This window comes from Streptomyces sp. NPDC044061 (assembly GCF_056434305.1).
This window is the reverse complement of record NZ_JBWKFL010000050.1, coordinates 6,259-52,607: the sequence shown is the minus strand read 5'-3', so window position 1 is coordinate 52,607 and position 46,349 is coordinate 6,259. Positions and strand designations below refer to the sequence as shown.

Below are 46,349 nucleotides of genomic sequence, written 5' to 3'. Positions count from 1 at the left end.
TCCATCGTGACCACCGACTCGCCGACACGGCGCGGCTCGTCGCGGTCCAGGGCCTCGGGCTTGCCGGTGTCGATCTGGCAGAAGTCGCAGCGCCGCGTGCACTGGTCGCCGCCGATGAGGAAGGTCGCCTCGCGGTCCTCCCAGCACTCGTAGATGTTCGGGCAGCCGGCTTCCTGGCAGACCGTGTGCAGGCCCTCGCTCTTCACGAGGTTCTGCATCTTCGTGTACTCGGGACCCATTTTCGCCCGGGTCTTGATCCACTCGGGCTTGCGCTCGATGGGGGTCTGGCTGTTGCGGACCTCCAGGCGCAGCATCTTGCGTCCGTCGGGTGCGACTGCGGACACGTCGGCTCCCTGTAGCTTCGATTCGTCGGCGTACACCAGGGTACGCCCGTGTTCATTGAGCTCTGCTGGTGAGGCCAACCTCACGTCCGCAGGGCGCATTCCCAAGATCAGGCGGAGGCCTTCTCGATCACCCGCGGCTTCAGGTCCGCGTTCTCCAGGATGTCCGTCAGGTGGCGCTCGACCACCGGCAGGACCTTCTCGATGGTGATGTCGCGGCCCAGCTCGTCGGCCAGCGAGGCGACCCCCGCGTCCCGGATGCCGCACGGGATGATCCGGTCGAACCAGCGGTTGTCCGGGTTCACGTTGAAGGAGAAGCCGTGCATCGTGACGCCCTTGGCGACCCGGATGCCGATCGCGGCGATCTTGCGGTCCTCGCGGCGCTGGCCGGCGTTGGACGGGGCGTACTCCGGGCCGTTGAGGCGGGGATCGAACTCCTCGTCGGCGAGCCGCGGGTCGAAGTCGAGGGAGAGGCCGCCCAGCGCCGGCCGCCGCTCGACCGGGTCGCCGAGCACCCACACACCGCTGCGGCCCTCGACCCGGGTGGTCTCCAGGCCGAACTCGGCGCAGGTGCGGATGAGCGCCTCCTCCAGGCGGCGCACGTGGGCGACCACGTCCACCGGGCGGGGCAGCTTCTGGATCGGGTAGCCCACCAGCTGGCCCGGGCCGTGCCAGGTGATCTTGCCGCCCCGGTCCACGTCGATGACCGGGGTGCCGTCGAGCGGTCGCTCACTGGCCTCGGTGCGGCGGCCGGCCGTATACACCGGGGGGTGTTCCAGGAGCAGCACGGTGTCCGGGACCTCGTCGGCGAACCGGGCCGCGTGCACCCGGCGCTGCTCGTCCCACGCCTCCTGGTAATCGACGGCGTCCGCGCCGAACCCCATACGGACGAACCGCAACTCACTCACGGCAAGCGCCTCCCTCAGCGAACCGGTGTGTCAGGCCTGTAACGGGCCCACGCCACTGTACGTCCGACCGGCGTACGTCAGCCCTGCGGGCAATCCTCACACGATCGGATGAATGCGCGGGGAATTGTGCGACGGTCTGCTCACTCTCCGCTACATTCGCGCCGTTCGAGAGGCCATATGGGCTGCTCACAGGCAATCCCGGCACTTCAGAAGCCCGGAAGGCAGGAGACCGCACCGCCGATGACGGACCGACCCGCGCAGCGCACCCCCAACCGCCAGCTCGCCGCGCTCATCGCAGAGGCGGGGTTCTCCAACGCGGGTCTGGCCCGTCGCGTCGACCAGCTCGGTCTGGAACACGGGCTGGACCTCAGATACGACAAGACCTCGGTCACCCGGTGGCTGCGCGGGCAGCAGCCCCGGGGCACGACGCCCGCCCTGATCGCCGAGGTGTTCACGCGCCGGCTCGGGCGCCGGCTCACGGCCCAGGATCTCGGCCTGGACGCCTGCGCGCCGGTGTACGCCGGGCTGGAGTTCGCCGCCACCCCCGAGGAGGCCGTCGACATCGTCAGCGGGCTGTGGCGCAAGGACTCCGGCAGCCATGCCGAGCTGCGCAAGATCGCCTTCACCCCTGCCGGGCTCGTCGTGCCCAGCCGGGACTGGCTGATCGGCAAGGCCGACGACAAGGTGGCCCGCGAGCCGGTGGCCCGGGTGCCCGCCCAGGGCCGCCCCGCGAGCGCCAAGGACCGGCCGGAGACCGTACTGGCCCCGCCCCGGCCCCGCGGCCAGGCCGGCCGCGCCCCCGGGCACAAGGTCAGCGGCGGCGACATCGCCGCGCTGCGCTCGGTCGGCGAGCTGTTCCGCACCCTCGACGACGCCTACGGCGGCGGTCACGCCCGGCAGGCCCTCGTGCGGTACCTGGAGCACGAGTGCGAGCCGATGCTGCGCGGCACCTACGACGAGCAGACCGGCCGCCGCCTGTTCGCCGCGGCCGCCGACCTCACCCGGCTCGCGGGCTGGACGTCGTACGACATCGCCGCCCACGGACTCGCCCAGCGCTACTTCGTGCAGGCCCTGCGGCTCGCCCAGGCGGCCGGCGACCGGGCCTACGGCTCCTACGTGCTGGTCACCATGAGCCGCCAGGCCGTCTATCTCGGGCACGGCAGGGAGGCGGTGCAGCTGGCGCGGGTGGCGCAGCAGGGGGTCGGCACCGGGGCGCCCCCGGTCGTGCAGGCGCTGCTGCACGCCTCCGAGGCCCGCGCGCACGGGGTGCTCGGGGAGGTGCGGGCGTGCACGGGGGCGCTGGTGCGGGCCGAGCGCGCCCTGGAGGTGGCCCGGCCCGGGGACGAGGTGCCGTACTGGGCCCGGTTCTTCGACGAGGCGCAGCTCGCCGACGAGTTGGGACACTGCCACCGGGACCTGCAGCAGTTCCGCGCCGCCGCCCAGCACGCGGAACGCTCCCTCCAGCTTCGCGCCCCCTCCTACGCCCGAAGCCGCCTCTTCTGCCGGGTCGTCCTCGCCACCGCCCGGCTCGGCCTCGGTGAACTCGACCAGGCCTGCACGCTTGCCGCGGAGGCCGCCGGCCAGGCGGCGGAGATGCGGAGCGCTCGCGCGGTGGAGTACGTCAGGGATTTCGAGCGCCGGCTGGAGCCCTACCGGGACTCGGCACCGGTGCGGGGGTATCGCGAGAAGGTCGCGGCGCTGGGGTGACCGGCCCCTGTGCGTCGCGCTCCTCTCGGGCCGCGACGCCGGTCGGCCACGCCGACGCGGTCCGGGGGCGCCCTGTGGGGCGCCGTCGCTCGCCGTTGGTGGGGGCGTTCGTCCGCTTGGTGATGCGCTGTTGTGGGGGGTTGTGTCGGTGCGGTGGTGTGGCATGTCGTCGGTGTTGGGGTGGCGGGCCTTGGTGCGTGAGGGTCCTCTCCGTGGCGACGCTGGTCGGTCATGACGGGGCGGTCCGGCGGCGGCCTGTGGGGCGCCGTCGCTCGCCGTCGATGGCGGCGGTGGTCCGCTCGGTGATGCGCCGGCGTTGCGGGTTGCGTCGGTGCGGCGGAGCGGCGTGTCGCCGGCGTTGCGGTGACCGGCGTCGGGGCGCCGCGTTTCCTCTCCGTCGCGACGCCGGTCGGCCGCGACGGGGCGGTCCGGGTGTCGCCATGCGCCGTCCGCGCCGTCGTGGCAGGTCGCCCCTCGGGGCGCGTTACGCCGCCCTCGGCAGGGTCGGCGCGGGATCCGCGTGGTGCATCGAGGCCGCCGCGCCGAGGTCGGAGAGGATCGCGGCCGCCGCCCGGTGGGCCGAGTGCAGGGCGCCCTGGACGGTGCTGGTGTCGCGGTGGTCGCCGCACACGTACAGGCCGGCCAGCAGGCGCACCGGGCGGTGCAGGTCGTGCGGCGGGCGCATCGCCGGTACCGCTTCCGGGGTGTGATGCACCGCCAGCGTCTCCCAGCGGCGCGTCGACGTGCCGTAGAGCCGGGAGAGGTGGATGCGGACGGCGGTGTCGATCCCGTCGGGCGGGGTGCCCAGTACCGTCGACGAGATCAGCACCCGGCCGGCCGGCGCACGGCTCGGGTCGACGTTGCTGAGCACCGCCGTGTGCGCGACCGGCCCGCCGCGGTCGGCGTCCAGCAGCAGCGACGTACCCGTCGCGAGGACCGCCGCCGGGTCGTCCGTGGTGTGGTGCACCACCGTCACCGGGTGGAAGTCCGGCACCCTGAGCCCGGGCAGCAGCCCGGCCGCGGCCCGCGCGTCCGTGGCCAGCAGCACCGCACGACAGCGGATCACACCGTGCTCGGCCGTGGTCACCGAGGTCGTGGACACGGAGGTGACCCGCACCCCGGTGCGCACGGTGCCCGGCGGCAGCGCCCGGGCCAGCAGTTCGGGCACCACCTCCGCACCGCCCTCCGGGACACACAGCCGGCCACTCGCGAAGGAGTGCAGCGCCAGGTCGGCGCACCGGCTGGAGGTGGTCAGCTCCGGGTCGCACAGCAGCGCGGCGAGCAGGGGGCGCAGAAAGCCGTCGATCGTCCGGGCGGGCACCCCGCGGGCCGCCAGGGCCTGCGCGGCGGGCAGTTCGGGCCGGGACAGCAGGCGTTCGACCGGCGTGGCGGCGATCCGGCCGAGAGCGGTGCCGAGGCGGGCCTGGTCGACCGCGCCGCCCACCGGCGCACCGGTCCGGCCCGGCGCGGCCGACGAGCCCCTGGGGGCGCTCGCCAGGGCGCGCACCACATGAAGTGCGCCCCTTGCGCTCCCCGCGGACGCCGGTGCGCCCGCCCGGTGTGTGCGCCCGTCGCGGTGGAGCAGGACGCCCGGCGCGAAACGGCGCAGGGCGAGGGAGCCGAGCCCCGCGGTGCGGCGGAGTTCGGGACAGGACGTGGACAGCAGCTGTCCGATGCGGTCGAGCCGGAAGCCGTCGACCTTCTCGGTCGACATGCGGCCGCCCACGTAGGGGGCGGCCTCGAGGACTGCGGTCGTTACTCCTGCGCTGGTGAGCCGATGAGCCGCCGAGAGTCCGGCGATCCCGGCTCCCACGATGACGACGTCCACCTGGTACGCGGGCTCAAGCACGAGGCCCCTCCTGTGGTTGCGCGGCCGGTGGAGACGTCATGCCCCCAACAGGCCCCAGGGATACCCGAGTTCGGGACGAGGGTAGGGCTGCGATCGGTCGGGAACAGTCGCGCATGAACAGGGCACGGTCGCACGGCGGTCGCATACGGTCACAAGAGATCGCAGGAGATCGCAGGAGATCGCAGGAGGTCGCAGGAGATTCCAGAAGATCTCAGGAGCCAGGAGCCCGCCGATGTCGTGTCAGGCGGCGCGGATCGCGTCGTCGATGCCCGGGAACGCGAAGGTGAACCCCGACTCCAGCAGCCGCTTCGGCAGCACCCGCAGGCTGCCCAGCACCTCCCCGGCCATCTCGCCCAGCGCCGCCCGAAGCACCGGCGCCGGGACGGCGAACAGCGTCGGGCGGTGCAGCACCCGCCCCATCGCCTCGGTGACCTCACGGTTCGTCAGCGGCTGCGGCGCGGTCAGATTGAACGGCCCGGACAGCGACTCGTGGTCGAGGAGATGCCGGATCGCGGCGATCTCGTCGTGCAGCGCGATGTACGACCAGTACTGCCGCCCGTCGCCCATGCGTCCCCCGAGCCCCGCTGTGAACAGCGGGAACAACCGCCCCCAGGCGCCGCCGCCCCGCGCGATCACCAGCCCTGTGCGCAGGAACACCGTCCGGACGCCCGCCTCCTGCACGGCAGCCGCCGCCTCCTCCCACTCCACGCACAACGACGGCAGGAACCCGTCGCCGGGCGGAGCGTCCTCGTCCACGGCCCGGTCGCCCGTGTCGCCGTAGATGCCCATCGCGCTGCCGTTCACGAAGACCCGCGGCGGGGTGTCCAGTGAGGCCACCGCCTCCGCCAGCGCCGCCGTGCCGAGCACCCGGCTGTCCCGCACCAGCCGCTTGTACTCGGGTGTCCAGCGCCGGTCCCCGATCCCCGCACCCGCGAGATTGACCACCGCGTCGCAGCCGACCAGCCCCGCCGCGTCCACCCGCTGCCGCTCGGGGTCCCAGCGGACCTCGCTCCCGTCCCGGGGCGCACGGCGGACCAGGCGCACCACCTCGTGCCCGTCCGCGGTCAGGGACCGCACCAGGGCGCTGCCGATGAGACCGGACGCACCGGCCACCGCGATTCGCGAACGTTCCATGGGCACCATCCTTCCCCGTCGCGGCCGAGGCTCGCCCGCGGAGGCCCCCGTCCGCCCGGGGGAGTGCGCGCCGGGTTTCCCGGGGCAGGTGGGCGGTGTCCGGCAGGTCTTAAGGTGGCCGTCATGTCAGAGCCGTCCATACGCATCGCCCTGCCCGCCGACGAGGAGGAACTGGCCCTTCTCGACCGCGCCGCCTGGTCCACCCTGCACTCCGTCCAGCCCGCGCCCCGGCCGCCGTACCCGCCCTTCTTCGACGAGCGCCATCGGCCGCAGGACTACCTCGTCGCCGAACTCGACCGGCGCCTCGTCGGCTACATCCGTCTCGTCCGCGCGACCCCGCTGCCCGCGAACGCGCACGTCCGCCAGATCCAGGGCCTGGTGGTCGGCGACGAGGCGCGCGGCAAGGGCGTCGGCCGGACGCTGGTCCGGGCCGCGATCGAGGAGGCGCGGGGGCGCGGCGCGCGCAGGCTCACCCTGCGGGTGCTCGGTCACAACGCCCCCGCCCGGGCCCTGTACGAGTCCGAGGGCTTCGTGGTCGAGGGCGTGCAGCCCGAGGAGTTCCTGCTCGGGGACGAGTACGTCGACGACGTGGCCATGGGGCGCTTCCTCTGAGCCCCCGGACCGGCTGCCCTACGACGTGACCAGGTGGCCCGTGTCCACCGGTGCCGTCGCCGAGGCCGCCCGCCCGGCGTCGGCCGCCACCTCGTCCGCCGTCAGGACGTACCCCGTCTCGGTGTCCGAGGTGGAACGGGCGAAGACCACGCCGAACACCCGCCCGCCGGTGGTCAGCAGCGGGCCGCCGGAGTTGCCCGGCAGCACCGTCGAGCGGATCGAGTAGATCTCCCGGGTGACCGTACGGCTGCTGTAGATGTTCTGGCCCGTCGCCTGGATCCGGTTCGCCACCGTCGCCGCCTGCAGGTCCAGGCTCCCGTCCTGCGGATAGCCCGCGACCACCGCCGAGTCGCCGCGCGCGGCGGTCCCGTCGAAGCGCAGCACCGGGGCGTGCAGTCCCGGCACGTACAGCACCGCCACGTCCCGGTCGGGGTCGAAGAGCACCACCCGGGCCTCGTACGACCGCCCGACCCCGCCCACCCGCACGCTCGGGTGGTCGATGCCCGCCACCACGTGCGCGTTCGTCATCACGTGCCGGGGCGTGTAGACGAAGCCGCTGCCCTCCCGGCCCTCGGTGCCGGAGGCGCCCTCGATCTTCACCGTGCTGCGCTTGGCCGCCTCGCTCGCGGCCGGCGTGACACTGTCCCCGCTGGGTCTGGGCACCCGGGCCGTCGACTCGTTCTCGAACGGGTTGAAGACCTGCGGGAAGCCCGCCTCGGTCAGCGCGGACGTGGCCCGCGAGAACCACACGGGGGTGGTCTCCGGCATCGTCTGCTGCACCGCGCCGAGCAGCGCCGAGTTCCGGATCGCCGTCGTCAGCGTCGGTGAGGAGGACGCGCCCAGCACGCTCGCCGCGACCCAGGCCACGATCAGCACGGCGACCGAGTTGGCCGCCGCACCCCCTATCCCGTCCGCCACCCGCAGCGGACCCCGGCCCTCCCGGTCCAGCTCCCGGCGCAGCCGCAGCGCCAGCCGGCCCGCCAGCTCGTGCCCCACCATGCCCGGCACCAGCACCGTCAGCACCGCCAGCACGGTCGCCTCCGCCGACCCGCGGGCCACCAGACCGGTCACCCACGGCAGCACCCACACGCCGACGACCGCACCGCCCACGAACCCGGCCAGCGACACGCATCCGGCCACCAGCCCGCGCCGGTATCCGGACGCCGCGTAGACGACGATCACCAGCGCGAGCACCAGGTCGAGCAGGTCCACTGAGCCGCCTTTCTCTCGGACCCCCTAGTACGGGCGGGACGGGCCCGATGATCAGTCACGCGCACACGTGCGGCCACCGGGCGACGAACCGGCCACGTGTGCGTATACCCCCAGAAACGTCCTGGGCCGGGGCGATGGTTCCGCCAGGTGGCAGAGCACACATCGCGAGCCGGGCGGAGCGGGCCGAAGGTGAGGATCATGCCCGTCTTCCGAAGAGCGCGGGGGACGCGGAAACGGCGGGCCGGACGCGTACCCGGCGTCGTACTGGTACTGCTGGGGTGTCTGCCCGGCCTGACCGCCGCCCTCGCGCTGGTGCTCTGCGCCCGCGACGCCGAGCGCCCCGTCGCGGACCGTTTCGGCAGGCCCCCCGCGGTCCCGCCCCGGGCGACCCACCAGGCCGCCCGGCCGCACATCGTGCCGCGCTCCACCTGGCTCGACCGCACCTCCGCCCGGCACTCCCAGCCGCCCCCGCGCTACGACGACCGTGTGGTGGCCGTCTTCGTGCACCACACCGACTCGCCCAACCGCTACGCCTGCGCAGACGCGCCCCGCATCATCCGCGACCTGTACGCCGGCCAGACCGGATCCCGCGACTGGGACGACATCGGCTACAACTTCCTCGTCGACCGCTGCGGCACCGTCTACGAGGGCCGCGCCGGAGGCGTCGACCGGCCGGTCACCGGGGCCCACACCCAGGGCTTCAACCACCGCACCACCGGCATCGCCGCCCTCGGCACCTTCACCGCGGGCGTCCCCGTCCCCAAGGCCATGACGGACGCGATCGCCGCCGTGGCCGCCTGGAAACTCGGCCTCGCCGGCGTCGACCCGCGCTCCCACGCCCACCTGGTCTCCAGCAACGGCCTGAGCCGCTACGGGACGGGCAGCACCGCCACCCTGCCCGCCGTCTCCGGCCACAACGACGGCCACCGGACCAGCTGCCCCGGCGCCGCCCTGACCGCACGGCTCCCGGAGATCCGGGAGACGGCCGCACACCTGCAGGGCCGGACACCCACAGGGACACCACAGGCGGCTCACCGGGCCCGCTGAGCCGGCCGCCCTACCGTCGAGGCGCGCACTCACCCGGAGACGCGCCGACTGGAGGTGGGGAAACGATGAGCGGTCGCACGCAACGGCAGGACGAGCGGTCGCGGCGGTCCATGCCGGCGAACTCCCCGTGGACGCGGGCGGTGCGCCGCCCCTGGACGGTCGTCTGCGTCGCCGCTGCCGTCGTGGTCGGGCCGCCCGCGGCCACGGCCTCCGCGCTCGACCGGGCCAACGCCGCGCCGCCGCTGCACGCGCCGGAACGCAAGAGCGCCGACTCGCCCGTGTGACGAGGAGACCGGGCTCGTCCCCGACGTCCGGCGGCGGAATCAGCCCTTGAAACGGTCCCAGAGCCTGGGATACAGCTCCGAGAGGACAGCCTCGTTCTCGAAGTCGACCGGTGTGCCCTCCGGTTCCCCGGGCGCCGGCTCGATCCCCAGGTCCGGGGCGACGGTGCCCGTCAGCTGCTCGTACGCCTCGTCCGCCGCGTAGCCCAGCTCCTCGCCGTCACCGTCGATCTCCTCGTCGAAGTCGTCGAGCAGGTCGGCCAGGGAGTCCGGGGCGTGCAGCCCGCCCTCGAAGGTCTCCCGGCCCTGGCCGATCAGCCAGCACCGGAAGTAGTCGAACGCGTCGTCGCTGGCGCCGTCCAGCAGCACCCAGGCGGCACCCCACAGGTCCCAGCGGTAGGCGCGGTTGTAGCGGGCCTCGAAGTGACGGGCGAAGTCCAGGACCAGGTCCGGGTCCAGTTGGAGCAGCCGATCCACGAGCAGGTCGGCCTGCTCCTCGGGGTCGCCCTCGGCGGCCTCGCGGGTGGCGTCGATCAGCTCCCAGAACTCCGTCTCGTCCATCACGGCACCAGCATCGGGCCTGAGCCGGTGGGGCGCACGCGGAGTGCGGCGGATCGTTATCAGACGTCCGCGCGCCGGTAGAACGCGGCGAGCCGGGCCGCGTCCGCCGCGAACCGCTCCCGCAGGGCCGCCGGCGCCAGCACCTCGACCTCCGGCCCGAGCGCCGTAAGCTGCGTGTGCGCGATCTCCTCCGACTCCACCGGCAGCGTCACCCTCACCCACCCCTCGTCATCCGGCTCGCCCGCGCCGCGCAGCCCCTCCCGTGCCGAGAGCGGATCGACGGCGTACGGCAGCCTGCGTACGCCCTCCGCGGTCAGCCGTACGACGACCTCGGCGCGCAGGATCGACCGCGCGAACCGCTCGGCCTGCGCCGCCCAGTGGCCGGGCAGGTCGAAGTCCGGGTCGCGGTCGAAGCGTTCGTCCAGGGTGTCCAGACCGGTGAACCGGTCGATCCGGTAGGTCCGGTGGGATCCGCCGTCGGCGACCCGCGCGCACAGGTACCAGACGCCCGCCTTCAGCACGAGCCCGTACGGCTCCAGCGTCCGCCGCACCTCGGCGTCCCCGCGCCGGTATCGGGCGGCGACGCGCCTGTCCTCCCACACCGCCCCGGCGATCGAGGGGAGCAGCGCGGGTGTCTCCGGCTCCCGGAACCAGGCGGGAGCGTCCAGATGGAACCGCTGGGCCGCGCTGTCCGGGGCGTCCCGCAGGGAGGGCAGCAGCGCGGCGGAGACCTTCAGCCGGGCCGCCGATGCCGCGTCCCCCAGCCCCATCTCCCGCAGCGCCCCTGGGACCCCACTCAGGAACAACGCCTCGGCCTCGCTCCGGGCCAGCCCCGTCAGCCGCGTGCGGTAACCGCCGACCAGCCGGTACCCGCCGGCCCGTCCCCGGTCGGCGTAGACCGGCACCCCCGCCTCCGACAGCGCCTGCGCGTCCCGGGTGACCGTCCGCTCCGACACCTCCAGCTCCCGTGCGAGCTCGGCGGCGGTCATGACGGGCCGGGACTGGAGGAGGAGAACCATCTTGATGAGCCGGGCGGCACGCATGCCCCTCATGATGCCGGGGGCCACCGACAAGGAGGGAGCCCGCGACGACAGGGAAGACGACAAGGAAGGGGTACGGCCGTGGCCGTACCCCTTCACAGGACCTCGGTGACTACAGCCCGTACTTCTCCCGGGCCTCCTTCACCGCCGTCGCCTTGACCTCGCCCCGCTTCGCGAGCTGGGCCAGGGCGGCCACGACGATCGACTCGGCGTCGACGCCGAAGTGGCGGCGGGCCGCCTCACGGGTGTCCGACAGACCGAAGCCGTCGGCGCCCAGCGAGGACCAGTCCTGCTCGACCCACTGCGCGATCTGGTCCGGGACCTGGCGCATGTAGTCGGAGACCGCGAGGACCGGACCCTCCGCGCCCTGCAGGGCCTGGCGGACGTACGGCACCCGCTCCTCGCCGCGCAGCAGGGCCGCGTCGGCGTCGAGCGCGTCGCGGCGCAGCTCCGTCCAGGAGGTCGCGGACCACACGTCGGCGGCCACGCCCCACTCCTCGGCGAGCAGCTTCTGCGCCTCCAGGGTCCAGTGGATCGCCGTACCGGAGCCGAGCAGCTGGATGCGCGGGGCGTTGGCCGGGGCGGTCACGCCCGCGGACTCCGCCGTGTTGAAGCGGTACAGGCCCTTGACGATGCCCTCGTCGATGCCGAGCCCGGCCGGCTTGGCCGGCTGCGGCAGCGGCTCGTTGTAGACCGTCAGGTAGTAGAAGACGTTCTGGTCCTCGCCCGGCTTGGCCTCGCCGTACATCCGGCGCAGACCCTCACGGACGACGACCGCGATCTCGTAGGCGAACGCGGGGTCGTACGTCAGCGCCGCCGGGTTGGTGGCCGCGATGACGGGGGAGTGGCCGTCGGCGTGCTGCAGGCCCTCGCCCGTCAGCGTGGTGCGGCCGGCCGTCGCGCCGACGAGGAAGCCGCGGCCGAGCTGGTCTCCGAGCTGCCACATCTGGTCGGCCGTGCGCTGCCAGCCGAACATCGAGTAGAAGATGTAGAACGGGATCATCGCTTCGCCGTGCGTGGCGTACGCGGTCGACGCGGCGATGAAGTCGGCCATCGAACCGGCCTCGGTGATCCCCTCGTTGAGGATCTGGCCGTTCTTGGCCTCCTTGTAGTACATCAGCTGGTCGCGGTCGACCGGCTCGTACGTCTGGCCCTTCGGCGAGTAGATGCCGAGGGAGGGGAAGAGGCTCTCCATGCCGAAGGTGCGCGCCTCGTCGGGGACGATCGGCACCCAGCGCTTGCCCGTCTCCTTGTCGCGGACCAGGTCCTTGACCAGGCGGACGAAGGCCATGGTGGTGGCGACGTTCTGGGAGCCGGAGCCCTTGTCGAAGGAGGCGAAGGCCTTCTCGGCGGGGGCGGGCAGCGGGGCCAGGGAGTGCGTGCGGCGGGCCGGGGCGGGGCCGCCGAGGGCCGCGCGGCGCTCCTGGAGGTAGCGGACCTCGGGGGAGTCGGCTCCCGGGTGGCCGTAGGGCACCACGCCGTCGGCGAAGTCGCTGTCCTTGATCGGCAGGCCGAGCAGGTCCCGCATCGTCCTGAACTCGTCCACCGTCAGCTTCTTCATCTGGTGGTTGGCGTTCTTCGACGCGAAGCCCTCGCCGAGGGTGTGGCCCTTGACCGTCTGGGCCAGGATCACGGTCGGCGCGCCCTTGTGCTCGACGGCGGCCTTGTACGCGGCGTAGACCTTGCGGGCCTCGTGACCACCGCGCGAGAGGTGGAAGCACTCGAGGATCTTGTCGTCGCTCAGCAGCTTCGCCATCCCGGCGAGCGCCGGGTCCTTGCCGAAGAAGTCCTCGCGGATGTAGGCGGCGCCGCGGGTCTGGTACGTCTGGATCTGCGCGTCCGGTACCTCGCGCAGGCGGCGTACCAGCGCGCCGGTGGTGTCGAGCTGGAACAGTTCGTCCCAGGCCGTGCCCCACAGCGTCTTGATGACGTTCCAGCCGGCGCCGCGGAACTGGGCCTCCAGCTCCTGCACGATCTTGAAGTTGGCGCGGACCGGGCCGTCGAGGCGCTGCAGGTTGCAGTTGATGACGAAGGTGAGGTTGTCCAGCTCCTCACGGGCGGCGAGCGCGATGGCCGCCGTCGACTCCGGCTCGTCCATCTCGCCGTCGCCGAGGAAGGCCCAGACGTGGGACGCGGAGACGTCCTTGATGGCGCGGCTGGTGAGGTAGCGGTTGAAGCGCGCCTGGTAGATCGCCGACAGCGGGCCGAGGCCCATCGACACCGTCGGGAACTCCCACAGCCAGGGCAGCCGGCGCGGGTGCGGGTACGACGGCAGGCCGTTGCCGCCGGACTCCTGGCGGAAGTTGTCGAGGTGCGCCTCGTTCAGCCGGCCGTCGAGGAAGGCGCGGGCGTAGATGCCCGGGGAGGCGTGGCCCTGGATGTACAGCTGGTCGCCGGAGCCGGCAGCGTCTCCGGTCTCCTTGCCCTTGAAGAAGTGGTTGAAGCCCGTCTCGTACAGCCAGGCCGCGGAGGCGAAGGTGGCGATGTGGCCGCCGACGCCGTGCTTCGAGCCACGGGTCACCATCGCGGCCGCGTTCCAGCGGTTCCACGCGGTGATCCGGGCCTCCATCTCCGGGTCACCGGGCAGGCCCGGCTCGGCGGAGGTGGGGATGGTGTTGACGTAGTCCGTCTCGAGGAGCTTCGGCAGCGCGATGCCGCCCGCCTCGGCGCGCTCCAGCGTGCGGCGCATCAGGTATGCGGCGCGGTGCGGCCCGGCCTCCCTGGCCACGGCGTCCAGGGAGGCCTGCCATTCGGCGGTCTCCTCCGGGTCGCGGTCCGGGAGCTGGTCGAGCGCGCTCGGCTGGATGGCGTTGGGGTCGGTCATGTCGCCGCCTTCCTCAGTCGAAGGGGGTTCCCTCATCGGTAAGGGTTCGGGGGTGCCCTTTGTGTCTTTGGCAGGACAGGGCAGCGGACCTCGGTGGAGGTCCGTCGGCGACTGTAACTCCCTGATCGATGATCGATCAAAGGGTTGAGGGTGAAAACCTCTCGATTTCGAGAAAGTAGGCACCCGGTGCCTTCGGCGATGGCACCGGGTGACGCTGAAACGCCTTGTTTTCGCAGGTGGGGCGGCGTTTGAGCGAGGGTCTGCTCGACTGAATCAAGCGCGCGGAGCGCAGCCCAGGACGTGCGCCTTCACCAGCTCCGCGATCCTCGGATCCCGGCGCTTGAACGCCTGCACCAGCTCCTCGTGCTCCTCCGCGTACGACTGCTGCACCGTGCCCAGCCAGCGGATCGACAGCGCCGTGAACACCTCGATGCCCAGGCCCTCCCAGGTGTGCAGCAGCACCGAGTTGTCCGCCGCTCGGACCAGTTCGCGGTGGAAGCCGACGGTGTGCCGGACCTGAGCCGTGCCGTCGGCGTTGCGGTCGGCCTCGTACAGGGCCAGGACGTGCGGCTCCAGGGCCGAGCAGTCCCCCGCGAGGCGGTCGGCCGCCAGTTCCGCCGCGATGGCCTCCAGGCCGGCCCTGACCGGGTAGCTCTCCTCCAGGTCGGCCGCCGTCAGATTCCGCACCCGCACGCCCTTGTTCGGCGCGGACTCGATCAGCCGGAGCGACTCCAGCTCGCGCAGGGCCTCGCGCACCGGAGTCTGGCTGACCTCCAGCTCGGTGGCGATCCGGCGCTCCACGATGCGCTCGCCCGGCTGCCAGCGCCCGCTGACGATTCCCTCCACGATGTGCTCGCGGATCTGTTCCCGCAGCGAGTGGACGACGGGCGCGGTCATGAGGGCTCCTCCCGGGGGCTGACGTTTAGACAATACGGCGGGTTCGCGTCGCGGGTAGGGCCTGTGGGGGCGCTTTGGTGCAGGTGAGACGAGACTTACACGCAGGGTGTGCCGACAAACACGGACGCCCCGCCCGAAGAAGCTCCGGACGGGGCGCCGTACGGGCACGAGGCCCAAGCGGACTACAGGCCGAGCTCGACCTCGAACTCGCCCGCCTCCAGGATCGCCTTGACCGCCGTCAGGTAGCGGGCCGCGTCGGCGCCGTCCACGAGACGGTGGTCGTAGGAGAGGGTCAGGTAGGTCATGTCGCGGACGCCGATGACCGTGCCCTCCTCGGTCTCGATGACGGCCGGACGCTTGACCGTGGCACCGATGCCGAGGATCGCGACCTGGCCCGGCGGCACGATGATCGTGTCGAACAGCGCACCGCGCGAACCGGTGTTGGAGATGGTGAAGGTCGCGCCGGACAGCTCGTCGGGCGTGATCTTGTTGGCGCGGACCTTGCCCGCCAGCTCCGCCGTGGCCTTGGCGATGCCCGCGATGTTGAGGTCGCCGGCGTGCTTGATGACCGGGGTCATCAGGCCCTTCTCGGAGTCCACCGCGATCCCGACGCTCTCGGAGTCGAAGTAGGTGATCGTGCCCTCGGCCTCGTTGATCTTGGCGTTGATGACCGGGTGGGCCTTCAGCGCCTGGGCCGCCGCCTTCACGAAGAACGGCATCGGGGAGAGCTTGACGCCCTCGCGCGCGGCGAAGGAGTCCTTGGCCTGGGCGCGCAGGCGCATCAGGCGGGTGACGTCGACCTCGACGACCGAGGACAGCTGCGCCTGCTCGTGCAGCGCCTTGACCATGTTGTCGCCGATGACCTTGCGGATGCGCGGCATCTTGACGGTCTGGCCGCGCAGCGGGGAGACCTCGAGCGCCGGGGCCTTCTTGGCCGGAGCGGCGGCAGCGGCCGGAGCCGGAGCGGCCGCGGCGGCCTTCGCGGCCTCGGCGGCGGCGAGGACGTCCTGCTTGCGGATACGGCCGCCGACGCCGGTGCCCTTGACGGTGGCCAGGTCGACGCCGTTCTCGGCGGCGAGCTTGCGCACCAGCGGGGTGACGTAGGCGCCCTCGTCGGTCGCCTGGGTGGCGGTCGGCGCGGTGGGCGCGGTGGCCGGGGTGACCGGGGCCGGGGCGGGCGCCGGGGCGGGCGCCGGGGCCGCGGGCTGGACCGGAGCCGGGGCGGCAGCGGCGGGCGCGGCCGGAGCGGCGGGGGCCGGGGCCGGGGCCGGAGCGGTGGGCGCCGGGGCGGCCGGGGCAGCGGCGGCGGGCGCCGGGGCCGGGGCGGCCGGAGCCGGAGCGGCGGCCGGGGCGGCACCGGGGGCGCCGATGACGGCGAGCTTGGCGCCGACCTCGGCGGTCTCGTCCTCGCCGACCACGATCTCGAGCAGCACGCCGGAGGTCGGCGCCGGGATCTCGGTGTCGACCTTGTCCGTGGAGACCTCGAGCAGCGGCTCGTCGGCCTCGACGGAGTCGCCGACCGACTTCAGCCAGCGGGTGACGGTGCCCTCGGTGACGGACTCACCGAGCGCGGGCAGGACCACGTCGGTGCCCTGGGCGCCACCGGCCGGAGCGGCGGCGGGGGCCGGGGCGGCCGGAGCCTCGGGTGCCGGGGCGGGGGCCTCGGCCACCGGAGCGGCCGGAGCCGGAGCCTCGGCGGCCGCGGGGGCCGGAGCGGCAGCGGGCGCGCCCGTGCCGTCGTCGATCACGGCCAGCTCGGCGCCGACCTCGACGGTCTCGTCCTCGGCGACCTTGATGGAGGCCAGCACACCGGCGGCGGGCGAGGGGATCTCGGTGTCGACCTTGTCGGTCGACACCTCGAGCAGCGGCTCGTCGGCCTCGACGCGCTCGCCCTCGGCCTTCAGCCAGCGGGTGACAGTGCCCTCGGTGACGCTCTCGCCGAGCGCCGGAAGGGTTACGGAAACCGCCATGGTTTCGGTTGCTCCTTACGAATTGCGGAAGTCTGTGTCGTCGCGCCCGTCGACCGAAGGCTCAGTCGTGGGAGTGCAGCGGCTTGCCGGCCAGCGCCAGGTGTGCCTCGCCGAGCGCCTCGTTCTGCGTCGGGTGGGCGTGGATGAGCTGGGCGACCTCGGCCGGCAGCGCCTCCCAGTTGTAGATCAGCTGGGCCTCGCCGACCTGCTCGCCCATGCGGTCGCCGACCATGTGGACGCCGACCACGGCACCGTCCTTCACCTGGACGAGCTTGATCTCGCCCGCGGTGTTCAGGATCTTGCTCTTTCCGTTGCCCGCCAGGTTGTACTTCAGAGCGACGACCTTGTCCGCGCCGTAGATCTCCTTGGCCTTGGCCTCGGTGATGCCGACGGAGGCGACCTCCGGGTGGCAGTACGTCACCCGCGGGACACCGTCGTAGTCGATCGGGACCGTCTTCAGACCGGCCAGACGCTCCGCCACCAGGATGCCCTCGGCGAAGCCGACGTGCGCGAGCTGGAGCGTCGGGACCAGGTCACCGACGGCGGAGATGGTCGGGACGTTCGTCCGCATGTACTCGTCGACCAGGACGTAACCGCGGTCCATGGCGACACCCTGCTCCTCGTAGCCGAGGCCCTGGGAGACCGGGCCGCGGCCGACGGCGACGAGCAGGACCTCGGCCTCGAACTCCTTGCCGTCGGCGAGGGTGACCTTGACGCCGTCCTGGGTGTACTCGGCCTTCTGGAAGAAGGTGCCGAGGTTGAACTTGATGCCGCGCTTGCGGAACGCGCGCTCAAGAAGCTTCGAGCTGTTCTCGTCCTCGACCGGGACGAGGTGCTTCAGGCCCTCGACGACCGTGACGTCCGAGCCGAAGGACTTCCACGCCGAGGCGAACTCGACGCCGATGACACCGCCGCCCAGGATGATCGCGGACTTCGGCACGCGGTCCAGGACGAGGGCGTGGTCGGAGGAGATGATCCGGTCGCCGTCGATCTCCAGGCCCGGCAGCGACTTCGGCACGGAGCCGGTCGCCAGCAGGACGTGGCGGCCCTGGACGCGCTGACCGCCCACGTCGACGGAGGTGGGGGAGGACAGCCGGCCCTCACCCTCGATGTAGGTCACCTTGCGGGAGGCGATCAGGCCCTGCAGACCCTTGTACAGGCCGGCGATGACACCGTCCTTGTACTTGTGGACGGCCGGGACGTCGATGCCCTCGAAGGTGGCCTTGACGCCGAACTGCTCGCTCTCGCGTGCCTGGTCGGCGATCTCGCCCGCGTGCAGCAGGGCCTTGGTGGGGATGCAACCCCGGTGCAGGCAGGTGCCGCCGACCTTGTCCTTCTCGATCAGGGCGACGTCCAGGCCCAGCTGCGCCCCGCGCAGGGCCGCGGCGTAACCACCGCTACCACCGCCGAGGATCACTAGGTCGAAAACGGTGCTGGCGTCGTTCGCCACGTCACGTCCTCCATGCATGTGCGCCTTGCGCCGGTCTCCAGTGACCGGCGGGCGGCTGGTGTCCGGCCGCTTGATGCTTCGGCCCTTCGGTGGGGCCCTGTCCTGCCGGGCTCCATCTTTGCACTTGTTCGAGGCGTACGAGACGCGGGGCCTGAGTGTGAGACACCCCACGTACCCCTGCAAACGCAGGTGCGCACGACCCAGGGGCGCGGGGAACTGCGCGACCAGCCCCCACGCCCCTGCGGCCGCCCTGCTACGGAAGCGACCGGGCTCCTGGGCGGCTCAGCCCAGGTCACCCTCGGCGGTCAGCTCGGCGAGACGAACCAGCGTCCGCACGGCCGAGCCGGTCCCGCCCTTCGGCGTGTAGCCGAACGGACCGCCCTCGTTGAACGCCGGACCGGCGATGTCGAGGTGCGCCCACGTGATCCCCTCGCCCACGAACTCGCGCAGGAAGAGGCCCGCGACCAGACCGCCGCCCATCCGCTCACCCATGTTCGCGATGTCGGCGACGGAGGAGTCCATGCCCTTGCGCAGGTGCTCCGGCAGCGGCATCGGCCACGCCGGCTCGCCGACCTCCTCCGCGGCCTCGTGCAGCGCGGAGCGGAACGCCTCGTCGTTCGCCATGATCCCGAACGTCCTGCTGCCCAGCGCCAGCATCATCGCGCCGGTCAGGGTGGCCACGTCCACGATCGCGTCCGGCTTCTCCAGCGAGGCCGCCCACAGCGCGTCGGCGAGCACCAGCCGGCCCTCGGCGTCGGTGTTGAGCACCTCGACGGTCTTGCCGCTGTACATGCGCAGCACGTCGCCCGGGCGCACCGCGGAGCCCGACGGCATGTTCTCGGCCAGCGCCAGCCAGCCGGTGACGTTGACCTGGAGGCCGAGGCGGGCGGCGGCGACGACCGCGGCGAACACGGCGGCGGCACCGCTCATGTCGCACTTCATCGTCTCGTTGTGACCGGCCGGCTTCAGCGAGATGCCGCCCGAGTCGTAGGTGATGCCCTTGCCGACGAAGGCGAGGTGCTTGTCCGCCTTCGGGTGGGTGTACGACAGCTTGACCAGGCGCGGGGTGGCCGCGGAGCCGCCGCCGACGCCGAGGATGCCGCCGTAGCCGCCCTTGACCAGGGCCTTGTCGTCGAGCACCTGGACCTTCAGGCCGTGCTCCTTGGCCGCCGTCTGCGCCACGCCGGCGAACGCCTGCGGGGTGAGGTCGTTCGGCGGCATGTTGATCAGGTCGCGGGCGCGGTTCAGCTCCTCGGCGACCGCGAGGGCCCGGGCCGCGGCACCCTTGTGGGCCGCGTCCCGCGGCTTGCCGCCGAGCAGCGCGGCCTCGGCCAGCGGCGCCTTGCCGTTCTTGGCCTTGGCGTCCTTCGCGCCGTCCTTGTACGTGTCGAAGGTGTAGGCGCCGAGGAGGACGCCCTCGCCGATCGCGCCGACGGCACCGGGGCCGTCGACCGGCAGCGCGAAGGCGGCCTTGCGGCAGCCCGTGAGGGTGCGGGCGGCCACGCCGGCGGCCCTGCGCAGCGCCTCGGCGTCGTACCCGGCGTCCTTCTCGGGCTCCGCGCCCAGGCCCACCGCCACCACGAGCGGCGCCTTGAAGCCGGCCGGCGCGGGCAGCTTCGTCAGCTCGCCCTCGGCACCCGAGGCGCCGAGGGTCTCCAGGACGCCGGCCAGCTTGCCGTCGTACGCCTTGTCCACGGCCTCGGCGCCCGGCGCGACGACGGGGCCCTTGGCGCCCTTGGCGACACCGATCACGATCGCGTCGGCCCGCAGGCCGGGCGCCGCGGCGGTGCTGAGAGTCAGAGCAGTCACGGTGGTGAAATCTCGCTTCCGATGTGAAGTTGCTGTGGCCGATGAGGGGTGGGTCGACCGGGCCCGAGAGCCGACCCTAGGTCCAGGCCTGGGGGCATGTGGCAACCGGGGCCTTCACCCTGTCGGCGAACACCCGTGACGAGACTACGCGCGTACGCGCTCTCGCTCATGCCTGCGGGTGTTCACCCGTCCGTGGCGTCGTGGCCACTTCTCGCCTCAGGGTGTCGGTGACCTGAGCCACACTCGTCGGGTTCCGGCGGGCCTGTCGCCCGCCGATTCGCATGATTTCCACTGATCCTCCGCGAATTCGCCACAGAGGATCTTCTGGGGGGAAGGAACCTGCCATGGCACACCGCGCGCACCGCTGGAGAGCGGCGACCGTCACGGCGACGGCCGCGGGACTGGTCGGCCTGGGGCTCGCCGCCCCGGCCGCCTCGGCCGCCACCGACCCGCGCATCGATCTGCGCGTCCTCGTGGTCGACGACGGAGGCAGCCCGGTCGCCGCGATCACCGCACAGCTGAAGAGCGAGGGCATCCCGTACACCACCGTCGACCTGGACGACTCCGGTCGTCCCGCCGTCAGCGCCACGTTCCTCAGCGACACCGTGGGCGGCCGGCCGAGGGCGAGGTTCCAGGGCGTGGTGCTGCCCAACGAGGCCCCGTTCGGCGCGGGTTCTGCCGAGCAGACGGCCCTGGAGTCGTACGAGAGGACGTACGGCATCCCACAGCTCGACGCCTACACGTGGGCCCACCCCGAGGTCGGCCTCGACTACACCGACAGCAACGGCTACGCGGGCACCCTCGACGGGCGCACGGCCACCGTCAGCACGGCCGGCCGGGCGGGCCCGTTCGGGTACCTGAAGGGGTCCTTCTCCTTCGAGGACAACTCGCCCGGCGTGGACGAGAGCTACGGCTTCGTCGCCCAGCCGCGCACCGGCTTCACCAGCTATGTCGACACACCCGTGCCCGGCGGCACCGGCACCGGCAGCCTGCTCGGCGAGTACGCCCACGACGGTCGCCGCGAGCTGGTGGTGACCTTCGCCTACAACCAGTACCAGCCGCAGTTCCGGGTGCTGGCCCGTGGCATGGTCGAGTGGCTCACCCAGGGCGTCCACCTCGGGCAGGCCCGCAACTACTTCGCCGTGCACGTCGACGACGTCTTCGCCCCGGACGCCCGCTGGGACCCCGAGCGCAACTGCACGCCCGGCGACATCGACTGCGCGGGCGGCGGCGCCGACACGGAGACGCCGATCCGCATGACGGCGGCCGACGCCCAGTACGCGGCCTCCTGGCAGCAGAGCCACGGCTTCACCCTCGACATGGTGTTCAACGCGGGCGCCGGCGAGGAGTGGAAGAGCGAGAACGGCGGCAACGACCCGTTGACCGACCAGCTGCTGGCCGACAAGGCCAAGTACCGCTGGGTGAACCACACCTACACCCACCTGTTCCTCGGCTGCGTCCAGGACACCTCGACCGTGCCGTGGAGCTGCGCGAAGAACGCCGACGGCTCGACGAAGTGGGTGAGCCGCTCCGACATCTCGGGGGAGATCTCCGACAACTACAACTGGGCGCTCCAGCACGGGCTGTCCGTCGACCGCGGCGAGCTGGTCACCGGTGAGCACTCCGGTCTGAAGACGTTGCCGCAGCAGCCGCAGGACAACCCCAACCTGGGCCCCGCGCTCGCCGCCGACGGCGTGAAGTGGACCGCCTCGGACAACTCTCGCGAGCCCGACCAGCGGGCCGTGGGCAGCAGCACGCTCACCGTGCCGCGCTACCCGATGAACGTGTACTACAACGTCGGCACCAAGGCCGAGATGGCCGACGAGTACAACTGGATCTACACGTCCAAGGCGGACGGCGGCAGCGGGATCTGCGAGAACAACCCGACCTCGACCTGTCTGTCCGGCCCGCTGGACACGGCCACCGGCTACACCGACCACATCGTGCCCGCCGAGGCCCACACCGACCTCGGGCACGTGCTGGCCAACGACCCGCGCCCGCACTACGCGCACCAGTCCAACCTGGCCGAGGACCGCATCCTCTACCCGGTCCTGGAACGGGTGCTCACCGACTACCGGGCGCTGTTCGCGGACAACACCCCGATCGTCAACCTGCGCCAGAGCGCCATCGGCGCCGAGCTGCAGAACCGGGCCAAGTGGCAGACCGCGCTGGACAACGGCAGGGTCACCGCCTACCGGATCGGCAACACCGTGACCGTCACCGCGCCGTCCGGCACGCAGATCCCGGTGACCGCACCCGAGGGCACCAAGCAGCAACAGCTGCTCGGCACGACCACGTTCGGCACGGCCTACGCGGGTGAGCGTTCGGCCTGGGCGGCACCGGCCGCGCTGCAGTCCGCGCTGACGCTGAAGCTGCCGTAGGGGAGCACCCCGAAGGGGCGCGGGGAACCGCGCGCCGGGCCACGACGAACCACTGTCGGGCCCGGCCGCGGTTCCCCGGCGCGCCGGCACCGCACGTCATCCGCAACAGGGGGGAGCCGCGCAGCGATGCGCACCGGCCGTCACGTCACCATGCTCACCGAAGGGACCTACCCGCATGTCCACGGCGGGGTCAGCACCTGGTGCGACCAGCTCGTCAAGGGAATGCCGGAGGTCGACTTCCATCTCGTCTCACTCACCGGCAGCGGCCGCGAACCCGTGACCTGGGAGCTGCCGCCGAACGTGTACCGGCACACCACCGTGCCCACCTGGGGCCCCCGCCCCGGCCGGCCCCGCGCCCCTCGAGGCAGGGCCCGGCGCCGCTTCTCAGACGCCTACGAGCGCCTCCTGCTGTCGTTCCTCGACCCCGAGGCGCGCTGCGGCTTCGGGGAGGCGCTGTACGAGCTGGCCGTGATCGCCCGGGACGGTTGGCTGTCGGCGGCCCTGCGCACCGAGTCCGCACTGCGCTCGCTGCAGTGGATCTGGACGATGCCGCATCTGCCGACGGCGGCCGCCCGGCCCACCGTGCACGATGCGCTGACCGCAACCGACCTGCTGGAACACGCCCTGCGCCCGCTCGGCATGCGGATCGGGGAGGACTCGGTGGCGCACGCCGTCAGCAGCGGCCTCGCGACCCTGCCCGCGCTCGCCGCGCACCATCTCGACGGGGTGCCGTTCCTGCTCACCGAGCACGGCATCTACCTGCGCGAGCGCTACCTGGGGCAGCGTGGCGACGGTCATCGCTGGCCCGTGAAGGCGTTCCTGCTCGGCTTCTACCGTGAACTGAACTCACACGGCTACCGCGAGGCCGACCTGATCACGCCGTGCAACCAGTACAACCGCCGCTGGGAGGAGCGCGGCGGCGCCGACGCCGACCGGATCCGCACCGTCTACAACGGCGTCGATCCGCACGCCTTCCCGCACGCCGGCCCCGAACCCGACGTCCCGACCCTCACCTGGTGCGGCCGCGTCGACCCCATCAAGGACCTGGAGACCCTGCTGCGCGCCTACGCCCTCGTCCGCGCCGAACTCCCCGACACCAGACTCCGGCTGTTCGGCCCGGTCCCGCCCGGCGGCGAGGCCTACGCCACCCGCCTGGAGAAGCTCGCCGCCGAACTCGGCGTCACCGACGGCCTCACCTTCGAGGGCCGCATCAGCGAGGTCTGGCGCGCCTACGCGGCCGGCCACATCGTGATGCTCTCGTCCATCTCCGAGGGTTTCCCGTTCTCCATCATCGAGGCCATGTCGTGCGGGCGTACGACGGTCTCGACGGACGTCGGCGGGGTCCGCGAGGCGGTCGGCGACACCGGCCTGGTGGTCCCGCCGCGCGAGCCGGAGAAGATGGCGGCGGCCGCCCTGACCCTCCTGCGCGACGACGAACGACGGCTGGGACTCGGGGAGTCGGCCCGGCAGCGGGTGATCGACCGGTTCACACTGCGCCGCTCGGTCGACAACTTCCGCACCATCTACCAGGAACTCGCCGGTCTCCCCGAGGTGTACGAACCCACCGTCGAGACGGTCGCCGACTGGACCGTGGAGCTGCGCGACCCCTGGTACGCGGCGGTGGCGACGGACGGGACCGACCGGTGAGCGACGACCTTCGCGTCCTGCCCGGCATCCCCGGCCGGCGCCCGCGGCCCGGCTGGGCCCGGCCCGATCCGATCGACGAACTCGCCGGGACACTGGACGCGTTCGTGTCGGCCGCCGTCCACCCGGACGAGATAGCCGCGCTGCTGGAGTCCGACGGCCTGTCCGACGACCAGATACGCGAGCGCTACGGCGTGGAGAACTCCTTCGCGCTCGCCGAGGAGCTGTACGGCCGGACCCCGCGCCGCCACCCCGAACCGGACGGCGAACTCCCCGACCCGTGGCGGACCGGCCTCCTCGGCTGTCTGCTGCGCGGGCTCGTCTGCGCGCTGCCGGGCCTCGCCTACGTCCTGGGCGCCCCGCTGCTCGCCGGCCCGCACGAGGCCCACGGCCTCCCCGCGGGCACCCGCACCCTGCTGGCCGGCGCCCTGTGCGGCTGGGCCTGGAACCAGGGGCTCGCCCACCGCGCCTACTCCTGGCTGGGCCTCGGCGACCGCTCGGCGGCCCGCCGCTGCCTGCTGGTCGGCGCCCCGGCGGGCATGCTGCTCGGCACGCTGGTGGCGCTCGCCGCCGCGGGCGCCGGCCATCCGGTCGCCGTCGCGTTCGCCGCCGGGCAGTCCTGTTACCTGGGCGCGTCCGGCGTCCTGCTGGTGCTGGGCCGCGAGCGCCTCCTGCTGGCGGCCCTGGTCCCGATGACCGCGGGCGCCCTGGCGTCCCTGCTCCACCCGCTCCCCGAGCCCGTCGGCCCGGCCCTCCTCCTGGTCTCCCTCACCGCGGTGGCCGTCCTCGGTCTCCTCGAGGTCGCCCCGGCGGTCGGCGTCCTGAAGGCGCGCGAAGCCGTGTCCGGCCTGCGGCTGCCGCCGCGTGGCCGCGACCGGTCACGACGAAGCCGCGGCGCCGCGGCCGGCCCGCGCCTGCTCGGCTCCCTGCCGTACGCCGTCTTCGGCCTGGCCAGTGGCACGCTGGTGGTGTACGCGTCCCTCGGGGACCTGCTGGCCGGAGCGGACGCGTGGGTCCACAGCGCGACCGCCGCCGTGGCCCTGACGCTCAGCATGGGCCCCGCCGAATGGCTGCTGTCCCGCTTCCGCAGCGGCAGCCTGGCCGCGCTGCGCGCCAGCGGCACCCTGAGCGCGTTCCGCCGGACCATGTCCCGCGTCCTGGCCGGCTGCCTCACCGCCTACCTGGCCGTGCTGCTCGCCCTGCTCCTCGCCGCCGCCGCGCTGTGGCCCCACACGTCCGCTCCGGCCGCCGAGCGGACGGCCGCCCTGCTCGCGCTCGGCGTGGTGCTGTGGACCGGGCTGCTGCTCCAGTCCTTCGGTGCCGTCCTCGGCGCGACGGCGGTCTGCGCCGTGGCCGCCCTGGCCCAGACCCTGGCCCTGCTCACCCACGCGGGCAGCCCGGACGCCGTGGCGCTCGCCGTGTACGGGGCCGCGGCCACCGCCCAGGTCGTCCTGGTCCGCGGCCTGCTGGGAAGGGTGACCGCCCACCGATGAGCACCCTGCTGATCCCGTACTACGAGCACCCCGCCGCCCGCCCCGCCGAGTGGGCGGCGATCCTCGCGGCGGCGCCCCGTCTGTACGGCGTCGTCCTCAACCCGGCGAGCGGTCCCGGCGACGGCCCCGACGCGGCCTTCGCCGAGACCGCCGCCCGGCTGCGGGCGGCGGGCGTGACCCTGCTCGGCTACACCGACACCGGCTACGGCACGAGGCCGCACGAGGACGTCGTGCGCGAGCTGCGACGGTATCGCGCCTGGTACGGCACCCAGGGCGCCTTCCTGGACCAAGTGCCGTCCGGCATCGGCGAGTCGGCGCACTACGAGCGGCTCACCACGGCCGCCCGCACCCTCGGCTGCGTCACGCTCGTGCTGAACCACGGCACCCCGCCGCACCCGGCGTACGCGGCACTCGCCGACCTCCTCGTCACCTTCGAGGGCCCCTGGACCGCGTACCTGCGCACGCCCGCGCGGCCCCGGAACTACCCGGCGGGGGTGAGCGTGTGCCATCTGGTGTACGGCGTCCCGCCGGGCGCCGACGTGGCCCGGGCCGCCCGTGAGCGGGGCGCGGCCGTGCACTGCGCGGTGCCCGGGGCGGGCGCTCACCCCTGGGGCACGCTGCCCCACGGCCTGGACTCCGCCCGCTGAAGCGCTCCGTCGACCGAGGTGCCGGCCAGCCGGTCGGCGAGCGAGCGGCGGCCGGGCAGCAGCACCGGCAGCGCGTTGACCAGGAACAGCCCCACCGCGACCGCCCATACCAGCACCGACAGCAGGAACTCGCCCTCGATCAGCAGCACACAGGCCAGCGCGTACACGGCGACGTCGGCGGCGGTGGTGACGGCGGCCCGGCGCAGCGCGTGACGGGACAGCCGCGGGCTCACCCGCAGACCGAGCAGGCCCTTGCCGAGGGTGCGGCCGAGCAGCGCGAGACAGACCCACTGGTAGAGGAACGTGACGACCACGAGCGCCCCGAAGGCCTCCTCCACGTCGAGCACCGCCTTGTCCCACAGGGACAGCCCGAGCGTCTCGGAGGCGCCGACCACGTCACCGCGCGAGGTCAGCAGGTCGAAGCCGCCGCGGGTGGCCAGCTCCGGCACGTCGGTGACGAGCGCGGTGACCCGGTGGAAGGTGAACACGGCGAGCAGCCAGGCCGCCCCCACCACCAGCGCGAAGTCGATGAACCAGGCCACGGCACGGCGCAGCTTGAGCACGGAAGTCCCCCCGATCACACACTTCCCCCGGTACGGGCGCAGAGCCTAGCGACCCAGGGCCAGCACGATGAGGGCGGTGGTCGCCGCCGTCTCCGCGAGCGCGCCGAACACGTCCCCGGTGATCCCGCCGAAGCGGCGCGTGCAGCGGCGCAGCAGGAGTTCGGCGGCGGCGAGGGCCAACAGCACCGCGGCCGCGGCCCGTAGCGCGCCGTACGGGCCGAAGGCGGAACCGCAGGCGGCCGAGACGATCGTGAAGGACGCCGTCACGGCCAGCGCGGCCGGCACCGGCACCACCCCGGCGACCGCCGCACCCAGCCCCTCGGGACGGGCGGCCGGCACCCCGGTGCGTGCGGCCAGGGTGAGCGCGAGGCGGGCCGCGACCGCCGAGGTCAGCGCCGCGGCGCCGCCCCGGAGTGAGGAGTCGCCGTAGAGCTGCGCCAGCACGGCGACCTGGGCGAGCAGCACCAGGACGAGGGTGAGCACCCCGAACGGCCCGATGTCCGACTGCTTCATGATCCGCAGCGCGTCCTCGGCGGGCTTGCCGCTGCCGAGACCGTCCGCCGTGTCGGCGAGCCCGTCGAGGTGCAGCCCCCGGGTCAGCGCGGCCGGTACGGCGACGGAGGCGACGGCGGCGAGCAGCGGACCGGCGCCCAGCAGGAGGAGCAGCACTCCGAGCCCCGCGGCACAGCCGCCGACGACCAGCCCGACCACCGCGGCGTTCAGCATGCCCCCGCGTGCGGCCTCGCGGTCCCAGCGGCGTACCCGTACGGGCAGCACGGAGAGCGTGCCGAAGGCGAAGCGGAGGCCGTCGAGGGGTGAGGACTTGAGCACCGCCGCAGATTACCGGGCCGTTGTGGAGGATGTTTCCGGGTAATGTGCGCACATGGGGCACTGGTGGGAGCGGAACATCCTGGAGCCGGGGAAGCTTCCGCTGCTGCTGGCCCTGACCGCCTTCGTCGTCACCTTCGTCGTCACGCGCGTGATCACCCGGCTGATCCGGGCCGGCCGGGGCCCCTTCGGCAACGTCAAGGCCGGCGGGCTGCACATCCACCACGTGGTCCCGGGGGTCCTGCTCATCGTCGTCGGCGGCTTCGGTGCCGTCGCCAGCGACCGGCACGGGGCAGGCGGGCCCATCGCCGCCGTCGTCTTCGGCATGGGCGTGGGACTGGTCCTGGACGAGTTCGCGCTGATCCTGCACCTGGACGACGTCTACTGGACCGAGGACGGCCGCAAGAGCGTCGAGGCCGTCGTCCTCACCGCCGCCCTGGTCGGTCTGCTGCTGGCCGGGTTCGTGCCGTTCGGCGTCAACGACCTGTCCCAGGAGGAACTGCAGGACCGGGGCACGGTCATCACCAACATCGCCTTCAACTTCTTCTTCGCCCTGATCGCCCTGAGCAAGGGCAAGCTCCGCATCGCGATCTTCGGGGCGGTCGTGCCCGTCGTCGCGCTCGTCGGCGCGATCCGCCTGGCCCGGCCCGGCTCCCCGTGGGCCCGCCGCTTCTACGGCCGCCGCCCCCGGGCACGCGCCAAGTCGGCGCTGCGCGCCTACCGTCACGACCGCCGCTGGGCCGGCCCCAGCCGCGTTCTTCAGGACTGGATCGGCGGCAAGCCCGACCCGCGCCCGGCCCGTCTGCCCGGCCGCCACTGACCGGGCCGCGGCAGCGGCCCGTACACGTGCCGCACCGCCGCGAGCAGGCACAGCGTGCCCACCCCCATCAGCGCGGCCAGGTGCTCCTTGCCCGCGAGGTTCTCCTTGAGCAGCACCTCGACCACCATCGCCAGGGTCACCGCACCGGCCGTCACATAGGCGCCGTAGCGCCAGCTCACGAACACGGCGAGCCCCACCACGGCCGCCGACGGACCGGTGTCCACCACCCCCGCGTCCGAGGCGGGCAGGCCGAACGGGGCGTGCGGGCCGAGCGCGATGCCCACACGCGCGTACAGCGTCCCGGCCAGCGTGGCGACGTACGCGATGGTCAGCGTCCGCCACCAGCCCAGGCAGAGCTCGGCGATCCCGAACACGAAGAGGGTCTGCGCGAGCGCACCCCAGACGGGCAGGTCCAGCGCGGGGACGAACAGGGACAGAGGAGTGCGCAGGAGTGCCAGCCACAACGGGTCCTCGGCGCGTACGGCCCCCACGTTCTGCACGAACCGGTAGCCCCACGGCTGGTTCTGCACGAACTGCAGCAGCGCCGTCAGGCACACCGCCGAGACGGTCATCGGGAGCGCCGCCGGCCGCCGCTTCAGCAGGGGCTCGCGCACGGTGACGTACAGCAGCCCCCACTCGGCACCGGCCCAGCGGGCGAGCGTCCTCATCAAGCGTTCCTCATCGATGCGTGTCCAGGTGCCGGCGGTGCACCCACTTCGGCAGCCCCGGCGCCTCCAGGAAGCCCTCCGCGCGGGCCGACGCGAGGCCGATGCGCGGCAGGTCCGCGCTCTTCTCGAAGAGCAGGAACCGCGGCTCCCAGATGGGCCGGTACTTGGCGTTGGCGCGGTACAGCGACTCGATCTGCCACCACCGCGAGAAGAAGCTGAGCAGCGACCGCCACAGCCTCAGCACCGGTCCTGCACCGAGGCGTGCGCCACGTTCGAAGACCGACCGGAACATCGCGAAGTTCAGCGAGACCTGAGTGATCCCGATCTCCCGGGCCCGTCGCAGCAGCTCGATGACCATGAACTCCATCAGCCCGTTGGCGGAACCGTCGATGTCCCGGCCCCTGCGCATGAGGTCCAGGGAGAGCCCGTGCGGTCCCCACGGCACGAAGGAGAGCAGTGCGCACAGCCTGCCCTCGGCGTCCGTGCACTCGAGCATCACGCACTGCCCGTCCTCGGGATCCCCGAGCCGCCCGAGCGCCATGCTGAACCCGCGCTCGGTCGCCCCGTCCCGCCAGTCGTCCGCGCGCTCGACGAGGTGCGCCATCCGCTCCGCCGGGATGTCCTCGTGCCGCCGGACGCGCACCTGGTACCCGGCCCGCCGCACCCGGTTGTAGGCCTGCCGGACGGTCCGCATCGCCCGTCCCTCCAGGGTGAACTCGGCCACCTCCACGATCGCCTCGTCACCGAGTTCCAGCGCGTCGAGACCGTGCCGGGCGTAGACCGTCCCCGCTTCCTCGCTCGCCCCCATCACCGCCGGGATCCACCCGTGCGCCCGCGCCTCCACCAGCCAGGGCACGATCGCCCCGGGCCACGCCTCCGGATCGCCCAGCGGATCCCCGGAGGCGAGGCTCACCCCGCCGACGACGCGATAGGCGACCGCCGCCTTCCCGGTCGGCGACCACACCACGCTCTTCTCCCGGCGCAGCGCGAAGTAGCCGAGCGAGTCCCGCTCCCCGTGCCGCTCCAGCAGCGCCCGCAGCCGCTTCTCGTCGTCCTCGGTGAGCGGGTCGACGGCACGCCGGGAGCGGAAGGCGGCGTAGAGGACGGCGAGGACGAGGACCGTACTGACCGCGTTGACGGCGACGTTGGCCCAGTTGGGCGGGTCGATGCCGGGGAAGCGGGACTCCTCGGCGGCCACCGAGACGAGCCGCAGGGTGCCGTAGTGCCAGCGCTCCGGGAACGTCGAACGGGCCGCGTCCGGCGCCTGGTTGGTGACCGTGATCAGCAGCCCGGCGAGCAGTGAGGCGACCAGCCCGCCGCCGACGGCCACGGACGCGGCCAGCCGTGGGTTGGACCGGTCACCCTTGGCGTAGAACTCCCGGCGCCCGACCAGCAGTGCCAGTACGAAGGCGGCCGTCAGCACCAGGGAGACCCAGTTCTGTGCGTACCGCCGGATCTCCGGGAACGCCATGGCGAACGCGAACAGGGCCAGGAACGAGCCGCTCAGCACCAGGTTCAGGATCCACGCGGCCCGCTTGCGCCGCCGCATGGTGATCGCCAGGAACGCGGTGAACACGCCCGAGGCGAAGCCGGCCGTCAGCAGGTACGGCGTGAAGTAGTTCTCCTGGTTGTGCCGGCGCACGTCCTGGCCCAGCGAGACCCACACCGCGCTCAGGAAGTTGACGAAGGCGACGGCCCGTAGGTACCAGACGGCGAAGGCGGCGGCCCGGCGGGAGACCCCGCCGGGCCGCCGTTCCGGCTCGTTCTGCTGCTCCACGGCAATTCGGGCATCTCCCATGGGGGAGGATCATATGGGGGCCGCCCCGGCGAAACATTCTTTTCCGGTTGCCGTGGTGCACGTGCTCGCTTCCGGCCGCCCGCTCCGGCTCCTTCGGCTGCTCCGGCTCCACCCGGCTCCTCCGGCTCCTCGGGCTTCTCCGGCTCCTTCGGCTCCTCGGGCTTCTCCGCCTACTTCTGCTCCTCGGGCTCCTCGGGTCCCTCCGGTTCCTTCTCGGCGTCCGGCTGCTCGGGCAGCTCGGCGGCCAGCGCGGCGGCGCTGCGCACCAGGGGCAGCGCCAGCAGCGCTCCCACCCCCTCGCCGACCTTCACGCCCTGCTCCAGCAGCGGCTCCAGCGCCATCCGGTCCAGCGCCTTGGCCTGCCCCGGCTCCCCGCTGTCGTGCCCGGCCAGCCACCAGTCCGGCGCCCGGAACGCGACCCGCTGGGCGACCAGCGCGCACGCGGCGGCCACCACACCGTCCAGGATCACCGGCAGCTTGCGCACCGCGCACTGCAGCAGGAACCCGGTCATCGCGGCGAGATCGGCCCCGCCCACGGTCGCGAGCAGCAGCAACTGGTCCCCGAGCACCGGCCGCGCCCGGCGCAGCGCGTCCCGGATCGCCGCGCACTTGCGCATCCACGCCAGGTCGTCGATGGGGAGCCCGCCCCGCCCGGTCACCACGGACGCGTCGGTCCCGCACAGCGCCGCGATCAGCACCGCGGCCGCCGTGGTCCCGCCCACGCTCACATCGCCGAGCACCACCAGGTCCGTACCCGAGTCGGCCTCCTCGTCGGCGACCGCCACGCCCGCGAGGAAGGCCGCCTCGGCCTCCTCCGGGGTGAGCGCGTCCTCGACGTCGATACGACCGCTGCCGCGCCGCACCCGGTGCCGCACGACATCCTCCGGGAAGGCGTCCGGCGGGCAGTCCAGAGCCATGTCCACGACCCGCACGGGCACATCCAGGCGGCGCGCGAGCACGGACACCGGGCTGCCGCCCTCCAGCACCGCCCGCACCAGCCGCTCCGCACTGCCCGCGGGCCGCGCGGACACGCCGAGTCCGGCGATGCCGTGGTCACCGGCGAAGAGAACCACCCGCGGCCGCTCGACCGGCCGTACCGGTACCGCGCCCTGCGCGGCGGCCAGCCACTCGCCCAGCTCGTCCAGGCGCCCGAGCGACCCGGGCGGCACGATCTGGCGCTCCCGCCGGGCCTCGGCGTCACGGCGCACGCCCCCGTCCGGGCGCTCGATCAGATCGGTGAAGTCGTCCAGATTAAGGCTGCTCATTCGCCGAACAGTACCGCCAGCGAACGAACGCTTCGGCGCCACACCGTCACCTCATGGTCACCACGTCTTTGCACCCAAGATCGGTATCCCCTACGTTCCGGTTTGCAGCGGAATGTCGCCCAGGGAGCCGCCATGCAGCCCTCGCCCCTCACCCCGCCGGTCACCGAACCCTTCGACCCCTTCCAGGAGCCGCGCCGCACGGACTGCCCCTGGTGCGGCTCCCCCCGGCTGCGGACCCGGCTGCGCGCCCCCGACCCGCTGCGGCACCGGCCGGGCACCTTCGTCCTCGACGAGTGCGGCGACTGCCGCCACTCCTTCCAGAACCCCCGGCTCACGGCCGAGGGACTGGCCTTCTACCACCGGGACTTCTACGAAAGACACCTGGAGGAGTTCGCCGAGCGCGTCCTCTCCACCGGCGCGGCCCGCCGCCGTCACCGCGCCACCGCCCACAAGCTGTCGGCGCTGCCCGACCCGGAGAGCTGGCTGGACGTGGGCACGGGCCACGCCCGCTTCCCCGAGGCGGCGAAGGAGTTCTTCCCCTACACCAGCTTCGACGGCCTGGACCCGACGGCCCGCGTCGAGCAGGCCCTGCTGGAGGGCCGGGTCGAGGAGGCCCACCGCGGCTATCTGACCACCCCGGGCACCGCGGCCCGGCTGCGCGCCCGCTACGACGTGGTGAGCATGTTCGACCACCTGGCACACGCCCCGGACCCACGCGCCGAACTCCGTGCCGCGCTCGCCGTGCTCCGCCCCGGCGGCCACCTCGTCGTCGAACTGCCCGACCCGCGCTGCCTGTTCGCCACGCTCCTCGGCAGGTGGTGGCTCCCCTACGGCCAGCCCCGCCACCTCCACCTGGTGCCCCTGGCCAACCTGCGCGCGGAACTGGAGTCCCAGGGCTGCGCGATCCTCGTCACCGACCGCAGGGCCCCGCACATCCCCTACGACCTGGCGGCGGCCCTCACCCTGGCCCTGGCCCACGTCCACCCGCTCCTGCGAGCCATGGCCGCCCCGGTGCTCGACGTCGCCGCACTCCTGGACCACATGCTGGCCCCCCTGCTCCGCCGCACCCGCTTCTCCAACGCGTACCGCGTCGTGGCCCGTAAGCACGGCTAGGACCTGGTCGCAGGGGGTCGCGTCGCGCCGTACGCGGCCGCGGGCAGTCGTGATCAGCCCCGCAGCATCAGGGCCTGCCCCGCCACCACCAGCAGCACCTGCTCGCACTCACTCGCGAACGCCGCGTTCAGCCGCCCGAGTTCGTCACGGTACCGCCGACCGGAGGCGGTCGCGGGCACGATTCCGGAACCCACCTCGTTCGACACGGCCACCACGGTCCGCCGCGTCGCCCGCACCGCGTCCGCCAGCTCCCGCACCCGCTCGCGCAGCGCCTTCTCCCCGCCACCCGCCCACTCCGCGTCGTCCCACGCCCCGACCGCGTCCATGACGTCCGTCAGCCACAGCGACAGACAGTCGATCAGCACGGGCGGCCCGTCCTCGCCCAGCAGCGGCACCAGATCGGTCGTCTCCGTCGTACGCCACGACCCCGGCCGCCGCTCCCGGTGCGCGGCCACCCGCGCCGCCCACTCGGTGTCCCCACCCCGCGTCCCGCCGGTCGCCACGTACAGCACGTCCGGAAACGCCTCGAGACGCCGCTCCGCCTCCACCGACTTCCCCGAGCGCGCCCCGCCCAGCACCAGCGTCCGGCGCGGCACGTCCGGCACGTCCTCGTACGTCCCGACCACCAGCGTCGTACCGTCCGGCACCACCCGCGCCCCGGCCGCCGCGAGCCGCCGCCGCACCTCCGGGCCCTGCGCCACGTCGTGGTCGAGATGGACCGCGACGACGTCCGTGGTCGGCCCGACGGAACCGACCGCCCGCAGCCGGGCCAGCGCGTCCGGGCGTCCCACGACGTCGGCCAGGACCATGTGGTACGTCTCCGCCGTCGCCTCCTCCAGACCCGCCGGCGCCCCGCCCGGCGGCAGGTACAGCAGCCGCTGTCCGTCCGGCCCGGTCACCGCGTACCCGGTGCCGCCCGCGTCCATCGCCACGGCCCGTACCCGATGCCCCGTCAGCAGCGCCAACTCCCGTCCGTCCGGCACCCGCCCGGGCTGCGGCAGCCCGGCCGGCACCTCCACCGCCGGACCGTCGTGCGGATGCGACAGCAGCACCTGCCGCACCCCGCCCAGCGAATGCCCGGACCGCGCCGCCGCGAACGCCGCCCCGGGCGTCAGGTCCAGCAGCAGCGTGCCGTCCACCAGCAGCGCCGTCGCCGCCCGCGTGTCGGGCCCGAGCGCGGTCGCACAGACGGCGCAGGGACAGTCGGGGCGGGGCAGCCCCGCGGGAGCACCGGTACCGAGCAGAGTCACTTCCACGGAACCGATTTTCGCCTGTCGCAGCGGCTCTTGCGCTTCCGGCTAGGCTGCCATCAGGAGTTGGATCAAAGGAGGCCCAGATGACGGCATGGACGTGGCGGTTCGAGAAGGCCGACGGGACGGAGGTCCAGCCCGCGGTGCAGCCGGAGGAGTTCACCACGCAGGGCGATGCCGAGTCCTGGATCGGTGAGCACTGGAAGGCGCTGCTCGAGGGCGGCGCGGACCAGGTCCGGCTGTTCGAGGAGAACACCGAGATCTACGGCCCGATGAGCCTGCACGCCGACGCGGCGTAACCCGAACGGGGGTGAGGAGGGACCGACCGCCCTCCTCACTGCTCACCCAGCGTCACCTCCACCGTCTTCCCGGTGCCGGCGCGCTGGAAGGCCACCTTCGTCCGCTGCCCGGGCCTGGCCGCGAGCGCCTCGGACCGCTCCGTGGAGGTGGTGATCTCGGTGCCGCCCATCGAGGTACCGGCCCTGCAGGTCGCCCGCCGACAGGGGAACGGCCGCCCGGGCGGCCGGGCCGCCCTCGCGCATCGGTGACACCGGCGCCTTACCGGCGGCGGCCGGGAACGCGGCACACACGAGCACGGCGGCGAACGCGCCCCTCCGGCGGGCACGGGAAGCGTCCATTCCCCGAGTGTCGCTTCGGGCCGAAGGCCCGACCCGGCCCGGTACGTCGGAACGGGCTCAGCCGCGTACCCCGCACAGGTGCAGCAGCGCCGCGACCCCCCGGTACGGATCCGTCCGCCCGGCCCGCTCCTCGACCGCCAGCAGGGTCTCCAGGTCGTCCGGGACCTCCGCGCCGTCCACCGCCGTGTCGGTGAACACCCGCACGCCGTACCAGGCGTGCAGCGGGGCGGCGATGCCGGCCAGCGTGGCGGTGAGCGCCGTCAGCCGGTCGGCCCGCACGTCCAGGCCGAGGCGATTGCGGTAGGAGGCGGTGTCGAACGCGGCCAGCGCGCCCGCCCAGTCGCCGGACAGACCCGGCCGCATCGCGAGCGCGTCGCCGTTGCGCACGAGGAGCGAGAGCAGCCCGCCCGGCGCGAGCATCCGGGCCAGCCCGGCCACCAGCGGGTCGGGCTCCTCGACGTACATCAGTACGCCGTGGCACAGCACCACGTCGAAGCTGCCCGGCAGGAAGTGCACGCCGGTGTCCCGTCCGTCCCCCTGCACCAGCCGGACCCGCTCCCGGATGCCCTCGGGCTCACCGGCGAGCGCCTCGCGCGCGGCCGCGATCATCGTCGCGTCCTGCTCGACGCCGGTCACCTGGTGCCCGAGCCGGGCCAGCCGCAGCGCCTGCGTGCCCTGACCCGTCCCCACGTCGAGCACCCGCAGCCGCTGCCCGACGCGGAACCGCCCGGCTACCTGCTCGTCGAGCTGCCGGGCCACCAGCTCCTGTCGTACGACATCACGCAGCCCGCCCAGCCTGCTCAGCCAGGCATCGGCCGCGCCCCCGGTGAAAGCGTCTGCGCTCAGGGCCGCTCTCCGCGCTTGACCTGCGGCTTCGGCAGCCGGAGCCGGCGCATCTGGAGGGAGCGCATCAGGCCGTAGGCGACGGCGCCGCGGCGGTTGACGTCGGGGAAGCGCTCCGCCAGCCGCTTCTTCAGCCGGAAGCCGCTGACGGCCGCGTCGAGCACGATCAGCACGATCACCACGAGCCACAGCCACAGCGCCAGGGCCTGGATCGCGGGCACCCGCACGATGCTGAGGACCAGGATGACCACGGCCAGCGGCAGGAAGAACTCCGCCACGTTGAACCGGGAGTCCACCCAGTCGCGCGCGAACTTGCGGACCGGACCCTTGTCCCGGACCGGCAGATAGCGCTCGTCACCGCCGGCCAGCGCCTGGCGCTGCCGCTCCAGGGCCTGACGGCGGTCCTCGCGCTGACGCTTGGCGGCGTCCTTGCGCGTCGTCGGCGTGTTGGCGACGCTGCGGCGCTGGGACTGGGCCTCACTGCGCTTGGGGGTGGGCCGGCCCTTGGGGGCCTGCGGGTCACGGGGCTGCTTGGAGAAGTTCACCGGCGCCTTGTCGGCGGGGGCCTTCTCTTCCTTGGCACGGCTACGGAACACAAAACCCAAGGGTACGGGCTCCACCGGCATGGACCCCAGCCCACCGGGGAACGATCCGGCAACACCGGGCGTCTGTAGGGGACAGAGGGGACGTTGCAGACGCTTCACCCGGCGGTCACCGAAAGGACTGCGAGGGCCCACCCGGGGGGCCACCTACTCCTCACGCCGGAGCGATAACGTCCGCAGTCGTCCTTGGGGATGAGCGCATCACTCCCCGAACAGTGCGGTAATGGAGTCAGGGCCCGTACTGTGGGTTCTGTCGCAGGATCTGTGAGCTGGAGTCCGTCAGAAGGGGGCGCGCGAAGCCCATGAGCGGTGTCATGAAGCGTATGGGGATGATCTTCCGCGCGAAGGCGAACAAGGCCCTTGACCGGGCCGAGGACCCGCGCGAGACCCTCGATTACTCGTACCAGAAGCAGCTGGAGCTGCTGCAGAAGGTGCGCCGGGGCGTGGCCGACGTGGCGACCTCCCGCAAGCGCCTGGAACTCCAGCTCAACCAGTTGCAGCAGCAGTCCACCAAGCTGGAGGACCAGGGCCGCAAGGCGCTCGCCCTCGGCCGCGAGGACCTCGCCCGCGAGGCGCTCTCCCGCCGCGCCGCCCTCCAGCAGCAGGTCACCGACCTCGAGACGCAGCACGCGACGCTGCAGGGCGAGGAGGAGAAGCTCACCCTGGCGGCCCAGCGCCTGCAGGCCAAGGTGGACGCGTTCCGCACGAAGAAGGAGACCATCAAGGCCACCTACACCGCGGCCCAGGCCCAGACCCGCATCGGCGAGGCCTTCTCCGGCATCTCCGAGGAGATGGGCGACGTCGGCCTCGCCATCCAGCGCGCCGAGGACAAGACCGCCCAGCTCCAGGCCCGGGCCGGCGCCATCGACGAGCTGCTCGCCTCCGGCGCCCTGGACGACCCCTCCGGCATGGCCAAGGACGACATCCAGGCCGAGCTGGACCGGCTCTCCGGTGGTACGGATGTAGAGCTGGAACTGCAGCGCATGAAGGCGGAGCTGGCCGGAGGCTCGCCGCAGCAGGCGATCGAGGGCGGCGCCGGCCAGGGACAGTCCCAGCAGCAGCCGCAGGACACCCCGCGCTTCGACAAGCAGTAGTCCGGCGCCGGGACCCCGAGCCGAGGAGGCCGACGTGATCGTACGGATCATGGGGGAGGGCCAGGTGAAGCTGGACGACGCCCACTTCACCGAGCTGAACAAGCTGGACGACGAACTGCTGGCGGAGATGGAGAGCGGCGACGAGCAGGGCTTCCGTCGCACGCTCTCCACGCTCCTCGACGCCGTCCGGCGACTCGGCAGCCCCCTGCCGGACGACGCCCTGGAACCCTCGGAACTCATCCTTCCCTCCTCGGACGCGACGCTCGAGGAGGTCCGGGAGCTGCTCAGCGAGGACGGGCTGATCCCGGGCTGAGCACGCCCCGGGTCAGTTCAGCGTGAACCAGGTGGTGCGGGACTTCTGCCACTCCGGGTGGCTGAGGTCCTTCGCCGCGATGCCGTCGCCGTAGAGGTCGGCGGAACCGTCGTCGGTGATCAGCTGCACCCGGGCACCGGAGACGTCCAGGTCGGGCACGGAGACGATGGACTCCCAGCCGCCCGCGTCCGACGTGGGCAGATCCAGCTTCTTCACCGGCTGGTGCCCCGCCACGCCGTCCCACGTGTACAGGGCGTAGGGGTCGCTGTTGTCGTCGGCCGCCCAGGACCCGGCCAGGATCAGGAACTGCCCCTTGTCGTTGCGGCGCAGGTCCCGGACGGACAGACCGCCCAGGTCCAGCTCGATCGGCGTCCCGAACGTGGCCTTCGTGCCGTGCACCACCTTGTCCATGTCGGTCACCGGCACGATCAGCGCCCTGCCGCCCGACTGCGGCGGCACCAGCGGGGCGCGGAAGCCGACGTAGGCGGTGGTGGTGGAGCCCGGCGCGAACTCCAGACCCTCCACGTTGAAGCCGTCCACCTGCTTCGGGGTCTGCCCGTCGGCCGTCGCGGCGGCGAAGCCGTACCGGTCGCCGTTCGCCTCGTCCCAGGCCACCAGGTCGTCGCGCAGCCCGTGCCCCGCGCTGCCGAAGGTGAGCGAGGTGGCCGCGCCCGAGCCGGAGACGGTGGTGGTGAACACCGTGTTGCGGTCGGACTTGTACACGCCGTCCTTGTTGTTGCCCAGCGAACCCGTCCAGTAGATCGTGTCGCCGACGCGCGTCGCGCCCTCGATGTCGACCTCCTTGTCGGCGCCCAGCGCACCGTCCAGGTCCCAGGTCCGCACCGGGGCGCCGGAGGCCGAGCCGTCGTACAGGCGCAGGGTGTTGTCCTCGTCGTTGCCGACGACGACGTAGCCGCCCCCGACGTCAACGGCGGCGGAGGCGTCCGAGGCGACGGTCAGGTAGCGGGCGTCGGCGGAGCGCTGCACGCCGGGTGAGGCCGCGTAGTGCAGGGTCGTGCCGGCCGTCTTGCCGCCGAGCCCCGTCACCTTCAGCGTGAGGTCCGCATAGCCCTGGGCGTGCGCGGTGACGCCGACGGTACGGCCGCCTCCGGTGCCCGTGACCCGTACGTCGGTGGTGGCCGCCACGGAGGTACGGTTGCTCTTCGTCGCCGTCACCGTCAGCGCCGAGGCGTCCGCGCCGCTCTGTGCGACCGTCACTGCGACCGTCGGGTCACCGGTGCTGCCGACCGCGCCGGACAGGTAGGCCGAGGAAAGCTTGATCGTCGGCGTGCCGTAGGTGACGGCCTGCGCGGGACCGACCGGACCGGTGGCGCACACCACGGCGAGGGCGGCGGCCGGCCAGAGGGCGCGGCGCGACAGCGAGGGGGAAGGACGCACGGGGTGCCTTTCGTCCATGGGACGCATCCGGCCGGGCGGCGCGAATGCCGACCAGAAGGTTGAGCATGTACGGCCAACACCGGGCATCCGGTCTCCATACCGTGCGCGAACTCCGCTCGACAGCTGACGGCCGGTGAGGCTCGCACATCACGGCCTGACCGCCCCGCCCGCCGGAAAGGCGCCGTACTGTTCAGACCGTGAGCACTCTGGAACGCGCCCGGTGCGGCCTCAAGGCCCACCCCCTCGCGCTGGACGCGGCCATCGCGGCGGGCGTGCTGGTGTGCATGGTCGCCGGGTCGTTCGTGGTGCCCAGTGGGGAGAACGGCGTCACCTGGGGCGTACGCAGCCCGGCACCGCTCGGCCTCTTCCTGATGACCGTCGGCGCCGCCGCGCTCGTCTTCCGCCGCCGCGCCCCCAAGACGGTCCTCGTCGTCACCGGCACCGTCTCCCTGATCGAGTTCTTCACCGGCGACCCACGCGCCCCGGTCGCCATGTCCGCCGTGGTCGCCCTCTACACCGTCGCGTCGAGGACCGACCGCACCACCACCTGGCGGGTCGGGCTGCTCACCATGACGGTGCTGACCGCCGCCGCCATGCTCGGCAGCACCCTGCCCTGGTACGCCCAGGAGAACCTGGGCGTGCTCGCCTGGACCGGTATCGGCGCCACCGCCGGGGACGCCGTACGCAGCCGCCGGGCGGTCGTGCAGGCCATGCGGGAGCGCGCCGAACGGGCCGAGCGCACCCGCGAGGAGGAGGCCCGCCGCCGGGTCGCCGAGGAGCGGCTGCGCATCGCCCGCGATCTGCACGACGTCGTCGCCCACCACATCGCCCTGGTCAACGTGCAGGCCGGAGTCGCCGCGCACGTCATGGACAAGCGTCCCGACCAGGCCAAGGAGGCTCTCGCCCACGTGCGCGACGCCAGCCGCTCCGCGCTGAACGAACTGCGGGCCACCGTCGGCCTGCTCCGCCAGTCCGGCGACCCCGAGGCGCCCACCGAACCCGCCCCCGGCCTCAGCCGTCTCGAGGACCTCGCCGGCACCTTCCGCAGCGCGGGGCTCCCGGTCGAGGTGGCCCGTGCCGACCACGGCACCGAACTGCCTGCCGCCGTCGACCTGGCCGGCTACCGGATCGTCCAGGAAGCCCTGACGAACGTGCAGAAGCACGCGGGTGCCGGCGCCAAGGCCGAGGTCAGCGTCGTACGGGTCGGACCGCACATCGAGGTCACCGTCCTGGACGACGGCGCGGGCGCGGGCGGTGCGCCCGGGGCGGGCGGCGGCCACGGGCTGCTCGGCATGCGGGAGCGGGTCACCGCCGTCGGCGGCACCCTGACCACCGGCCCCCGCTACGGCGGCGGCTTCCGCGTCCATGCGATCCTGCCGGTCAAGACCCGTACGACGGCCCAGGGGGAGCCCGCATGACGATCCGTGTCCTGCTCGCCGACGACCAGGCACTGCTGCGCAGCGCGTTCCGGGTGCTGGTCGACTCCGAGCCGGACATGGAGGTGGTGGGGGAGGCCTCCGACGGCTCCGAGGCGGTCCGGCTGGCCAAGGAGCAGAGCGCCGACGTCGTCCTCATGGACATCCGGATGCCCGGCACCGACGGCCTCGCAGCCACCCGGCTGATCAGCGCCGACCCCTCCCTGGCGCAGGTCCGCGTGGTCATCCTGACCACCTTCGAGGTCGACGACTACGTGATCCAGTCCCTGCGCGCGGGTGCCTCCGGCTTCCTAGGCAAGGGCAGCGAGCCCGAGGAACTGCTGAACGCCATCCGGGTCGCGGCGGGCGGCGAGGCCCTGCTCTCCCCGGCCGCCACCAAGGGGCTGATCGCCCGCTTCCTCGCCCAGGGCGACGGCGACGACGGCCGCGACCCCGCCCGCTCCGAACGCCTCGACGCGCTCACCGGCCGCGAGCGCGAGGTGCTGGTCCAGGTCGCCGGCGGCCACTCCAACGACGAGATCGCCGAACGCCTCGAGGTCAGCCCGCTCACCGTGAAGACACACGTCAACCGGGCCATGGCCAAGCTGGGCGCCCGGGACCGGGCCCAGCTCGTCGTGATCGCCTACGAGTCGGGGCTGGTACGTCCGAGGATGGACTGATCTCCACCCGGGCGTACTGCGCGCGGAGTAGGGACCGGATAAGGAAATGGACCTGGGGCCTACGGAACGGCCCTCCCGCATGGCTCAGGGTGTTGAGGTGGGCGCTCACCTGTGCGTCCCGCGCCGCGTCCGCCGCTCACAGAAGAGAGACCCTGATCCATGTCCTGGCTGTCGAGATTCAGCCTCGCGCAACGGGCCCTCGTCGGGCTCGTGTCGCTCATCGCGCTCGTCTTCGGGCTGATCGCGATACCCCAGATCAAGCAGCAGCTCCTGCCCACCATCGAGCTGCCGATGGTGTCGGTCATCGCGCCGTACCAGGGCGCCGCACCCGACGTCGTGGAGAAGCAGGTCGTCGAGCCCATCGAGGACAACCTCCAGGGCGTCGACGGCATCACCGGCGTCACCTCCACCGCGAGCGAGGGCAACGCCGTGATCATGGCGTCCTTCGACTACGGCAACGACACCAAGCGGCTCGTCAGCGACGTCCAGCAGGCCGTCAACCGGGCCCGCGCCCAGCTCCCGGACGACGTCGACCCGCAGGTCGTCTCCGGCTCCACCGACGACATGCCGACCGTGGTCCTCGCCGTCACCTCCGGCAAGGACCAGCAGGCGCTCGCCGACAAGCTCGACAAGACGGTCGTACCTGCCCTGAAGGACATCGACGGCGTCGGCCGCGTCCAGGTCACCGGCGTCCGTGACCTCCAGGTCGCCGTCACCCCGAACGACGCGAAGCTCGCGCGGGCGGGTCTCACCTCCGCCGCCGTCGGCCAGGCGCTGCAGGCGGGCGGCGCCACCGTCCCGGCCGGCTCCTTCGACGAGGACGGCGCCAACCGCACCGTGCAGGTCGGCGGCGGCTTCACCTCGCTCGCGCAGATCCGGGACCTGATGGTCACCGGCGAGGGCGCCGCGAAGCCCGTGCGCCTCGGTTCCGTGGCCACCGTCAAGGAACGGCCGGCCCCGGCCGACTCCATCACCCGCACCGACGGCCGGCCCAGCCTCGCCGTCAACGTGACGATGGACCACGACGGCAGCGCGGTCTCCATCTCCAACGCGGTCGAGGACAAGCTGCCCGGCCTGCGCGCGGACCTCGGCTCCGGCGCGAAGCTCACGGTCGTCAGCGACCAGGGCCCGGCGGTGTCCAAGTCCATCAAGGGCCTGACCACCGAGGGCGCGCTCGGCCTGCTGTTCGCGGTCCTGATCATCCTGGTCTTCCTGGCCTCGGTCCGCTCGACGCTGGTGACGGCGGTGTCCATCCCGCTGTCGGTCGTCCTCGCGCTGATCGTGCTGTGGACCCGCGGCCTGTCCCTGAACATGCTCACGCTCGGCGCGCTGACCATCGCCATCGGCCGGGTCGTCGACGACTCGATCGTGGTCCTGGAGAACATCAAGCGGCACCTCGGCTACGGCGAGGAGCGCAGGGAAGCGATCCTGGGCGCGGTGCGCGAGGTGGCCGGCGCGGTCACCTCCTCCACCCTCACCACGGTCGCCGTGTTCCTGCCGATCGGTCTGGTCGGCGGCATGGTGGGCGCCCTGTTCGGCTCGTTCAGCATCACGGTGACGGCGGCCCTGCTGGCCTCCCTGCTCGTCTCGCTGACGGTCGTACCGGTCCTGTCGTACTGGTTCCTGCGGGCCCCCAAGGGCACCCCCGAGGACGCCGAGGAGGCCCGCCGGCGGGCCGAGGAGAAGGAGGCGAACAGCCGCCTCCAGCGTCTGTACGTTCCGGTCCTGCGCTTCGCCACCCGCCGCCGCCTCACCAGCGTGCTGATCGCGATCGTGGTCCTCGTCGTCACGTTCGGCATGTCCGGGCTGCTGAAGACGAACTTCTTCGACCAGGGCGACCAGGAGGTCCTCACGGTCAAGCAGGAGCTGAAGCCCGGCACCAGCCTCGCGGCCACGGACGCGCAGGCCAAGCGGGTCGAGAAGCTGCTCGCCTCCACCGAGGGCGTCAAGGACTACCAGGTCACCGTCGGCTCCTCCGGCTTCATGGCGGCCTTCGGCGGCGGGACCGACACCAACCAGGCGTCGTACCAGGTCATGCTGAAGGACTCGGCCGCCTCCGACGACGTGCAGCAGCACCTCGAGGACGGCCTGAGGAAGCTCAAGGGCATCGGCACGACGACCGTCTCCGCCGGTGACGGCTTCGGCAACCAGGACCTCAGCGTCGTGGTGAAGGCGGCCGACCCGCAGGTGCTGCGCGAGGCCTCCGACCGGGTCCGCTCCACCGTGGCCGGCCTGGACCACGTCACGGACGTCACCAGCGACCTCGCCGAGAGCGTGCCGCGGATCTCGGTCAAGGCGGGCCCCAAGGCGGCCGCCACCGGATTCGACGACCAGAAGCTGGGCGCCGCGGTCGCGCAGGCCGTGCGCGGCACGACGGCGGCGAAGGCGATTCTCGACGACACCGAGCGTGACGTCGTCGTGAAGTCGGCCAAGCCCGCCACCACCCTGGCCCAGCTGAAGGCGCTGCGCCTCGGTCCGGTGAAGCTCGGTGACATCGCGACGGTCAAGCTGGTGGACGGCCCCGTGTCGATGACCCGCATCGACGGGCAGCGCGCCGCCACGATCACGGCCAAGCCGACCGGGGACAACACCGGCGCGGTCAGCACCCAGCTCCAGTCGAAGATCAAGGCCCTGAAGCTGCCGGCGGGCGCCGAGGCCGAGATCGGTGGCGTGTCCTCCGACCAGGACGACGCGTTCAAGAACCTGGGCCTGGCCATGCTGGCGGCGATCGCGATCGTCTTCATGCTCCTGGTGGCGACGTTCCGCTCGCTGGCGCAGCCGCTGATCCTGCTGGTCTCCATCCCCTTCGCGGCCACGGGCGCGATCGGCCTCCTGGTGGCCACCGGCACCCCGATGGGCGTGCCGGCGATGATCGGCATGCTGATGCTGATCGGCATCGTGGTGACCAACGCCATCGTGCTGATCGACCTCATCAACCAGTACCGCAGGCAGGGCTACGGCGTCGTCGAGGCCGTCGTGGAGGGCGGCCGCCACCGTCTCCGCCCGATCCTGATGACGGCCCTGGCGACGATCTTCGCGCTGCTGCCCATGGCCCTGGGCGTCACCGGCGAGGGCGGCTTCATCGCCCAGCCGCTGGCCGTGGTCGTGATCGGCGGTCTGATCAGCTCCACCCTGCTGACCCTCCTCCTCGTCCCGACGCTCTACGCGATGCTGGAGCTGCGCAAGGAGCGCCGGGCGAAGAAACGGGCGGCGAAGAAGCAGGACCAGGAGTCCGAGGCGCTGGAACCCGCCGGCGTCTGACGCCACGGAGGCCCGGCCCCCCGAAACAGGGGGCCGGGCCTCCGTGGTACGCGGGGAATCCCTACGGCAGTGCCAGCATCCGCTCCAGCGCGAGCTTCGCGAACGCCTCGGTCTCCTTGTCGACCTCGATCCGGTTGACCAGGTTGCCCTCGGCCAGCGACTCCAGGGCCCAGACCAGGTGGGGGAGGTCGATGCGGTTCATGGTGGAGCAGAAGCAGACCGTCTTGTCGAGGAAGACGATCTCCTTGCCCTCGGGCGCGAAGCGGTTCGCCAGCCGGCGGACCAGGTTCAGCTCGGTGCCGATGGCCCACTTGGAGCCGGCGGGGGCGGCCTCCAGGGCCTTGATGATGTACTCCGTCGAGCCGACGTGGTCGGCGGCGGCCACGACCTCGTGCTTGCACTCGGGGTGGACCAGGACGTTGACGTCGGGGATGCGGGCGCGGACGTCGTTCACCGAGTCGAGGCTGAAGCGGCCGTGGACCGAGCAGTGGCCGCGCCACAGGATCATCTTCGCGGCGCGCAGCTCGTCCGCGGTCAGCCCGCCGTTCGGCTTGTGCGGGTTGTAGACCACGCAGTCGTCCAGGGACATCCCCATGTCGCGGACGGCGGTGTTGCGGCCCAGGTGCTGGTCCGGCAGGAACAACACCTTCTCACCCTGCTCAAAGGCCCAGTCCAGGGCGCGCTTGGCGTTGGACGAGGTGCAGATGGTGCCACCGTGCTTGCCGGTGAACGCCTTGATGTCGGCCGAGGAGTTCATGTACGAGACCGGCACCACCTGCTCGGCGATGCCCGCCTCGGTCAGCACGTCCCAGCACTCGGCGACCTGCTCTGCGGTGGCCATGTCCGCCATGGAGCAGCCGGCGGCCAGGTCCGGCAGGACGACCTTCTGGTCGTCGGACGTCAGGATGTCCGCCGACTCGGCCATGAAGTGCACACCGCAGAAGACGATGTACTCGGCCTCCGGGCGCGCGGCCGCGTCCCGGGCCAGCTTGAAGGAGTCGCCCGTGACGTCGGCGAACTGGATGACCTCGTCGCGCTGGTAGTGGTGGCCGAGCACGAAGACCTTGTCGCCGAGCTTCTCCTTGGCCGCGCGGGCGCGCTCGACCAGATCGGGGTCGGACGGCGAGGGCAGGTCGCCGGGACACTCGACGCCACGCTCGCTCTTCGGGTCGGCCTCACGGCCGAGAAGCAGCAGGGCGAGCGGAGTCGGCTGTACGTCGAGTTCCGGGGTCTGGGCGGTGGTCACGACACGCACCCTTTCTACTTTTCGTCTAACTGACGCTATCTATCATAACCGCTTCACGTCACTTTGACGATGGCCATAGCGTCGATGTGACGTGAATCCCGCCCGGGTCCCTCTACAGGTCGCTGTGCCTACCGGGGCCCGTGTGCGAGCATGAAGAGGGAAACAAAAAGGCGACCCTGCGAATGCCCGGCCCGGAATGAATCCGCGGTAGCGCCGGTTGCAATCGTCGGCAAGCAGTCTCCGTACAACCCGGGAGAGATGTAGATGTCCGTATCGGACGAGACCACCACCGTCACCGACGGCATCATTCTGACCGACGCCGCCGCGTCGAAGGTCAAGGCCCTGCTCGACCAGGAAGGCCGCGACGACCTCGCGCTGCGTGTCGCCGTCCAGCCCGGCGGCTGCTCCGGCCTGCGCTACCAGCTCTTCTTCGACGAGCGCTCGCTCGACGGCGACGTGGAGAAGGACTTCGGCGGGGTCAAGGTCGTCACCGACCGAATGAGCGCTCCGTACCTGGGCGGCGCCACCGTCGACTTCGTGGACACGATCGAGAAGCAGGGCTTCACGATCGACAACCCGAACGCGACGGGTTCCTGCGCCTGCGGCGACTCCTTCAGCTGAGCCTGCCACAGTCTGACGGACAAGGCGGCGGGGCCCCCCCCCGAAGAGGGCGACGGCCTTTCGCCCCCCAAAGGAAGGTGGGCTCCGGGCGCCCGGAACCACAGTTCCTTCTCGGGACGCCCACGC

39 protein-coding genes and 1 pseudogene are annotated in these 46,349 nt (G+C 72.6%); 17 read left to right on the top strand and 23 right to left on the bottom strand.

Features of this window, described 5'->3' with window-relative positions; all coding sequences use genetic code 11:
* Together AC07CM_RS42900 and lipB are read right to left on the bottom strand one after the other, a co-directional pair.
* Window positions 1-344, bottom strand: a pseudogene (locus AC07CM_RS42900) (lipoyl synthase); the annotation flags it as partial.
* A 107-nt stretch (window positions 345-451) separates the two neighbouring features.
* Complete coding sequence (gene lipB / locus AC07CM_RS42895) at window positions 452-1,249, bottom strand: lipoyl(octanoyl) transferase LipB (protein ID WP_478881981.1); 798 nt, start codon at window positions 1,247-1,249, stop codon at window positions 452-454.
* A gap of 240 nt (window positions 1,250-1,489) precedes the next feature.
* Between lipB and AC07CM_RS42890 the strand changes: the two genes are divergently transcribed.
* Entirely contained in the window at window positions 1,490-2,956 is a 1,467-nt protein-coding gene (locus AC07CM_RS42890) for a regulator (RefSeq protein ID WP_478881980.1), read from the top strand.
* Window positions 2,957-3,440: 484 nt separating this feature from the next.
* Here AC07CM_RS42890 and AC07CM_RS42885 read toward each other — a convergent pair whose 3' ends face one another.
* Together AC07CM_RS42885 and AC07CM_RS42880 are read right to left on the bottom strand one after the other, a co-directional pair.
* A complete protein-coding gene (locus AC07CM_RS42885; protein WP_478881979.1) occupies window positions 3,441-4,805 on the bottom strand; it encodes an NAD(P)/FAD-dependent oxidoreductase in 1,365 nt (454 codons plus the stop codon).
* A gap of 240 nt (window positions 4,806-5,045) precedes the next feature.
* Complete coding sequence (locus AC07CM_RS42880) at window positions 5,046-5,939, bottom strand: TIGR01777 family oxidoreductase (RefSeq protein ID WP_478881978.1); 894 nt, start codon at window positions 5,937-5,939, stop codon at window positions 5,046-5,048.
* 123 nt (window positions 5,940-6,062) lie between these two features.
* Between AC07CM_RS42880 and AC07CM_RS42875 the strand changes: the two genes are divergently transcribed.
* A complete protein-coding gene (locus AC07CM_RS42875; protein ID WP_478881977.1) occupies window positions 6,063-6,551 on the top strand; it encodes an N-acetyltransferase family protein in 489 nt (162 codons plus the stop codon).
* Window positions 6,552-6,569: 18 nt separating this feature from the next.
* On the opposite strand, the gene AC07CM_RS42870 is transcribed toward AC07CM_RS42875, so the two are convergent.
* Window positions 6,570-7,763, bottom strand: coding sequence for a MarP family serine protease (locus AC07CM_RS42870; protein ID WP_478881976.1), 1,194 nt, complete (start codon window positions 7,761-7,763; stop codon window positions 6,570-6,572).
* A gap of 198 nt (window positions 7,764-7,961) precedes the next feature.
* Between AC07CM_RS42870 and AC07CM_RS42865 the strand changes: the two genes are divergently transcribed.
* Both AC07CM_RS42865 and AC07CM_RS42860 read left to right on the top strand, forming a co-directional pair.
* Window positions 7,962-8,810 carry a peptidoglycan recognition protein family protein gene (locus AC07CM_RS42865; RefSeq protein ID WP_478881975.1) on the top strand — a complete coding sequence of 283 codons (849 nt, stop codon included), beginning with the start codon at window positions 7,962-7,964 and terminating at the stop codon, window positions 8,808-8,810.
* 65 nt (window positions 8,811-8,875) lie between these two features.
* Window positions 8,876-9,094: a hypothetical protein gene (locus AC07CM_RS42860; RefSeq protein ID WP_478881974.1), complete on the top strand. Its 219-nt coding sequence runs from the start codon at window positions 8,876-8,878 to the stop codon at window positions 9,092-9,094.
* Between the two features lie 39 nt (window positions 9,095-9,133).
* Here the strand turns inward: AC07CM_RS42860 and AC07CM_RS42855 are convergent, their stop codons facing one another.
* From AC07CM_RS42855 to AC07CM_RS42825, 7 genes are all read right to left on the bottom strand, one after another.
* Complete coding sequence (locus tag AC07CM_RS42855; RefSeq protein WP_478881982.1) at window positions 9,134-9,652, bottom strand: DUF4240 domain-containing protein; 519 nt, start codon at window positions 9,650-9,652, stop codon at window positions 9,134-9,136.
* 59 nt (window positions 9,653-9,711) lie between these two features.
* On the bottom strand, window positions 9,712-10,695 hold the full coding sequence (locus AC07CM_RS42850) for a helix-turn-helix transcriptional regulator (RefSeq protein WP_478881973.1): 984 nt from the start codon (window positions 10,693-10,695) through the stop codon (window positions 9,712-9,714).
* A gap of 109 nt (window positions 10,696-10,804) precedes the next feature.
* Window positions 10,805-13,516: a pyruvate dehydrogenase (acetyl-transferring), homodimeric type gene (gene aceE / locus AC07CM_RS42845; protein ID WP_478881972.1), complete on the bottom strand. Its 2,712-nt coding sequence runs from the start codon at window positions 13,514-13,516 to the stop codon at window positions 10,805-10,807.
* 273 nt (window positions 13,517-13,789) lie between these two features.
* Window positions 13,790-14,413 (bottom strand): GntR family transcriptional regulator, encoded by a 624-nt coding sequence (locus AC07CM_RS42840; RefSeq protein WP_478881971.1) that lies wholly within the window; start codon window positions 14,411-14,413, stop codon window positions 13,790-13,792.
* A gap of 182 nt (window positions 14,414-14,595) precedes the next feature.
* Window positions 14,596-16,383: a 2-oxoglutarate dehydrogenase, E2 component, dihydrolipoamide succinyltransferase gene (sucB, locus tag AC07CM_RS42835; RefSeq protein WP_478881970.1), complete on the bottom strand. Its 1,788-nt coding sequence runs from the start codon at window positions 16,381-16,383 to the stop codon at window positions 14,596-14,598.
* A 61-nt stretch (window positions 16,384-16,444) separates the two neighbouring features.
* On the bottom strand, window positions 16,445-17,833 hold the full coding sequence (lpdA, locus tag AC07CM_RS42830; protein WP_478881969.1) for a dihydrolipoyl dehydrogenase: 1,389 nt from the start codon (window positions 17,831-17,833) through the stop codon (window positions 16,445-16,447).
* Window positions 17,834-18,115: 282 nt separating this feature from the next.
* Entirely contained in the window at window positions 18,116-19,642 is a 1,527-nt protein-coding gene (locus tag AC07CM_RS42825) for a leucyl aminopeptidase (RefSeq protein ID WP_478881968.1), read from the bottom strand.
* A 344-nt stretch (window positions 19,643-19,986) separates the two neighbouring features.
* Between AC07CM_RS42825 and AC07CM_RS42820 the strand changes: the two genes are divergently transcribed.
* The 4 genes from AC07CM_RS42820 to AC07CM_RS42805 all read left to right on the top strand — a co-directional run bounded on the left by AC07CM_RS42820 (window position 19,987) and on the right by AC07CM_RS42805 (window position 25,807).
* Window positions 19,987-22,023: a hypothetical protein gene (locus AC07CM_RS42820; protein WP_478881967.1), complete on the top strand. Its 2,037-nt coding sequence runs from the start codon at window positions 19,987-19,989 to the stop codon at window positions 22,021-22,023.
* A gap of 126 nt (window positions 22,024-22,149) precedes the next feature.
* Complete coding sequence (pelF, locus tag AC07CM_RS42815) at window positions 22,150-23,670, top strand: GT4 family glycosyltransferase PelF (protein ID WP_478881966.1); 1,521 nt, start codon at window positions 22,150-22,152, stop codon at window positions 23,668-23,670.
* On the top strand, window positions 23,667-25,160 hold the full coding sequence (locus AC07CM_RS42810; RefSeq protein ID WP_478881965.1) for a hypothetical protein: 1,494 nt from the start codon (window positions 23,667-23,669) through the stop codon (window positions 25,158-25,160). Before pelF ends, AC07CM_RS42810 begins: the two co-directional genes overlap by 4 nt.
* The gene (locus AC07CM_RS42805; protein WP_478881964.1) at window positions 25,157-25,807 is read left to right on the top strand and encodes a spherulation-specific family 4 protein; all 651 of its coding nucleotides are present in this window, start codon (window positions 25,157-25,159) and stop codon (window positions 25,805-25,807) included. The genes AC07CM_RS42810 and AC07CM_RS42805 overlap by 4 nt, the downstream gene beginning before the upstream one ends.
* Here AC07CM_RS42805 and AC07CM_RS42800 read toward each other — a convergent pair.
* Window positions 25,762-26,370, bottom strand: a complete 609-nt coding sequence (locus AC07CM_RS42800; RefSeq protein WP_478881963.1) for an RDD family protein — start codon at window positions 26,368-26,370, stop codon at window positions 25,762-25,764. The genes AC07CM_RS42805 and AC07CM_RS42800 overlap by 46 nt on opposite strands.
* Before the next feature lie 45 nt (window positions 26,371-26,415).
* Complete coding sequence (locus AC07CM_RS42795; protein ID WP_478881962.1) at window positions 26,416-27,201, bottom strand: adenosylcobinamide-GDP ribazoletransferase; 786 nt, start codon at window positions 27,199-27,201, stop codon at window positions 26,416-26,418.
* A gap of 52 nt (window positions 27,202-27,253) precedes the next feature.
* Between AC07CM_RS42795 and AC07CM_RS42790 the strand changes: the two genes are divergently transcribed.
* Window positions 27,254-28,018: a hypothetical protein gene (locus AC07CM_RS42790; RefSeq protein ID WP_478881961.1), complete on the top strand. Its 765-nt coding sequence runs from the start codon at window positions 27,254-27,256 to the stop codon at window positions 28,016-28,018.
* Here AC07CM_RS42790 and AC07CM_RS42785 read toward each other — a convergent pair.
* The 3 genes from AC07CM_RS42785 to cobT all read right to left on the bottom strand — a co-directional run bounded on the left by AC07CM_RS42785 (window position 27,958) and on the right by cobT (window position 31,749).
* On the bottom strand, window positions 27,958-28,686 hold the full coding sequence (locus tag AC07CM_RS42785; RefSeq protein WP_478881960.1) for a hypothetical protein: 729 nt from the start codon (window positions 28,684-28,686) through the stop codon (window positions 27,958-27,960). The two genes, AC07CM_RS42790 and AC07CM_RS42785, sit on opposite strands and share 61 nt — an antisense overlap.
* A gap of 10 nt (window positions 28,687-28,696) precedes the next feature.
* A complete protein-coding gene (locus tag AC07CM_RS42780) occupies window positions 28,697-30,484 on the bottom strand; it encodes a phosphatidylglycerol lysyltransferase domain-containing protein (protein ID WP_478881959.1) in 1,788 nt (595 codons plus the stop codon).
* A 170-nt stretch (window positions 30,485-30,654) separates the two neighbouring features.
* Complete coding sequence (gene cobT, locus AC07CM_RS42775) at window positions 30,655-31,749, bottom strand: nicotinate-nucleotide--dimethylbenzimidazole phosphoribosyltransferase (protein WP_478881958.1); 1,095 nt, start codon at window positions 31,747-31,749, stop codon at window positions 30,655-30,657.
* A gap of 132 nt (window positions 31,750-31,881) precedes the next feature.
* Here cobT and AC07CM_RS42770 point away from each other — a divergent pair, with 132 nt between their 5' ends.
* A complete protein-coding gene (locus tag AC07CM_RS42770; RefSeq protein WP_478881957.1) occupies window positions 31,882-32,862 on the top strand; it encodes a class I SAM-dependent methyltransferase in 981 nt (326 codons plus the stop codon).
* A 53-nt stretch (window positions 32,863-32,915) separates the two neighbouring features.
* Here the strand turns inward: AC07CM_RS42770 and AC07CM_RS42765 are convergent, their stop codons facing one another.
* Complete coding sequence (locus AC07CM_RS42765) at window positions 32,916-34,118, bottom strand: bifunctional adenosylcobinamide kinase/adenosylcobinamide-phosphate guanylyltransferase (protein ID WP_478881956.1); 1,203 nt, start codon at window positions 34,116-34,118, stop codon at window positions 32,916-32,918.
* Between the two features lie 80 nt (window positions 34,119-34,198).
* On the opposite strand from AC07CM_RS42765, the gene AC07CM_RS42760 reads away from it, so the two are divergent.
* Complete coding sequence (locus tag AC07CM_RS42760; protein ID WP_055709718.1) at window positions 34,199-34,411, top strand: hypothetical protein; 213 nt, start codon at window positions 34,199-34,201, stop codon at window positions 34,409-34,411.
* Window positions 34,412-34,446: 35 nt separating this feature from the next.
* On the opposite strand, the gene AC07CM_RS42755 is transcribed toward AC07CM_RS42760, so the two are convergent.
* The 3 genes from AC07CM_RS42755 to AC07CM_RS42745 form a co-directional block, all read right to left on the bottom strand.
* Window positions 34,447-34,581 carry a hypothetical protein gene (locus AC07CM_RS42755; protein WP_478881955.1) on the bottom strand — a complete coding sequence of 45 codons (135 nt, stop codon included), beginning with the start codon at window positions 34,579-34,581 and terminating at the stop codon, window positions 34,447-34,449.
* 226 nt (window positions 34,582-34,807) lie between these two features.
* A complete protein-coding gene (locus AC07CM_RS42750; RefSeq protein WP_478881954.1) occupies window positions 34,808-35,509 on the bottom strand; it encodes a class I SAM-dependent methyltransferase in 702 nt (233 codons plus the stop codon).
* 83 nt (window positions 35,510-35,592) lie between these two features.
* A complete protein-coding gene (locus tag AC07CM_RS42745) occupies window positions 35,593-36,219 on the bottom strand; it encodes a DUF3043 domain-containing protein (protein ID WP_478881953.1) in 627 nt (208 codons plus the stop codon).
* A gap of 278 nt (window positions 36,220-36,497) precedes the next feature.
* Here AC07CM_RS42745 and AC07CM_RS42740 point away from each other — a divergent pair, with 278 nt between their 5' ends.
* Complete coding sequence (locus AC07CM_RS42740) at window positions 36,498-37,289, top strand: PspA/IM30 family protein (protein WP_478881952.1); 792 nt, start codon at window positions 36,498-36,500, stop codon at window positions 37,287-37,289.
* A 34-nt stretch (window positions 37,290-37,323) separates the two neighbouring features.
* Window positions 37,324-37,602 (top strand): PspA-associated protein PspAA, encoded by a 279-nt coding sequence (gene pspAA / locus AC07CM_RS42735; RefSeq protein ID WP_478881951.1) that lies wholly within the window; start codon window positions 37,324-37,326, stop codon window positions 37,600-37,602.
* Window positions 37,603-37,614: 12 nt separating this feature from the next.
* Here pspAA and AC07CM_RS42730 read toward each other — a convergent pair whose 3' ends face one another.
* On the bottom strand, window positions 37,615-39,018 hold the full coding sequence (locus tag AC07CM_RS42730; protein WP_478881950.1) for a DUF3616 domain-containing protein: 1,404 nt from the start codon (window positions 39,016-39,018) through the stop codon (window positions 37,615-37,617).
* A 179-nt stretch (window positions 39,019-39,197) separates the two neighbouring features.
* On the opposite strand from AC07CM_RS42730, the gene AC07CM_RS42725 reads away from it, so the two are divergent.
* The 3 genes from AC07CM_RS42725 (at window position 39,198) to AC07CM_RS42715 (ending at window position 44,356) form a co-directional block, all read left to right on the top strand.
* Window positions 39,198-40,418 (top strand): sensor histidine kinase, encoded by a 1,221-nt coding sequence (locus AC07CM_RS42725; RefSeq protein WP_478881949.1) that lies wholly within the window; start codon window positions 39,198-39,200, stop codon window positions 40,416-40,418.
* Window positions 40,415-41,095, top strand: a complete 681-nt coding sequence (locus AC07CM_RS42720; RefSeq protein WP_478881948.1) for a response regulator — start codon at window positions 40,415-40,417, stop codon at window positions 41,093-41,095. Before AC07CM_RS42725 ends, AC07CM_RS42720 begins: the two co-directional genes overlap by 4 nt.
* A 159-nt stretch (window positions 41,096-41,254) precedes the next feature.
* Entirely contained in the window at window positions 41,255-44,356 is a 3,102-nt protein-coding gene (locus tag AC07CM_RS42715; RefSeq protein WP_478881947.1) for an efflux RND transporter permease subunit, read from the top strand.
* A 61-nt stretch (window positions 44,357-44,417) separates the two neighbouring features.
* On the opposite strand, the gene nadA is transcribed toward AC07CM_RS42715, so the two are convergent.
* Window positions 44,418-45,602 carry a quinolinate synthase NadA gene (nadA, locus tag AC07CM_RS42710; protein ID WP_478881946.1) on the bottom strand — a complete coding sequence of 395 codons (1,185 nt, stop codon included), beginning with the start codon at window positions 45,600-45,602 and terminating at the stop codon, window positions 44,418-44,420.
* A 264-nt stretch (window positions 45,603-45,866) separates the two neighbouring features.
* Between nadA and AC07CM_RS42705 the strand changes: the two genes are divergently transcribed.
* Window positions 45,867-46,223, top strand: a complete 357-nt coding sequence (locus AC07CM_RS42705) for a HesB/IscA family protein (RefSeq protein WP_016435777.1) — start codon at window positions 45,867-45,869, stop codon at window positions 46,221-46,223.
* The last annotated feature ends 126 nt before the right edge of the window (window positions 46,224-46,349 follow it).

Coding starts and splice junctions, on each gene's coding strand:
- AC07CM_RS42855 (WP_478881982.1), bottom strand. CDS start 9,652: ATGGACGAGACGGAGTTCTGGGAGCTGATCGACGCCACCCGCGAGGCC.
- AC07CM_RS42720 (WP_478881948.1), top strand. CDS start 40,415: ATGACGATCCGTGTCCTGCTCGCCGACGACCAGGCACTGCTGCGCAGC.
- AC07CM_RS42840 (WP_478881971.1), bottom strand. CDS start 14,413: ATGACCGCGCCCGTCGTCCACTCGCTGCGGGAACAGATCCGCGAGCAC.
- AC07CM_RS42890 (WP_478881980.1), top strand. CDS start 1,490: ATGACGGACCGACCCGCGCAGCGCACCCCCAACCGCCAGCTCGCCGCG.
- sucB (WP_478881970.1), bottom strand. CDS start 16,383: ATGGCGGTTTCCGTAACCCTTCCGGCGCTCGGCGAGAGCGTCACCGAG.
- AC07CM_RS42715 (WP_478881947.1), top strand. CDS start 41,255: ATGTCCTGGCTGTCGAGATTCAGCCTCGCGCAACGGGCCCTCGTCGGG.
- AC07CM_RS42740 (WP_478881952.1), top strand. CDS start 36,498: ATGAGCGGTGTCATGAAGCGTATGGGGATGATCTTCCGCGCGAAGGCG.
- aceE (WP_478881972.1), bottom strand. CDS start 13,516: ATGACCGACCCCAACGCCATCCAGCCGAGCGCGCTCGACCAGCTCCCG.
- cobT (WP_478881958.1), bottom strand. CDS start 31,749: ATGAGCAGCCTTAATCTGGACGACTTCACCGATCTGATCGAGCGCCCG.
- AC07CM_RS42745 (WP_478881953.1), bottom strand. CDS start 36,219: ATGCCGGTGGAGCCCGTACCCTTGGGTTTTGTGTTCCGTAGCCGTGCC.
- AC07CM_RS42790 (WP_478881961.1), top strand. CDS start 27,254: ATGGGGCACTGGTGGGAGCGGAACATCCTGGAGCCGGGGAAGCTTCCG.
- AC07CM_RS42880 (WP_478881978.1), bottom strand. CDS start 5,939: ATGGAACGTTCGCGAATCGCGGTGGCCGGTGCGTCCGGTCTCATCGGC.
- AC07CM_RS42770 (WP_478881957.1), top strand. CDS start 31,882: ATGCAGCCCTCGCCCCTCACCCCGCCGGTCACCGAACCCTTCGACCCC.
- AC07CM_RS42860 (WP_478881974.1), top strand. CDS start 8,876: ATGAGCGGTCGCACGCAACGGCAGGACGAGCGGTCGCGGCGGTCCATG.
- AC07CM_RS42780 (WP_478881959.1), bottom strand. CDS start 30,484: ATGGGAGATGCCCGAATTGCCGTGGAGCAGCAGAACGAGCCGGAACGG.
- AC07CM_RS42865 (WP_478881975.1), top strand. CDS start 7,962: ATGCCCGTCTTCCGAAGAGCGCGGGGGACGCGGAAACGGCGGGCCGGA.
- AC07CM_RS42785 (WP_478881960.1), bottom strand. CDS start 28,686: ATGAGGACGCTCGCCCGCTGGGCCGGTGCCGAGTGGGGGCTGCTGTAC.
- AC07CM_RS42705 (WP_016435777.1), top strand. CDS start 45,867: ATGTCCGTATCGGACGAGACCACCACCGTCACCGACGGCATCATTCTG.
- AC07CM_RS42850 (WP_478881973.1), bottom strand. CDS start 10,695: ATGCGTGCCGCCCGGCTCATCAAGATGGTTCTCCTCCTCCAGTCCCGG.
- AC07CM_RS42760 (WP_055709718.1), top strand. CDS start 34,199: ATGACGGCATGGACGTGGCGGTTCGAGAAGGCCGACGGGACGGAGGTC.
- AC07CM_RS42755 (WP_478881955.1), bottom strand. CDS start 34,581: ATGGGCGGCACCGAGATCACCACCTCCACGGAGCGGTCCGAGGCGCTC.
- AC07CM_RS42875 (WP_478881977.1), top strand. CDS start 6,063: ATGTCAGAGCCGTCCATACGCATCGCCCTGCCCGCCGACGAGGAGGAA.
- AC07CM_RS42730 (WP_478881950.1), bottom strand. CDS start 39,018: ATGGACGAAAGGCACCCCGTGCGTCCTTCCCCCTCGCTGTCGCGCCGC.
- pelF (WP_478881966.1), top strand. CDS start 22,150: ATGCGCACCGGCCGTCACGTCACCATGCTCACCGAAGGGACCTACCCG.
- AC07CM_RS42820 (WP_478881967.1), top strand. CDS start 19,987: ATGGCACACCGCGCGCACCGCTGGAGAGCGGCGACCGTCACGGCGACG.
- AC07CM_RS42805 (WP_478881964.1), top strand. CDS start 25,157: ATGAGCACCCTGCTGATCCCGTACTACGAGCACCCCGCCGCCCGCCCC.